Origin of the sequence: Streptomyces sp. NPDC058864 (genome assembly GCF_042742985.1) — a bacterium.
Taxonomy (GTDB): Bacteria; Actinomycetota; Actinomycetes; order Streptomycetales; family Streptomycetaceae; genus Actinacidiphila.
Map to the genome: position 1 here is coordinate 123,152 of NZ_JBHYMQ010000004.1, position 57,516 is coordinate 180,667.

Sequence of the window (57,516 nt, forward strand, 5' to 3'; positions counted from 1 at the left end):
GTGCTGCTGGACCAGCTCCCAGGAACGCGGGTGCCGGTCGGTGTTCTTGCCGGCCGTGGAGACCACGCGCCACCAGCGGCGCAGTGCGGAGGAGGCGGCCAGCTCCTTGGTGACCGGGGTCCTGGTGGTCTTCAGGACGGCGGAGCCGGAGCCCTGGCCGGCCTTCCTGGTGTCGAACTGCTCGACCTCGGCCCGCGTGGAACCGTCCAGGCCGAAGTTCAGCCGCCAGAAGACCGAGTGGTAGTGGCTGGTGGAGTGGTCGTGGCCGCCCCGGCCGATGGGCCAGCCGGTGCCCTCTCCGCTGTAGTCGCCGGGCGAGAGGTCGCCGGTGGCCCCCATCTTGGCCGTGATGGTCCCGTCGTCGGAGAAGTTCCACTGGGTGACGTACTCGTACCAGCCGAGCTGGGAGACGGAGAAGACGACCAGGTCACTGCCCTGCTTGGTGTACTTCTTCGCGGTGCCCCGGTCGTCGTAGAGGTCGCTGCGGTAGGCGTAGCCGTGCGGGGCGGTGGTGCTGCACAGCGCCTTGACGTTCCGCTGCTGCTGGGGGATGTAGGCGGAGCGGATCGTCCCGCCGGGGCACTCCTCGGGGCCGATGTCGATCGCGGTGTTGCCGAAGCCGATGTCGGACAGGTCGTTGTACTCGGTCAGTCCCGAGTCGTACGGGACGTTGACCTGCGCGAGCGTGGCCGAGGTCAGCACCTTGATGGGCCGGGGTTCCTTCCTGGGCTTGTACGCGATCTTCTCCAGGACCAGGCCCTTGGTGCCGCTCATGCGCCAGCACATGCTCCAGGCCGTTCCGTTGGGCAGGGTCCTGGTGAGGGCGGTGGCGGTGCCGCAGTCCACCGCCGCGGCGGTGCCGGCCCGGGGGGCCGCGTCGGCCTCGCCGGCCGTGGAGCCCGCGACGAGCGCGGGCAGGAGGAGAAGCGCCGAGGCCGTACCGAGGGCCCGGCGCGCATGGGTGGTGCGCATCGTTTCTGGGTCTCCGCTCTTAGTGGATCCGGCCGACGGTGCGGTCGCTGAGGTCGACGACGAGATTGGTCGTGTCGATCCACGGCCCGTCCTTCACCTGTGTGAACAGCCGTACGCACCGGTGCCGACCGCACTTGGCCAACCCGGCGGGGGCGGACTGCTCCGCGGTGTTGAACGAGATGCCGCGCAGCCGCAACTGGTCGGGCGAGGTGAGTGCCCGGCCCTTCGTGGCGGCGGTGAAGTCGGCGCGGAGTCCCGTGCCGAGGGCGTCCCCGATGAGCAGTGCCGCCGCTTCCCGTGTCTCGTCGTCCGAGGGCGGCGGCTGCATGCCGGTGGCGGTGTCGGTGCGCTCGACGGTGCCGGAGGTGAGGTCGACGGTCTTCTTCACGAGCCGGTCGTGCCCGTAGTCGTAGAACAGCACCTCGACCCGGCGGGCCCCGTCGGTCGGCGCCCCCGTGGCGTCGGCCGGCTCGGCGAGGTCGGTGTCGAGGTACTCCGGGCCGTGCCCGCCGTCCACGTCCTCCGCGCTGCGCAGTGCGTCGCGGCGCAGGGCTATGGACTTCGCCCGGTCGACCTCGGCCTTGGTCAGAGGCCCGCGACCGCTCTGGTGTGAGCCCTCCGGCGCCTCGTCCTCCGTCACTTCACCGCTGCCCGCGCCCTGCTGCTCCGGCGCTCCCGACGCGGCGGCGGGGCCGCCCGTCGTGGAGTGGTCGTCGCCGGAGGCGTCGCGCGGCAGGGTGATGCCGATCATCACGACCGTGGCGGCGACGGCCGTGCCGCCGCCCCACAGGGCACGCCTGAGGCCGCGCCCGAGCCCTCCCTTTCGTGATAAGGAACGGCTTTCCCCCTGATCTGTCACGTAGGTCTCCCCTGTGTCGGACTGTCACTCGTATCGACGGCACTTCGACGGCACAGGTTGCCCCGGGACGGTGGATTCTTGCGGCAGGCAGGGGAATTGGGACACCCGTAACGGGGAAGATCTAGGCGATTCCATGCCCGAAGGGGCCCACTTGCGTGAGGATGCCCTTTCGGCACCGATGTGGCCGGGGTGCGGCCTACCGTCGCCCGGCGGAGAAGTGGAAGAGTCGACGACATGCAGGTCTGGCCGGGTCAGGCATATCCCCTCGGCGCCACGTACGACGGCGCCGGCACCAACTTCGCGGTCTTCTCCGAGGCCGCGGAACGGATCGAGCTGTGTCTGCTGCACGACGACGGCTCGGAGACCGCCGTCGAGCTGCGCGAGGCGGACGCCTTCGTCCGCCATGCCTACGTCCCGGGCATCATGCCCGGTCAGCGCTACGGCTTCCGGGTCCACGGCCCCCACGAACCCACCAGGGGCCACCGCTGCAACTCCGCGAAGCTGCTGCTCGACCCGTACGCGAAGGCGATAAGCGGGACGATCGACTGGGACGAGGCGGTGTACGGCTACCGCTTCGGGGAGCCCGAGTCCCGCAACGACCTGGACTCGGCGCCGCACACCATGACCTCGGTGGTGGTGAACCCGTACTTCGACTGGGCGGAGGACCGCAGCCCCCGCATCGACTACCACCGCACGGTCATCTACGAGGCGCACGTCAAGGGCCTGACGATGCTCCACCCGGAGCTCCCGGAGGAGATCCGCGGCACCTACGCCGCGCTCGCCCACCCCGCGGTGATCTCGCACCTGACGGAGCTGGGCGTCACGACGCTGGAGCTGATGCCGGTCCACCAGTTCGTCCACGACCACCGGCTGGTGGACGCGGGGATGCGCAACTACTGGGGCTACAACACGATCGGCTTCTTCGCCCCACACAACGCCTACGCCTCGATGGGCGACCGCGGCCAGCAGGTGCTGGAGTTCAAGACGGCGGTGCGCGAGCTGCACCGGGCGGGCATCGAGGTCATCCTCGACGTGGTGTACAACCACACGGCCGAGGGCAGCCACCTGGGGCCGACGCTGTGCTTCCGGGGCATCGACAACGCCTCGTACTACCGGCTGGCCGACGACCCGCGCTACTACACGGACACCACCGGCACGGGGAACTCGCTGCTGATGCGCAGCCCCCACGTCCTGCAGATGATCATGGACTCGCTGCGCTACTGGGTCACCGAGATGCACGTCGACGGCTTCCGCTTCGACCTCGCGGCGACCCTGGCCCGGCAGTTCCACGAGGTGGACCGGCTGTCCTCGTTCTTCGACCTCGTGCAGCAGGACCCGGTGGTCAGCCAGGTGAAGCTGATCGCGGAGCCCTGGGACGTCGGTGAGGGCGGCTACCAGGTCGGCAACTTCCCGCCGCTGTGGACGGAGTGGAACGGCAAGTTCCGCGACACGGTGCGCGACCTGTGGCGCGGCGAACCGGCCACGCTGGCCGAGTTCGGCTCCCGGCTGACCGGTTCCTCCGACCTCTACCAGGACGACGGCCGCCGGCCGCTCGCCTCCATCAACTTCGTGACCTGCCACGACGGCTTCACCCTGCGGGACCTGGTGTCGTACAACGACAAGCACAACGAGGCCAACGGGGAGAACAACCGGGACGGCGAGAGCCACAACCGCTCCTGGAACTGCGGTGCCGAGGGCGAGACCGAGGACGAGGACGTGCTGGCCCTGCGCGAGCGCCAGATGCGCAACTTCATCGCCACCCTGATGCTCTCCCAGGGCGTGCCCATGCTCGCGCACGGCGACGAGTTCGGCCGCACCCAGCAGGGCAACAACAACGCCTACTGCCAGGACAACGAGCTGGCCTGGGTACCGTGGCCCAAGGAGGGCGACGCGGACACCGAGCGGCTGCACGACTTCACCCGCCAGATGGTGTGGCTCCGCCGCGACCACCCCGTCTTCCGGCGCCGCCGCTTCTTCCACGGCCGGCCGGTCGAGGGGACGCACGACGACCTCTCGGACATCGCCTGGTTCACCCCTGAGGGTGAGGAGATGGCCCAGGACGACTGGCAGGAGACCCAGGCCAACGCCCTGGTGGTCTTCCTCAACGGCAGCGCGATCTCCGAGCCAGGCGACCGCGGGGAGCGGATCGGCGACGACTCCTTCCTGCTGATGTTCAACGCCTGGTACGAGCCGCTGGACTTCGTGGTCCCGGTGAACCACGGCAAGGAGTGGCAGGTGGTCGTGGACACCCAGCGGCCGGAGGGCGTGGCTTCCGGCTCGGGCCGCAAGGTGACCCAGGGCGACCGGCTGCGGCTGGCCGACCGGAGCATGGTGGTCCTGCAGCGCCCGGCGTAACCGGCCGCCCGATGTGATGGGCGTACCGGTCGGCGGGGTAGTCAGTCCACCATGACAGAAAGCGCCGCGACCCCGCCGACCGCTGTCGTCCCCTCCGTGCCGAGCGCCACCTACCGGCTCCAGCTCCAGCCCGACTTCCCCTTCGCCGCGGCCGAGGCCGTCGTCCCCCATCTGGCGGCGCTCGGCGTCTCCCATCTGCACCTCTCCCCCGTGCTGCAGTCCGTTCCGGGCTCCACGCACGGCTACGACGTCGTCGACCACACCCGGGTGCGCGAGGAACTCGGCGGCGAGAAGGGGCTGCGCGCGCTGGCCCGTACCGCCCGCGCGCACGGCCTCGGGCTCGTGCTGGACGTGGTGCCCAACCACATGGCCGTGCCGGCGCCCGAGCACCTGGCCCGGCCGCTGTGGGAGGTGCTGCGGGACGGACCGCGGTCCCCGTACGCGCGGTGGTTCGACGTGGACTGGGCGGCGCAGGGCGACCGGCTGCTGCTGCCGGTGCTGGGCGGCCCGCTCGAGGAGGTGCTGCCCGACCTGCGCGTCGAACGCGACCGTGTCGCCGGCGAGCGGGTGCTGCGCTACCACGACCACGCCTTCCCCCTGCGGCCCGGCACAGAGGAGCTGCCGCTGCGCGCGCTGGTCGACGCCCAGTGGTACCGGCTCGCCTGGTGGCGGCAGGCCCGCACGGAGCTGAACTACCGGCGCTTCTTCACCATCTCCGAGCTCATCGCGGTCCGCGTCGAGGACGACGAGGTCTTCGCCGCCACCCACGCCACCCTGCTGCGCCTGCTCGACGAGGGCGTCGCCGACGGCCTGCGCATCGACCACCCGGACGGCCTCGCGGACCCCGCCGGCTACCTGCGGCGCCTCGCGGACGCCTCCGGCGGCCGCTGGACGGTCGTGGAGAAGATCCTCACCGGCGACGAGCGGCTGCCGGCCGGCTGGGCCTGCTCCGGCACGACCGGCTACGACGCCCTGGACCGGCTCGACGGACTGTTCACCGACCCGGCGGGCGTCGAGGAGATCACCCGCTGCTACCGCGGGTTCACCGCCGCGCCCGACGACGCGGGCGGCGAGTGGCAGCCGACCGTACGGGCCGCCGCCGAGCACATCGTCACGCACGACCTGGCCGCCGAGGTGGACCGGCTGACGCGCTCCGCCGTGCGTGCCACCGGGCTGGAGCACACCGCGCTGCGCGAGGCGATCGAGGCGACGCTCGTCCGGCTGCCGCGCTACCGCCCGTACGTCGTCCCCGGCGAGCCCGCGGACGCGGAGGACACCGCCCTGCTGGAGGCCGCGGCCGGCGCCACCGGACTCCCGGCGGCAGGAACGGTCTGCGACCTGGCCCTGGGCCGGCACCGGGGCGGCGGCGAGGCCGCGGCGGACTTCACGGTGCGCTTCGCCCAGGTCTCCTCGGCGCTGCGCGCCAAGTCCGCCGAGGACACCGCCTTCTACCGCCACCACCCCCTGCTCTGCCTCAACGAGGTCGGCCGCGAGCCGGACCGTCCCGCCACCTCTCCCGAGGACTTCCACGCCTTCTGCGAGCGGCTGCGGCGCGACTGGCCGCACACCGGGACCGTGCGCTCCACCCACGACACGAAGCGCGGCGCCGACGTGCGAGCCAGGCTCGCCGCCCTGAGCGAGCTGCCCGGCGAGTGGGCGGAGTGGCTGGGCGCGGCCTCCGCGGACCTGCGGGAGTACCTGGAGCACCGCGGGATCCCGCTCCCGGAGCGGCATGTGGAGTACCAGGCCTGGCAGTACGCGGCGGTCTTCTGCGACCCCGGCGCGGCCGAGCTCGTGGCCGCCACCATGCTCAAGTCGGAGCGCGAGGCGGGCCTGCGCACCTCGTGGACCGACCAGCGGCCGGAGTACGAGCAGAACATGACCGGCTTCGTCCGCGAACTCGTCGGCGGCCCGGCCGCCTTCGCCACCGAGCGCATCGACCGCGCCCTGCGCGGGCCCGAACGCGTCAACGTGCTCGGCGCGCACCTGGCGCACCTCACCATGCCGGGCGTGCCCGACCTCTACCAGGGAGACGAGGAACGGCAGCTGCTGCTCGTCGACCCCGCCAACCGCCGTCCGTACGACCCGGGCACGGCCGAGGGCGAGGCGAGCGAGAAGCGGCGGGTGACGGAGTTCGCGCTGCGCCTGCGCCGGGCGCGCCCGCAGTGGTTCACCGGCCCGCATGCCTCGTACGAGCCGCTGTACGCGCGCGGTCCGGCCGGGGAGCACTGCGTGGCCTTCGTCCGCGGTGGGCGGGCGCTCACGGTCGTCACCCGGCTGTCCCGGCGGCTCGCGGAAGCGGGTGGCTGGCGCGGCACGGAACTCGTACTGCCGGAGGGGGTCTGGACGGAGGTGCTGACGGGCCGTCCGTTCCAGGCCGTGGTGCCGCTGGCGGAGCTGCTGGACCGGCTGCCGGTGGGCCTGCTGGTGCGTGACGTGGACGAATGAGGCCCAGCCCGCCGCGCGCCGCCGGGGCGGCGCGGGGGACGCCGGCAACGGGCACGGGTGTGCCGGCGCACGCCGCCGTGCTGCCGGCGAGCGGCCGCGGCGGCATCGCCGGCGACGGTTTCCGACGCGTCCGCCGCCCCGGGCACGCCACACCCGCCACGGAGAGCATCGCGCCGTCCCCGGACGGCGAACTGCGACGCCCCGCCCGGCGGCGGTACCTGCACCGGCCCGCCTCTGCAGACGTCGTCGACGGCCCCGCCGGACCGGCCCGCCCTTCGGCGTCCGGCACTTTCGCTCACCTGCGCACCGTGCCCCGCGCGGACGCGCTCGGCGGCCGGGTCCCGAGCACGCCCCGGGGTCCGGCACCGCGGTCGGCCCTTTTCTGACGGGTCGTCAGTCACGCCCCGGCGCGCCGCTCACACCCCTGCTCCACCCCTCCGGGCGCACTGTACGGTATGCGGCATGTATACCGATATTCCCTTCATCCCGCGTCTCGCCGGGGTGCACCACGTCACGCTGCCCGTCAGCGATCCGGCCCGGTCGGAGGCGTGGTACGAGCGGGTCCTCGGCCACCACCGGATCGCGGAGTTCACCGAGGGCGGCGCCTTCGCCGGCGTCGCCCTGGCCCACCCCGGCGGGGGACCCGTGCTGTGCCTGCGCCACGACCCCGCCCTCGCGGCCGCCTCCGCGGGCTTCGCGTGGTTCTCCCTCGGCGTCCCCGACCTCCCCGCACTGGAGGCACTGGCCGCGCGGCTGGACGCGCTCGGCGAACCGCACGGCGCCGTCGTCCGCACCGCGCGCGGCTGGCTCCTCCCGCAGTTGCGCGACCCGGACGGCCACGAGCTGCGCTTCGCGACCGCCGACGAGGGACCGCCGCCGTGCCGTGGGCAGGTGCTTCGCCTCGCGGGCGGCCGGGAGGCGGGGCTGCGGTCCCGCACCGCCTGAACGGCGCGGAACGGATTGTCGGACCCCGCTGTTAACGTCCTGCCATGGACGCCTCGGAAGCCCTGCTCACCCGCATCGAGAACGACCCGCTCGCGGCACGGCGGCTCGCCTGGCCCGGTGACTTCGACATCACCCGCCGCGACCCGGTCGAGGACGTGCGCCTGCCCTCGGGCCTGACGATGCGCCCCATAGCCGGGGACGGCGCGGGCGGGACGTTCTTCCTGTGCGGTGAGCCGGGCGAGGCCGAGCGGCCCGTGGTGTACGCCGACTCCGAGGGGCAGGCCGCGCTGATCGGCGCGGACCTGACGGAGGCGGTCGAGCTGATCGTCGTCTGCCCGATGTGGCACGACCTGGCCACGGGATACTCCCCGGCGGAGCTGGAGGCGGATCTCCGCGCCGACCACCCGGACCTGGACCGGCAGCGCGAGGAGCTGGCTGCCGCCCTCGGGCTGACGCTCCCTCCGGTCGAGGAGGTCGTGTCCCGGTTGCGGGCGACCACTGCGCGCACGGTGCCGGACTTCCTGCCGTACGTGGACGACGACGACCACGGCCCGTACGAGCCGCTGTTCGGGCCCTGAGGCCCGTCGCGGCCTCAGGCGGTGGTGAGGCGGAAGCTCATCGCCCCGAAGGTGACCTGGTCGCCGGGGCGGACGGCGGCGGCGCCCATCACGCGGTGGCCGTTGACCCACGTGCCGTTCATCGAGCCGAGGTCGCGCAGGACCCACAGACCGCGCTCGTGGCTCAGCTCGGCGTGGAACCGCGAGGTCGAGGAGTGGCTGAGCCGGAAGGTGCACGACAGGTCCCGGCCGATGCGCACCGGGAAGGGGCCCGGGGCGGGCAGCAGCAGGGGCGGCATCTGCTGGACGGTCCAGGCCTGCCGCATGCGGGCGCGGAGGGCCGAGGTCTTGGCGACGGCGCGGACGACCGAGCCCGTCAGCCGGCCCCAACGACCCTGTGGGGGCGGGAGGTCGGCGATGAGGGCGGCCAATTCGTCGGAGTGCCGGGCCTTGAGCGCGAGTCCCATACGGCGCACGAAGGTGTCGTGGGACAGCCGCCCGTCGACGGCGCCTTCGCGAAGTACCTCGATGGCGCGCTCGCGTTCGGCGTCGGTGGGACGCGGCGGGTGCGTCGGGAACTCGTAGCTCACCTGCGTGATTGTCGGGCCGGGGAGGCCGGGGTGTCCAGAAGGTGCGGCCCGTGCGGCGGCGCCCTTAAATGCGTGGACGCCCCGAGGGCCCGCTGGCTAGGGTGGCGGCACGCCCTTGACCGAGGAAGGAGGCGGAAGCCATGTGCCTGTTCAGCGTTCCGCGCTCCCGCCCCGTGATCCGCAGGGCGTACTCCGTCTGACCGGGAGCGCACCACTCTCCCGTGAGGACTTCACCTTCATGACCGATCTGGTCTTCCGCCCGCTCGCCGCGGGCGAATCCCACCTGTTCCACTCCCTGGCCCTCGAGGACGCCGGCCTGGTCGGCCGTTCGCTGCTCGGCCACACCTACGCCATGACCGACGAGGGCGGCGAGTACCGCCCCGACTGGACCTGGGTGGCCCTGCGCGACGGCACCGTCGTCGCCCGCGCGGCGTGGTGGGCCGGTCCCACCGACGACAAGCCGATCGCGCTGGACTGGTTCGACTTCACCGACGCCGACGCGGCCGTGGGGCTGCTGCGCACGGCACCGCTGAAGGCCGAGTACGAACTGCTGCTGCCGCCCGGCTGGCGGGACCGGCGCGAGGTGCGCGAGGCCGCCCAGACCCGCATCGACGCGGCGATCGTCTCCGGCCTGGAACTGCTCGTCGAGCGCTACCGCTACAGCTGGACCCCCGAGTGCGGGCTGCCGGAGCGCACCGGACGGCTGGAGTACCGGCCCGAGCCGGACGACGCGGTGGTCCTGGACGTGCTCAAGCGCATCGGGGTCGGCAGCCTCGACGCCCACACCCGCCGCACGGTGCGGCAGCACGGCCCGGACGCGGCCGCCCGCGAGGAACTGGAGTTCCTCAACTGGCTCCAGTCACCCCGCGAGTGGTGGCGTCTGGCGTACACCCCCGAGGGCGAGCTCGCCGGCATCCACGTGCCGGGGCGCAATCCCGGCGGATTCTGCGTGGGCTTCATCGGCGTGCTGCCCGCGCAGCGCGGCCACGGCTACGCCTACGACCTGCTGGTCGAGTGCACGCACGACCTGGTCGGTCACGGCGCGGAGAAGATCGCCGCCGCCACCGACCAGACCAACGCGCCCATGGCGGCGCACTTCGCCAAGGCGGGTTATCCGGTCTCCCAGGAGCGCGTCAACCTGGTGTGACCCCCGGACGGCGGGCAGCATGGTGCCCATGCGCTTCGACGTGTGGGCACCGGACGCCGGTGAGGTGGAGGTACGGGTCGACGGCCGGGCTCACGACATGGAGCGCGACCCCGAACGGCGTGGCTGGTGGTGGGCGGACGTGCCCGCCGCCCACGGTTCGCGCTACGCCTTCGCGCTGGACGAGGGCCCGCCGCGGCCCGACCCCCGCTCCCGCCGCCAGCCGGACGGGCCGGAGGGCCCGAGCGCGGTCGTCGACCACGACCGGTTCGCCTGGGCCCACGAGTGGGCGGGTCGCCCGCTGCCGGGCGCTGTCCTGTACGAGCTGCACGTCGGCACCTTCACCACCGCCGGCACCTTCGACGCGGCGATCGAACACCTGCCGTACCTGGCCGGGTTGGGGATCACCCACATCGAGCTGATGCCGCTCTGCCCGTTCCCCGGCACGCACGGCTGGGGGTACGAGGGGGTGTCGCTGTGGGCGGTGCACGAGCCCTACGGCGGCCCCGACGGACTGAAGCGCTTCGTGGACGCCGCGCACGGCCACGGGCTCGGGGTGGTGCTGGACGTCGTCCACAACCACCTCGGGCCCTCGGGCAATCATCTGCCCGCCTTCGGCCCGTACTTCACCGACCGCCACCACACCCCGTGGGGCGACGCGGTGAACCTCGACGCCCCCGGCTCCGACGAGGTGCGCGCCTTCCTGGTCGGCAGCGCCCTGGCATGGCTGCGCGACTACCGTCTCGACGGGCTGCGGCTCGACGCCGTCCACGCCCTCGTCGACACCCGCGCGGTGCACCTGCTGGAGGAACTGTCCACCGCGGTCGACGCGCTGGCGGCCGCGGTGGGCCGTCCGCTCTTCCTGGTCGCCGAGTCCGACCGCAACGACCCGCGCACCACCGACCCGCGCGAGGCGGGGGGCCTGGGCGTGCACGCCCAGTGGAACGACGACTTCCACCACGCCCTGCACACCGCCGTGACCGGTGAGTCCCAGGCGTACTACGCGGACTTCGCCGTCTCCCCGGTGACCGCCGTGGCCAAGGCGCTGCGCCGGGTCTTCTTCCACGACGGCACCCACTCGAGCTTCCGCGGCCGCGCCCACGGCCGCCCGGTCGACCTGACGACCACCCCGGGCCACCGCTTCCTCGCCTACACCCAGACCCACGACCAGATCGGCAACCGCGCCACCGGCGACCGGCTCGGCGCGAGCGTCCCCGCGGGGCTGCTCGCCGCGGCCGCCGCGCTCGTGCTCACCTCTCCGTACACGCCGATGCTGTTCATGGGCGAGGAGTGGGGTGCCCGTACGCCCTGGCAGTTCTTCACCGACCACGACGACCCCGAGCTCGCCGCCGCCATCACCCGCGGCCGCCGCCGCGAGTTCGCCGAGCACGGCTGGAAGGCCGAGGACATCCCCGACCCCCAGGACCCGGCGACCCGGCTGCGCTCCTGCCTGGACTGGTCGGAAGCCGACCGGGAGCCGCACGCGGAGCTGCTCGCCTGGTACCGACGGGTGATCGCGCTGCGCCACGCCGAGCCCGAGCTGACCGACCCGGCCCTGGACGCCGTCCACGTCACCGTCGGCGGGCACACCCTGCGGCTGGACCGCGGGCGCTTCCGGATCGCCGTCAACTTCTCCCCCGAGGAGGCGCTGGTCCCCCTCCACCACCCCGGCCGCGCCGACCCTCCGGGCTACGTCCTGGTCGCCTCCTGGCGCCCCTGCCCGCCGCCCACCGGCACCGGCTGCCTCCACCTGCCCGGCCACTCGGTCGCCGTGCTCCGTGAGCGCTGATTACCCTGACCGGGTGACGACCGACGACGAACCCCGCGCGATCTGCGTCCACTGCGGCGACCCGACCGAGTACCCCGACTCGCAACCGGGTGCGACCCTGTGCCCGGTCTGCGCCTGGCACGAGGCCCAGCGCACGGCCTGCAGCGGCTGAGCCGCGCGGCCCGGCGGCCGGTCACTCCTCCAGCAGCAGCTTGCGGGCCGCCTCGACGTCGAAGGACGCGGGCGGGCACACCGGGTCGATCAGGTCGAGGTGCTCCATCAGCAGCCGCCCGACGGCCCAGTTCCGGTACCACTTGCGGTCCGCGGGGACGACGTACCAGGGCGCGGCCTCCGTGGAGCAGCGGCCGAGCACGTCCTCGTACGCCTCCTGGTAGGAGGCCCACCTCGCCCGGTCCTCCAGGTCGGCGGGACCGAACTTCCAGTGCTTGCATGGGTTGTCCAGCCGGGCCAGCAGGCGGGTGCGCTGCTCGTCCCGGCTGATGTGCAGGAAGACCTTGACGACGCTGACGCCGTCGTCGGCGAGCGAGGCCTCGAAGGAGTTGATGGTCTCGCAGCGCTCCTCCCACACCGAGCGCGGCGCACGCCCGCGGACCCGGGGCACGAGGACGTCCTCGTAGTGGGAGCGGTCGAAGACGCCTATCCGCCCGGGGCCGGGCAGGGCGCGTTCGATGCGCCGGAGGAAGTGGTGGGCCTTCTCCTCCGCCGTGGGCGCCTTGAAGGCGGTGATGCGGCAGCCCGCGGGGTCGAGCAGACTCGCCAGGTGCCGCACCGAGCCGCCCTTGCCCGAGGTGTCCATGCCCTGGAGGACGACGAGGACGGAACGCGGGTCGCCGGCCGTGCTCTGCGCGAAGAGCCGCTCCTGCAGCGCCGTGATCCGGTCCCTCGCGTACGGCACGCCCTCCAGCGCCTCGGTCTTGCCCGCCGGACCGCCCGGTGTGGCGCGCGGGTCGTGCGACCGCAGGCGTACGGGGCCGCCGCCCGACGGGACGCGCAGCTTCGCGCGCAGCCCTGCGGTACTGCCGGATCCGGACTTCGGGCTGTTCCTCGCCACCGCGCCTCCCTCCGTGACGACGGCCCGCGCGGGCGCCTGGGTGGTTGGTCCGATGGTGCGACGGATCAGCCGTGGCCGCCAGCGCGGCCCCAGGGGCCCGTGACGGCGAAGGTGGTCCCGGGGTTGTAGCAGTTCACGTACATGGTCCGGCCGTCCGGCGCGAAGGTGACGCCGGCGAACTCGCCCCATTCGGGGGCGTCGGCGGTGCCGATGTTCTGGCGGCCGCGCGCCATCGCGTACACCTCGCCGCGCCGGGAGACGCCGTAGACGTGCTGGGCGCCCTCGCCGTCCTCGCAGACCATCAGGCCGCCCTGCGGGGCGAGCGCGATGTTGTCCGGGGACTCGCCCGGCAGCTGGACGTCGGTCGCGGGCCCAAAGACCACGACAAGGGTCAGCCGCCGCCTGGCCGGGTCGTAGCGCCAGACCTGGCCGAAGTGGGTGGCCGCCGAGCCCTCGGCGGCGCGTGCGAAGCTGGAGACGAAGTAGACGCTGGTGCCGCCCCAGTAGCAGCCCTCCAGTTTCTGGGCGTGCGTGATCCCGCGGGGACCGAAGTCCTGCTGCCGCAGCGGGGTCTCCTTCGCCAGGGGATCCGGCACGCGCACCCATTCGATCCCGTCGAAGCAGGCACCGGTCTCCTGCACCGCCGACAGGTCGGGGACACCCGGCACGCGCATGGCCTCCAGGGTGCCGCCGGCCCGCAGGGAGCCGCGCCCGCCGAGAGGCTTGCGCGGGTGGAAGCGGTAGAACATGCCGAAGGGCGCCTGGAAGGCGTCCTCCGTCTCGTACACCGTGCCGTCGCGGGGGTCGACGGCGATGGCCTCGTGCTGGAAGCGGCCCATGGCCGTCAGCGGCTCGGCACCCGTGCTCCGGGGGTCGTGGGGGTCCACCTCGAAGATGAAGCCGTGGTCCTTGGCATAGCCGCCGGTACCGGCCTTGTCCTCGTTCTCCTCGCAGGTCAGCCAGGTATGCCACGGGGTCGGTCCACCCGCGCAGTTCACTGCGGTACCGGCGATGGCCACCCGTTCCGAGGTGACCGCGCCGCGCCGGTCGAGCGCGAGGACGGTGCAGCCGCCCTTGGCCCCGGGGTCGTAGACCAGCCCGTCGACCAGGGGGACGGGGGCGGTGGCGGTGGCGCGGTTCTCGTGGTTGCGGACGAGGCGCACCCCGTCGCCGCCCCGGGTGGGGAACGCGGCCATGCCGTCGAAGTTCCCCGGCACCGGTCCCTCTCCGGAGCTCAGTGCGTCGCCCTGGCGGGACAGCACGCGGTAGCGGAATCCCCGGGGGAGGTCGAGGAGGCCGTCGGGATCGGGCACGAGCGGGCCGTACCCGCCGGCTCCCGCGGCGAACGCCGTACCGGCGAACACCTCCGAGACGCTTCCGGCGAAGGCGATCCCGGCGCCCAACGCGCCGGTCCCCGCGATGATCTGACGTCTGGTCACGGACATGGGTCACTCTCCCTGCTGGCGGACAGGCGATTGACCCGAGTGTGTCTAGCACGGCTCCGCACGCGGGGGAACACGGCGTCTCGCCCCCGGCCGCCCGGTCAGGGTGCTCCGCGGTACCCGGGGGGCGCGGCCGGGGCCGCGCGGCTCAGGAGGCGTCGGGGGCGGCGAGGCGCCCGGCGTCGCGGGCGAGGGCGGTGAGGCGGGAGATGGCCCGGAAGTACTTCTTGCGGTAGCCGCCGGCGAGCATCTCCTCGCCGAAGATCCGGTCGAAGGGCTCGCCGGAGGCCATGACGGGGACCTCGCGGTCGTAGAGCCGGTCCGCGAGGACGACCAGGCGCAGCGCCGTGGCCTGGTCCTCGACCGGGCGGACGCCGCGCAGGAAGACCGCCTCGACGCCGTCGCACAGCGCGCCGTAGCGGCTGGGGTGGACCCGGGCGAGGTGGGCGAGGAGGGCGCCGAAGTCGTCCAGCGAGGCGCCGGGGGTGCGGTCCGCGGCCGCGGTGACCTCCTCGTCGGCGTACGGCGACGGGGCTTCGGGGAGGCCGCGGTGGCGGTAGTCCTCGCCGTCGATGCGCAGCGACCGGAAACGGGCGGACAGGCCCTGGATCTCGCGCATGAAGTCGGCGGCCGCGAACCGGCCCTCGCCGAGCCTGCCGGGCAGGGTGTTGGAGGTCGCGGCCAGCCTGACCCCGGCGTCGGCCAGTTTGCCGAGCAGCGTCGAGACGAGCACGGTGTCGCCGGGGTCGTCGAGTTCGAACTCGTCGATGCAGACCAGCCGGTGCCCGCTGAGCGCCTGCACGGCCTGGCGGAAGCCGAGGGCGCCGACGAGGTTGGTCAGCTCCACGAAGGTGCCGAAGGCCTTCTGCTCGCGCGGCGCGGGCGTGGCGTGCCACAGCGAGGCGAGCAGATGGGTCTTGCCGACGCCGTAGCCGCCGTCGAGGTAGACCCCGCCGGGCCCGGCCGGGACGGCCGGTGCGGCCTGACGCCGGAACCAGCGCTTGCGTCCGGCGTCGTCGGGCGTGCCGAGCCCCTCCGCGAAGACCCGCAGCGTGGCGACGGCCTCGGACTGGCTCGGCTGCTTCGGGTCCGGGATGTAGTTGTCGAACCGTACGGTGTCGAAGCGCGGCGGCGGCACCATCTCCGCCACCAGCCGGTCCACGGGGACCTGCGGCTCGCGTCCGCTCAGCGGCACGGGCGGCGTCCCGCCGGATATCGGGCTGGATTCTTGCGCGGCGGCGAAGGACGAGGACACAGCACTCCAGCCTAGTGCCTCACCGGAGGTCCCTTCGCCGCCGTGTGGGCGACCCCACCCCGTGGGGGGCGTGGAAGACTGCAGCCATGCGCCGCCTCTTCCCCGCCCCCGCACCCGCCGAGACCCTGGACAGCCCGGAGGCGCTGGCCGACACGTACGCGTACCCGGAGCCGGCCGGCGGTGCGCCCTGGCTGCGGGCGAACATGGTGTCGTCGCTGGACGGCGCGGCCCGGCACGACGGCCGCTCCCAGCCGCTGTCCTCGGACGGCGACATGCGGGTCTTCGGGGTGCTGCGGGCGCTGGCCGACGTCGTGGTGGTCGGTGCGGAGACGGTACGGCAGGAGGGCTACCGCCCGGCCCGTGCACGGGAGACCTTCGCCGGCCGCCGGGCCGCGGCGGGGCAGGGCCCGGCCGCCGCGATCGCGGTGGTGAGCGCCCGGCTGGACCTGGACTTCTCACTGCCCCTGTTCACCGAGCCGCTGGTGCCGACGCTCCTGCTGACCGGCGAGGACGCCCCGGCCGACCGGGTCGCGGCGGCCGGGAAGGCGGGGGCGCGGGTCGTCCGGGCCGGCTCGGGCACGGGCGTGGAGCCGGCCCGTGTGGTGCGCGAGCTCGCCGCGCTCGGGCTGCGCCGGATGCTGACCGAGGGCGGCCCGCGGCTGCTCGCCCAGTTCGCCGCCGCCGGGGTGGTCGACGAGCTGTGCCTGACGATCGCGCCGCTGCTGACCGCCGGGGACGCCATGCGCATCATGAACGGCCCCCGCATCCCCGACCCCGCCCGTTACAGCCCGCTGTCGATCCTGGAGGAGGACGGCTTCCTGTTCACCCGCTACGTACGCGGCTGACCGCCCCGGCACGACCGGGACCGGCCGCCGCCGCCCCGCGCCGCCCGCTCACCCGGATGGCGCCGATCGCCCGCCCGGCGCACGTCCGCGTGCCACGGCGCGGGAACAGATGACCCCGCGTGCCCCGCGCCCCGACGGGGCAGGATGGTTTCCGTGGCAGGCCCGACGGCCCGCGAGAGAGAAGGACGCGTCCGTGTTCACGACCGTACTCATGATCGAGCAGCCGCTCGTCCCCGCCGACGTGGAACTGGTGACCACGCTCCACGGTGACGAGCCCGTCTCCTTCGTCGTCCTCATGCAGCCCCGCGGCGACCAGGACCGGCTGCTGCGGGCGATCGACGACGTCGCCCTCGGTGAGCTGGACAAGGCCGTCCACGAGCGCGACCGCCCGGAGGGCGACCAGGCGCTCATGCCGGCCGAGCGCGCGCTGAACCACAGCCTGACCGCGCTGCGCGAGGCGGGCTGCGAGGCGGTGGGCGAGGTGGTCGAGCGGCATCCGATCGAGCTGATGAGGTCGGTCGTCGAGCAGACCCGTGCCGACGAGGTGATCGTGCTGACCGCCCCGCACCTGGTGGAGGAGTTCTTCCACCGCGACTGGACCTCCCGGGCCCGGCACAAGGTCGGCGTACCGGTGCTGAAGCTGTTCGCGCACAACGCGGAGGACTGAGCGCACCGAGCGGACGCCGTGTCCCCGACTGGTGGAAGAATCGGGAGCGGCCGACAACCGACCCCGTGAGTTCCAGGGAGCACCGCGCATGAGCCCCACCCTTCCCCCCGGCATGGACCGACCGCACTTCATCGGGATCGGCGGGGCCGGGATGTCGGGCATCGCGAAGATCCTGACCCAGCGCGGAGCGGCCGTCGCGGGCAGCGACGCGAAGGACTCGGACACGGCGGAGGCGCTGCGCGAGCTGGGCGCGACCGTCCACATCGGTCACTCCGCGGCCCACCTCGCTCCGGAGGCGAGCTGCGTGGTCGTCTCCAGCGCCATCCGTGACGACAACCCGGAGCTGGCCGCGGCCCGCGGGCGCGGCATCCCGGTGGTGCACCGCTCGGACGCGCTGGCGGCGCTGATGGGCGGCTCGCGCCCGATCGCGGTGGCCGGCACGCACGGCAAGACCACCACCACCTCCATGCTCGCGGTGAGCCTGTCCGCGCTGGGCCTGGACCCGTCGTACGCCATCGGCGGCGACCTGGACGCGCCCGGCTCCAACGCCCACCACGGCACCGGCGACATCTTCGTGGCGGAGGCGGACGAGAGCGACCGCAGCTTCCAGAAGTACGACCCCGAGGTGGCGATCGTGCTGAACGTGGAGCTCGACCACCACGCGAACTACGCGTCGATGGAGGAGGTCCACGAGTCGTTCGAGGTCTTCGTCGGCAAGATCGTCCCGGGCGGCACCCTGATCGTCGGCGAGCACTCCGGGGCGCGGGAGCTGGCCGTCCGGGTGGCGGGCCGCGAGGGGCTGGACGTCGTGCGCGTCGGCGAGGACGAGGAGGCCGACGTACGGATCCTGCGGGTCGCCCCGCACGGGATGTCCAGCGAGGTCACCGTCCGCCTCGGCGGCGAGGAGCACACCTTCACCGTCTCCGTGCCCGGCCGGCACTACGCCCACAACGCGGTCGCCGCCCTCGCCGCGGGCGTCGCGCTGGGCGTCCCGGCGGACGGCCTGGCCAAGGCCCTCGGCACCTACACCGGCGTGAAGCGCCGGCTGCAGCTGAAGGGCACCGCCGCGGGTGTCCAGGTCATCGACTCCTACGCGCACCACCCCACCGAGATGACCGCCGACCTGCAGGCCCTGCGCGAGGCGGCGGGCGACCGGCGCATCGTCGTGGTCTTCCAGCCGCACCTGTTCAGCCGCACCCAGGAGCTGGGCCTGGAGATGGGCCGGGCCCTCGCGCTGGCCGACGCCTCCGTGGTGCTGGACATCTACCCGGCCCGCGAGGACCCGATCCCCGGCATCACCAGCGACCTGATCGTCGACGCGGCCACCGCCGCGGGCGCCGACGTCGCCGCGGAGCACGACAAGGACGCGATCCCCGAGGTCATCGCCGGAATGGCCAAGCCCGGTGACCTTGTTCTCACCATGGGCGCGGGCGACGTGACCGATCTCGGTCCGCGCATCCTCGCGCGCCTCGAGAACTGAGGAGAGGGAGGACCATGGCGTACGAAGTCGACAAGTCCGAGGAGCAGTGGCGTCAGGAGCTGACGCCGCAGGAGTACGCGGTCCTGCGCCGGGCGGGCACGGAGGCTCCCTTCGTGGGTGAGTACACCGACACCAAGACCCGCGGCGTCTACTCGTGCCGCGCCTGCGGCGCCGAACTGTTCGCCTCGGACACCAAGTTCGAGTCGCACTGCGGCTGGCCGTCCTTCTACGACCCGAAGGACAGCAAGGCCGTCGAGCTGATCGAGGACCGCTCGATGGGCATGGTCCGCACGGAGGTCCGCTGCTCCCGCTGCGGATCGCACCTGGGCCACGTCTTCGAGGGCGAGGGCTACGACACCCCGACGGACCAGCGCTACTGCATCAACTCGATCTCGCTGCGACTGGCCCCCGCGGGGGACTGATCACGAAATCCGACGGCTAGGCCCCCCGCGTGGGGCTCGCGCGCCACGCGGGGCGCGTCCGTCGACTCCCCGCCCACCGGGTGGCAACGTGGCCGGGCATGGAACACCACGTACGGGCCAGATTGCTGCTGGCCAGCGCCACCATGCTCTTCGTCGAACTGGCGCTGATCCGGTGGGCGGGCGCGAACGTCGTCCATCTGAGCTACTTCTCCAACTTCATCCTGCTGGGCTCGTTCCTGGGGATCGGGCTGGGCTTCCTGATCCCCGCGGAGCGCGGTCAGTGGCTCAAGCGGTGGGCACCGCTGCCGCTGGCCGTGCTCGTCGTGCTGGTGCGGGAGTTCCCGGTCCAGGTGCGGCAGAGCAGCGGCGACATCATCTACTTCACGGCGGTGAAGACCACCGGACTGCCGCAGTGGGTGACACTGCCGGTGCTCTTCCTGCTGGTGGCGGTCGCCATGACGGCGATCGGCAAGATCACCGCCGATCTGTTCCGGCAGCTGCCGTCGCTGGAGGCGTACCGCTGGGACCTGCTGGGCTCGCTGACCGGCTCGGTGGCGTTCGCGGGGCTGTCGTGGCTGCGCGCGCCCTCCCTGGTGTGGGGGCTGATCGCCGCCGCGGCGCTGCTGGTCCTCGGCGGCCGGCGGAACGTCCTGCGGTACGCGCTGCCGCTGACGGCGATGGTCCTGACGCTGCTCGTCGAGTCGCTGGCGCCGGGGGTGTCCTGGTCGCCGTACTACAAGATCGAGCTGACCCGCCCCGAGCCGGGCACGAGCACGCGGACGTACAAGATCGCGGCGAACGGCGTGCCGCACCAGAGCATCGCGCCGCTGAAGGTGCTGCAGCAGCCCAACTCGCCGTACGAGCAGGCCTACCGGGAGACCCCGGACAATCCGCACCGCAAGGTGCTGGTGATCGGGGCGGGCAACGGCAACGACGTCGCCGTCGCGCTGGCCAACGGGGCGCAGTACGTGGACGCCGTCGAGATCGACCCTCGGCTGCAGGAGATCGGCGCGAAGCTGCACCCCGCGCGGCCGTACGAGAACCCGCGGGTGCACGTCCACATCAACGACGGGCGGGCCTTCCTGGAGCGGACGAAGACCAAGTACGACCTGGTCGTTCTCGCCCTGCCGGACTCGCTGACGCTGGTGTCGGGGGCGAGCAACCTGCGGCTGGAGAGCTACCTCTTCACCAAGCAGGCCTTCGAGTCGGCGCGGGACCACCTCGCACCCGGCGGCGCCTTCGCCATGTACAACTACTACCGGCAGCAATGGCTGATCGACCGTTTCGCCGGGAGCCTGGACCAGGTCTTCGGGCACGCGCCGTGCATGACCGAGTACAGCAAGCGCGCCGCGGTCCTGGTGGCCGGGCTGACGCCGGCGGACCAGACCTGCGGGAAGGTCTGGCGGGCGAGCGGGGCGGTGCCCCCGCCCGCGGACGACGACCACCCCTTCCCGTACCTGCTGAACCGCACCGTGCCCAGCCTCTACCTCGGCGCGCTCGGTCTGATCCTGCTGGTCACCGTGATCTCGGTGCGGCTGGCCGGGGTGCGGCTGCGCGGCACGCTGCGCTACACCGACATGTTCCTGATGGGCGCGGCCTTCATGCTGCTGGAGACGAAGAACGTCATCGGCTTCGCGCTGTACTTCGGCACCACCTGGCTGGTGAACGCGCTGGTCTTCATCGGGGTGCTGCTGGCGGTGCTGGCCGCCGTCGAGGTGCGGCGCCGCATGCGCCGGCTCAACCAGACGGCACTGCAGATCCTGCTCTTCGTCACCCTCGCGATCGGCTGGCTCGTCCCGGCGCAGGCCGTGCTGTCACTGCCCTTCGCGGCACGGCTGGCGGCGGCCGTCGCACTCGCCTTCGCGCCGATCTTCTGCGCCAACCTGATCTTCTCCGACCGCCTCGCCCAGGCACCGGACCCCACCTCCGCCTTCGGCGCCAACCTCCTGGGCGCCCTGACCGGGGGCACCCTGGAGTACCTGGCGCTGCTCACCGGCTACCGGGCGCTGCTGATCCTGGTGGCCGTGCTGTACGCCGGGGCCTGCATCGCGATGCGGCTGTCCGGCGGAAGCGGCCCAGGGAACGGCGCCGACGACGCCGGGAGGGGCGGGAAGGGCGGACAGGACCTGGCGGCGCAGGGAAACCGGCTGGTGCGCGAGGGCCCCGCGGCGGCACCATGACGGGATGCTGAGCGTCCTGCTGCCCTTCCTCGGTGCCTGCACCCTCGTCGCCGCGGCCCCCGGGCCGAGCACCGTACTGATCATCAGGCACTCCCTGCGCAGCCGCCGTGCCGGCTTCGCGACCGTCCTCGGCAACGAGACCGGTGTGTTCGTCTGGGGCCTGTGCGCCGCGTTCGGACTCACCGCGCTCCTCGCGGCCTCACAGCTCGCCTACGACGTCGTACGGATCGTCGGCGCCGCCGTCCTGGTCTGGTTCGGCGTCCAGGCGCTGCGTGCCGCCCGCCGCGGCCCGGACCCCGAGCGGGCCGCGGCGGGTGAGGACGTGACGGTGACCCCGTGGGCGGCCTACCGCGCCGGGCTCGGGATGAACCTGGCCAATCCCAAGGCGGCGGTCTTCGCGATGTCGTTCCTGCCGCAGTTCGTGCCCTCCGGCGCACCGCAGCTGCCCGTGATGGTGGGGCTCGCGGCGCTGTGGGCGGTGTACGAGGTCGGCTACTACGGGGCGTACGTCTGGTTCGTCGACCGCCTGAGGTCGGTGTTCAGCCGCGCCGCGGTGCGCCGCCGTCTGGAGGCGGTGTCCGGCGGCGTGCTCGTGGCGCTCGGCGTCCGGATGGCGCTGGAGGGGTGAAGAACGCCCCGCGCCGGCGCCCCTTGCCCCCTCACCCCCGGCGGGCGCTGAGCACCGCCGCGAGCCAGGTGGCGCCCGCGGCGGCGAGCGCCGCCGACAGGAGCGGTACCAGCGGGAACGGGACGGCGCCCGTGCGGGAACCGGTGACGAGCCCGGTGACCGCCGCGTTGGCGGGCGATCCGGCGGCCACGAGGACCAGGACCGCGGTGAGCGCGGTGACGGGCACCGCCCATCCGGGGCGGAGCAGCACCGGGGGGTTGGTGAGGGCGCCGACGGCGGTGCCGAGGAGCGCGGTCACCAGGGTGGCGAGGAGCCCGGCCACGGCCGCCGGGACGACCGGGACGGCCTTCAGGTGGTCCGTGGTGTGCGGGTCGGCGATGCCCGTCACCACGGCGGTCGCGGCGGCGCCCAGCACCACCGAGCACAGCAGCGCCGCCAGGACGCCCGCCGTGTGGGCCCGCCCCGGACCGGTGGCGGCCGCCACGCAGGCGCGGGCGGCCGGCGGCTCGGCCGTCACGCTGACCCTCACCAGCCAGGCCGCGGCCGGGAGCAGCGCGGCGGCGCTCCAGCCGAGGGAGTCCAGCAGCGGCTGCGGTCCCCCGGCGAGGCCGATCCCCATGACCGCCAGGTACAGCAGCAGCGGCGCCAGCCAGCGGAAGGACCGCAGCAGCAGCGCGGTCCGGTAGTGCAGCGCCGCGGTCATGAGGGCTCCGTGGGCGGCTGCGCGGGGCGGACCGCGCGGATGTGCCAGGGCGGGGCGGCGGCGAGCAGCCGCCGCAGGACGGCGTCGGACTCCGCGGCCGGGACGGTCACCCGCAGCGTGCCGGGCGCGGCGGGCCCGTACGCGAGGCCGGCCGGCGGCTCCCCGCCTCCGGTGGCCTCGATGACGACGCGCGGCCCCGCGTCGGCGTCCAGGGGCACCGGCACCAGCCGGGCGTCCTGCACGCGGTGGGCCGCCGTGGTGTCGGCGGCCAGCCGGCGCGGGTCGTGGTCGACGAAGACGACGGTGCCGCCGGCGGCGCTGCGGGCGCGCACCGCGTCGTCGAGGACGGTGCGCGCGTCCCGGTCGAGCCCGGTCCACGCCTCGTCGAGGACGAGGAGTTCCGGCTCGGCGACCAGTGCCTGCGCGACCGCCACCTTCTGGCAGGTGCCCTTGGACAGCTCGGCGAGCGGGGTCCTGGCGTACCCGGCGATACCGAAGCACTCCAGCCACTCGGCAGCCCGCCGGGCGGCCGTGCGGCCGCCGAGCCCGTGCACCCGCCCGAGGTGGACGAGGTAGCCGTGCGCGTCGAAGGGCAGCGCCGGCGGGAACCGCTCGGGCACGTACGCGGTGCGCGGGCGCCCGCTGACCCGGCCCGTGGTGGGGCGGTCGATGCCGGCGAGGATCCGCAGGACCGTGGACTTTCCGCTGCCGTTCGCCCCCTCGACGCGCAGCACCTGTCCCCCGGGCACGTCGAGGTCGACGCCGCGCAGCACCCAGGACCCGCGCGCCCCGTACCGGCGGCCGACCGCCTCCAGACGCACGTCAGTTGGACGGCTGGTGGGGCGTGGACTCGCTCGGCCGGACGATGACGAAGCCCTCGCCCTGCAGCATCAGCTGCACGGCCTCGCCGGAGCCGCCGCGCAGCATCGAGCCGAAGCTCTGCGAGCGGTGCAGGGAGGTCTGCAGCTGGGCGCTCCAGCCGACGACCGCGTCGGTGTCGACGTACACCGGGGCCTGCGGGGTGACCGGGATGACGATCGGGTTGCCCTCGCACATGACGCCGAGGCGGCCGTGCCCGGTGAAGACGCTGTTGAACAGGCCGCCGCCGGTCATGCCCGCGCCCTTCACGACCTTTATCTCGTAGGAGAGCGTCGGGTCGAAGACCAGGACGTTGCGGCCGTTGATGGTGAGGCTGTCGCCGGGGTCGAGGTCGACGACGAAGCAGTTGGCGGCCTCGTGCGCGAACCAGGCCTCGCCCTGGCCGCGGACCGACATCAGCGGCAGCCCCTCGCCGGTGAAGGCGCGCTTGAGGAACTTGCCGACGCCCTGGCCCTTCACCTCGAACTGCAGGTTGCCGCGGAAGGCGATCATCGAGCCCTGGCGCGCCAGGCACTCGCCGTTCACCGCGTACTTGATCGACTTGGCGTTCTGGAGGGTCATGCCGGGCTCGGTGGCCGGCTGCGCCGTGTTCTCGGTCGCGAAGAGGTCGCTGTGCACCCCGGCATCCTGGCCCGGAGGGATCGGCTCCGACAAGCTCTTTCGGGGCGGGTGGCAGACTGTCGAGGTGACAACCGATCCTCGCGACGCCGCACCCCAGTTCGTCCTCCCCCTGGTCGTCCGCATCGAGCGGGCCGCCCCGCCGGCGCGTACCGACGCGCTGGAGACGGCCGCCCGTGCCGTGCTCCTGCTGCGCTCCGACGAGCGCGCCACCACGGCGGACGGGGAGTGGGCCGAGGCGGTACGGGGCTGGGAGGACGCCCGCATCCGCAAGGTCGTGCGGCGGGCACGCGGCGCGGAGTGGCGGCGGGCCGGGACTCTGCCGGGCATCACGGTCACCGGCAAGTCCGCCGAGGTCCGCGTCTTCCCGCCGGTGCCGCTGGACGGCTGGCCCAAGGACCTGGCACGGCTGCAGGTGTCCGGGACGGAACTGGAGGACCCGGAACCGTCCGCCGCGCCTGAGCCCGGGACGCCGGTGCTCTGGCTCAACCCGGGGGTGCAGATGTCGGCCGGCAAGGCCATGGCGCAGGCCGGGCACGGCGCCCAGCTCGCCTGGCTCGCGCTGTCCCCCGCCGAGCGCGCGCACTGGCGCGACACCGGTTTCCCGCTGGCGGTGCGCACGGCGCCGCAGGCCGGCTGGGAGGCGCTCACCGGCTCCGGGCTGCCCGTGGTGCGGGACGCGGGGTTCACCGAGATCGCCCCGGGCTCGTGCACCGTCGTGGCGGACCATCCCGCGCTGCGCCGCTGAGGCCCCAAGCTCAAATCAAGCTCTGAAACCCGCCCCCATGGGGTTCACCGGCCCCGCGCCGGGCCAGAACCCCGGCAGGAGGAAGGGGGGCGCATGGAGCACTCGTATCTGGGCACGGGCATCGGCTGGCGGCCGGAGATCGCGGCGGCCGTCGAGGCGCTCGCGGAGGCCGGCCGCGTCAACTGGGTCGAGGCGGTCGCCGAGAACGTCTGCCCCGGGCATCTCCCCGACTCCCTGCTGCGGCTGCGCGAGCGCGGTGTCACGGTCGTCCCGCACGGTGTCTCGCTCGGCCTCGGGGGCGCCGAGCGGCCCGGCGCGGACCGGCTGGCCGCGCTCGCGCAGCGCGCGGAGGCACTGGGCGCGCCCCTGGTCACCGAGCACATCGCCTTCGTCCGCGGCGGCGGGGATCTCACGGGATCGGCGCGCCTGGAGGCGGGGCACCTGCTGCCCGTGCCGCGGACGCGGGACGCGCTGGACGTCCTGTGCGAGCACGTGCGCATCGCGCAGGACGCGCTGCCGGTGCCGCTCGCGCTGGAGAACATCGCAGCGCTGGTGGCCTGGCCGGACGAGGAGATGAGCGAGGGGGCCTTCCTCGCCGAACTCGTCGAGCGCACCGGGGTACGTCTGCTGATCGACGTCGCCAACCTGCACACGAACCACGTCAACCGCGGCGAGGACCCCCTCGCGGCGCTCGACGCGCTGCCGGTGCACGCCATCGCCTACGTCCACGTGGCGGGCGGTGTCGAGAAGGACGGCGTGTGGCACGACAGCCACGCGCACCCCGTCCCCGATGCCGTCCTGGACGTGCTGGCGGCGCTGTACGAACGGGCCTGCCCGCCCGGCGTGCTGCTGGAGCGGGACGAGGACTTCCCCGCGGACGACGAGCTGGCCGGTGAACTGGCCGCGATACGCCGCGTGGTGGACGCCGGTACGGGCGGGGGCCCGGACGCCCCGCCGGTCGTGCCGCCGGCCGCGCCCGCCGTGCCGTCCGGGTTCACCGCGGCGTCCGGGGCGGCCCGTCAGCGCCTGGCGCTGCGGCAGACCGCGTTGCTGTCCGCGCTCGTGGCCGGGACGCCGGTGCCGGAGGGCTTCGACCGGACCCGCATCGGCGTGCAGAGCCGCGCCCTCGCCGCGAAGCGCGCCGGCGTCGTCGCCAAGGTGGCACCGGAACTGCCCGGGATCCTGGGGCCCGCGTACCGGCCGGCGTTCCTGCGCTACGCCGCCGCGCGGCCGCTGACGGGCGGCTACCGACGCGACGCACTGGACTTCGCCGCGTACGTGCTCGACGGCCCGGGCGGTACGCACGACCCCGCGGTCACCCGGCAGTTGGCCTCGTGGTGGCGGGAACGGTCGGGCCCGGCACCGCTCCCGGCCCGGCGGTCACGGCTGCGCGGAAGGGTTTTCGCGGCGCCTCGACAGCCCTCACACGTATTCATACGTATGCGGGACACGCTCCGTTCAAAGCTGCCATAATCTTTTTCCAAGAGGCCTCCGACCTGCGGCAAGAATGGCGGCGGGGCCCGTCGGGCGCGAAAAGGCAACAACGTATCAAGGTCCGGGCCCCGATTCCTGGAATTCGCGAATACGTGACAGTTCCTCGCCTTGGACGGTTCAAACGCACTAACGTGCGGTCCCATGCGATCCACCCGTTACGCCACCGGACTCAGCCTCGTGGTCGGGGCTCTCGTGGTCACCCTCGCCGCACTGGCCTACCCCGTCATGTCCGGGCTGAACAGCCCGGCCGTGACCGCGGCCGGCGCCCAGACCGTGTCCACGCAGTACGGTCCGCTCACCCAGCTGGACCGCACGTTCGTCACCAAGGTCCGACTGGCCGGCCTGTGGGAGTTCCCCGCCGGGCAGATGGGCCTGCAGAAGGGGACGACACCCGCCGTCAAGCGCGCGGGGCAGCACCTGATCGACGGGCACACGAACCTCGACGCCACGTGCCGCACGATCGCACCCCAATTGGGCATCACCCTGCCCAATCAGCCCACACAGCAGCAAATGGGCTTTCTCGCCACCATGTCCGCGGCGAGTGGACAGGACTTCGACCAGAAATTCGCGAACATCCTGAGGCTCGCCCACGGACAGGTCTTCTCGGTCGTGGCCCAGGTACGCGCCACCACCCGCAATTCGCTGGTAAGGGAACTGGCCGACCAGGCGAACGCGACGGTGCTCGACCACATCACCGTTCTGGAGAAGACCGGGCTGGTCAACTTCGAGCAGGTCGCGGTCGACACGACCGCCAGCCCCACCAACCCCGCCGCGGCGGTGCCGGTCTCGCCGGGTCCCGGTGAGCCGACCTTCATCGTCACCCCGTCCCCGACGTACTCGCTTCCCCCAGCGGCCTCATCCCCCCAGCCGTCGCAGTAGAAAAGAGCGATCCCATGCCCACACGACAACACATGAACCACCGGCGCAGGTTGAGCACCAAGCAACTCGTGCTGATAGCCGTGCTGGCACTGCTCGGCTCCGGCGGCACCTTCGCCCTGGTCACCGGATCGGCCTCGGCCCACTGGCGGTCCAACTCCGGCCACTCGGGCGGCTGGCAGAGCCCGAGCCCGGGGAACAGCACCAAGGCGGACAACGGGGGCCAGAACGGCTCCGCGGCCCCCTCCGCGTCGGCCTCGGCGTCCGCGCCCGCCGGCGGCGGCACGCAGACCAACGGCCCCGCCCCCGAGGACTTCGCCGACATCCGCTCGGTCACGCCGAACGTCCAGCGGGCGGCGAACCAGCGAGGCGCCTCGCGCGGCACGTTCACGGCACGCTGCGGCCGCAACGAGAACAAGCACCACAACCCCGACAACTTCATCGTGGCCCCCGGCGTCGCCAACGGCGCGCACCACGTCCACGACTACGTCGGCAACCTGAGCACCGACGGCTTCTCAACCAACGAGTCCCTGGCCGCGGCCGGCACCACCTGCGCCCGCGGGGACAAGTCGACGTACTTCTGGCCGGTGCTGCGCACCCGCTCCGCCAACGACGCGCCGGACGCCGACGGCAACACCGGCACCATCCTGCAGGCGACGTCGGTGCAGCTGGTCTTCGGCGGCAGCCCCACCTCCAAGGTGACGGCGATGCCGTCCACGATGCGAATCATCATGGGTGACGCCAAGTCCTTCACCAACGGCGTCGCCAACGCCAAGGCATCGTGGAGCTGCACCGGCTTCGAGAACCGCCAGCTCACCGACAAGTACCCGCTGTGCCCGCAGGGCAGCCGCGTGGTCCGCACCCTGAACTTCCCCAGCTGCTGGGACGGGACCAACGCCGACAGCGCCAACCACCGCACGCACGTCGTCTTCCCCGACGGCGCGGGACGGTGCCAGGCCGGCTTCAAGGCCGTGCCCCAGCTGAAGATGCGGCTCACCTACAAGGTCCCGCAGGGCCCGAACTTCGCGCTCGACACCTTCCCCGAGCAGCTGCACAAGCCGGTCACGGACCACGCGGACTTCGCCAACTTCATGCCGACGCGCCTGATGAACCAGGTCGTCAGCTGCATCAACGGCAACCGCAACTGCGGCTGACGCGGCAGCCCGCGCGACCCCGCGGGGGGCTGCCACAACTCCCCCCTGTGGACGCTCTTCCCCCTCGGGGCCCGGGCCGCGGCGATCGCCTCCTGCACATGCCTGTGCAGGACGGCGGTCGCCGCGGCCGATCCGCCTGACGGGGCCGCCGCGCCGGCCGCCGACCACGCGCTCGGGCTGTACGAGATGGCCTTCCTCGCCGGCGGGCCACGCCGGGTGACCGAGCCGACGATGGTCACGATGGGGCGCGAACGCCGGCTGCCGCTCGCCAGGACGGGCTGGGCGACGGTCGAGGACCCCGACGGCCGGGACGCCCCGGAGCGCGCTCCCTGATCGCCGCCACCGGCCCCGAGGGTCAGGCTCCCGTCCCCGCGATGCGCACGGCGCACGCCGTCTCCACCGGCATCCGCGAGGCCCGCGCGGCCTCCGCCCTCATCCTGGTCGTGCTCGCCGCCGCGACGACGCCCAGCCCCGCCGGCCGGGATCTGCTGCGCGCCCTCGCCGTCCGGGGCCCCGCCGCCCTCCCCGACCCGGCGCTTCGCGCGGCCCTGAGCCGACGCCTCCCGCAGGACCCGGTCTCAGGCCAGACCCGCCACCAGATCCGCCACCGACTTGCGGCGACCGGTGTAGAACGGCACCTCTTCACGGACGTGCATACGCGCCTCGGAAGCCCGCAGATGCCGCATCAGGTCCACGATGCGGTGCAACTCGTCCGCCTCGAACGCGAGGATCCACTCGTAGTCGCCCAGCGAGAACGACGCCACCGTGTTCGCCCGCACGTCCGGGTAGCCCCGCGCCATCTTGCCGTGGTCGGCGAGCATGCGGCGGCGGTCCTCGTCGGGGAGGAGGTACCAGTCGTAGGAGCGGACGAAGGGGTAGACGGAGACGTAGTCACGGGCCGTCTCGTCGGCGAGGAAGGCGGGGATGTGGCTCTTGTTGAACTCCGCCGGGCGGTGCAGGGCCATGTTGGACCAGACGGGCTCCAGGTTCCGCCCCAGCAGGGTGCGGCGGAAGAGGTTGTACGCGTCCTGGAGGGCGTCGGAGGTCTCGGAGTGCCACCAGATCATGACGTCCGCGTCGGCGCGCAGCCCGGACAGGTCGTACGTGCCGCGGACCGTGACGTCCTTCTCGGCGAGCTGCGCGAAGAGCTCCTCCACCTCCTCCGCGTAGCGGGTGCGGTCGTCGGGGAGGACGTCGCGCAGCCGGAACACCGACCAGAGGGTGTAGCGGATGACCTCGTTGAGGTCCTTGGCCTTCTTGCCGGCGTTGGGGGCCTTGGCGGGGGCGGCGGAAGCAGTGGAGTCGGTCATGGGGCTATTGTCCCGCGCCGGGTTCCGCGGCCCGCCGCAGGGTGCCCAGGACCTGCGTGGCGGCGCCGCGCGCGCTCGCGACGCAGGCCGGGATGCCCACACCCTCGTAGAGGGCGCCGCACACCTCGAGGCCGGGCAGCTTCGCGACGTGCTCGCGCAGCCGCGCGACCCGGGCGAGGTGGCCGACCGGGTACTGCGGCAGACCCGCCTCCCAGCGGGTGACACGGGCCGCGACGGGGGCCGCGGTGAGCCCGACGGCCTCGCCGAGGTCCTCGCGGGAGAGACGGACGAGGTCGGTGTCGTCCCAGGCGAGGTCGGCCTCCTGGCCGTGCCGGCCGATCGAGGTCCGCAGCACGTGGACGTCGGAGTCGGCGGTGCCGCTCCAGTGCCACTTCTGGCTGGAGAACGTGGACGCCTTGATGGTGCGCCCGTCCACCGGGGGCACGAGGAAACCGCTGCCGGGCAGCGTGTGGGCGATCTCGCGGCGCCGGAAGGCCATCGTGACCAGGGCGACGCTCGCGTACTCGACCGCCGACAGCTCCGCGGCGGCGCCCGGTGACTCCGCGGCCAGCAGCTTGGACGCGGCCGGGGCGGGCACGGCGAGCACGACCGCGTCCGCGGCCAGCGTCTCGCGGGTGCCGTCGTGGTCGAAGGCGACCTCCCAGCCGTCCGGGGTGCGGCGCAGCGTCCGGACCGGGGCGTCGGTCTCGATGCGGGCCCCGGCGGCGCGGCAGGCCTCGGCGACGGCGACGGGGAGCCGTCCGACGCCTCCGCGGATACCGGCGAAGACAGGGCCGTCCTGCCGGGCGGCGGCGGCCTTGCGCTGGCTCTCGCGGACGGTCTCGATCAGGGAGCGGCCGGCGCGCGCGCCCTCGTACAGCTGCGGGATGGCGGCGCGCAGCGAGATCTCGTACGCGTTGCCCGCGTACACCCCGCCGAGCAGCGGGTCGACGAGCCGGTCGACGACCTCGTGGCCCAGCCGGGCGGCGACGAAGGCGCCCACCGCCACGTCCTCGCCGACCTTGGTGCGGGGCAGGACGTGGTCGAGCGGCAGCCGCGCGAGGCCGGCCGCCGACAGCACACCGGAGGCGGCGAGCGCGCCGAGGTCACCGGGGACACCCATCACGCCGCCCTTGGGCATGGGGCGCAGCCGGCCGCGGGTCCACAGACCCGCGTTCGTCGTGGCGGGCGCCTCCAGGTCGTCGCCGAGGCCGACCGCGCGGGCCAGGTCGACCGCCTCCGGGCGGCGCGCCAGCATCGACTCGGCGCCCAGGTCGACCGGGACGCCCGCGATCTCGTCCGCGTACAGCTTCCCGCCCAGGCGCCCGGACGACTCAAGCACGGTCACCCGTGCCGCCCCGCCCTCCAGCAGGAAATGCGCCGCGGCGAGTCCGGAGACCCCGCCGCCCACGACCACCACATGCCCGGCCAGGGGCTGCGTATTGCTCATGCCTCCACTGTCTCAGACGCCGGAACGAGCCCTAACCGTGACCTCTTCGGGATCACGGACCCGAAACCCGCCCTGTGCCCCTCACGTCGAATCGGCAACAGACGCAACGGACCCGGGGGGATGCCCTGTGAGCACGCCAACCAACGCCGCCCGCCGACCACTTGCCGCCGCCTTGGGCACTCTGGCACTGGCCGCCGCCCTCGCCCTCACCGGCTGCGGCGCCGACGGCGGCGACGAGAGCTCCGCCAGCACGGCGGACGGCAAGGCCGGGGCGGCCGCCCCCGACGTGGCCGAGCGGCCCGGCGCGGAGGAGGCCGCCGGCAGCAAGTCCGGCAGCGACCGCGACCGCGGCACCGGCACCGGCACCGGGGCGGGGAAGACCCCGACCCTGACGCAGTCGTACATCGTGCGCACGGCCGCACTGACGGTCGAGGCCAAGAACGTCCCCGGAGCCGTGGCCAAGGCACGCACGCTGGTGGAGGGCGCGGGCGGCTACGTGGGCAACGAGAGCACCAGCCTGGACGAGGACGGCCTCGAGTACTCCACCATCACGCTCCGCGTGCCGCCGGACGGCTACGACCGCGTGCTGCAGGACCTCTCCGAGCTGGGCAAGCTGCGCAACCGCAAGGTGGACGCCCAGGACGTCACCGGGCAGGTCGTGGACGTCGAGAGCCGGCTCAAGACGCAGCGGGCGAGCGTGGCGCGGGTGCGGGAGCTGATGGACCGGGCGACCAGACTCAGCGACATCGTCTCCCTGGAGAGCGAACTCAGCTCCCGCCAGGCCGACCTGGAGGCGCTCGAGGCCCAGCAGGCCTCGCTGAAGGCGCGGACCGGGATGGCGACGATCACGCTGGAGGTGCAGGAACCGGCCGTCGAGGAGGCGCCGGAGAAGAAGGAGGACGGCTTCTGGGCCACGGTCGGCGATGCCCTGGGCAGCGGCTGGCACGCCTTCTACCTGACCCTGCGGGCCCTCCTCGTCGCCCTCGCCGTGGTGGCCCCGTTCGCCGCGCTGGCCCTCCTGGGTTACCTGGGCTTCCGGCTGCTGCGCCGTGTGCTGCCCGCCCGGCGGACCGTCGCCGCGCCCCCGGAGCCGGTGTCCGTGCCCGCGCAGGTCGGGACCGGCGACGGCGAGGCGCAGCCGCGGGAGTAGCGCCGGACACGGTGACCCCGCGCCGGGCGGCGCGGGGTCACGGGTGTCAGCGGGCCGTCTCGGTGTGGACGAAGTCCACGAGGCGGGTCAGGGCGTCGGGGTCCGTGGTGGGCAGGACGCCGTGGCCCAGGTTGAAGATGTGGCCGGGGGCGGCGCCGGCCGAGTACAGCACCTCGCGGGTCTTCTTCTCGACCGCCTCGCGGGGGGCGAAGAGGACCGCGGGGTCCAGGTTGCCCTGGAGCGCCTTGCCGGGGCCGACCCTGCGGGCGGCCTCGTCCAGCGGGACCCGCCAGTCGACGCCGACCACGTCCGCGCCGGCCTCGCCCATCAGCCCGAGCAGTTCTCCGGTGCCGACGCCGAAGTGGATGCGGGGCACGCCGTAGTCCTCGACGGCCCGGAAGACCTTGACGGAGGCGGGCATGACGTAACGCCGGTAGTCCTCGGGGGCGAGCGCGCCGACCCAGGAGTCGAAGAGCTGCACCGCGCTGGCGCCGGCCTCGATCTGCACCTTCAGGAAGGCCGAGGTGATGTCCGCGAGGCGGTCCAGGAGCTCCGCCCACAGCTCGGGCTCGCCGTACATGAGGGCCTTGGTGCGCTCGTGGTTGCGCGACGGGCCACCCTCGACGAGGTAGCTCGCCAGGGTGAAGGGCGCGCCCGCGAAGCCGATCAGCGGCGTCGCGCCGAGTTCACCCGTGAGCATGCCGATCGCCTCGGTGACGTACTTGACGTCGTCCGGGTCGAGCGGTCGCAGGCGCTGCAGGTCCTCACGGCTGCGGATGGGCTGCTCGACGACGGGGCCGACGCCCGGCTTGATGTCGAGGTCGAGCCCGATGGCCTTGAGCGGCACCACGATGTCGCTGAAGTAGATCGCCGCGTCGACCTTGTGCCGTCGCACGGGCTGCAGCGTGATCTCGGTGACGAGGTCGGGCCGCATGCACGACTCGAGCATGGGGATCCCCTCGCGCACCTTGAGGTACTCGGGGAGGGAGCGCCCGGCCTGGCGCATGAACCACACGGGGGTGTGCGGCACGGGCCGGCGCCGGCACGCCAGGATGAAAGGGGAAGCAGCGGTCTGCTGGTGCGCACTCACCCCCGAATCTTCGCATGCGCCAAGTGGGCGACCCGCCCGACCGGGTGTCCTCCCTCACTGCGGGCCCCCTTCGGCCTACGCTTCCGGGCATGGCAGCGGCTCATGGGCACCTCTCGGACGGGAACGACGCCCCCCTCCCGTTCCAGCACGCGGTCGACGCACTGCTGCGCGCCCGGGTACGGCACGAGGTGGAGCTCGATCCCGTGCCCCCGCCCAAGCGCCTGGCACCGCACGCGTACGCCCTGGAGGCGTCTGTCGTCGTCGACGACGAGGAGCTCGGGGACGGCCGCCTGGTGCTGCTCTACGACCCCGACGGGCAGGAGGGCTGGCACGGCACCTTCCGGCTGGTCACCCTGGTCCGGGCGGAGCTGGAGCCGGAGATCGCGGCGGACCCGCTGCTGCCCGAGGTCAGCTGGTCGTGGCTGACCGGCGCCCTGGAGGGCCGCGGCGCGGCCTTCACCGAGGCGGGCGGCACGGTCTCGCGCAGTTCGTCGCACCACTTCGGCGCCCTGGCCGGGCGGGAGGACTCCACCCGCATCGAGATCCGCGCCTCGTGGACGCCGCTCGCCGTGAGCGGCGGCGTGCCCGACATGGCCACCCACCTCGCGGCGTGGTGCGACCTGGTGTGCACCTCCGCGGGGCTGCCGCCAGCGCCCTCCGAGCCCTGCCCGCCGGCGGGCGGCGGCCCCTCCGTGGTGCCGCTGCCCAAGCGGCGCGGTCCGCAGCAGACCCGCTGAGGGCCGCCGCGCCCGCGCTGACCACTCGCTTTACCGCCGTCAACCAGCCCTGACACCCGTTGACCGCGATCTTCACACCTTCGATCGACGCTGGTCGACAGCGCGTCCGAATTGCCGGAATTGTTACTAAACAAGTCGTGATCATTCTCTAAAGCCGGGCGAAGTTGCTGCCGAAGGAACCTGTGACCCTTCCAGCCAATGTCCCAGGAGGCCCGGTGTCGGTTCTTCTCGAGCACCCCACAAGCCTGGTCGCCTACCGCCCCAACAAGCCGACGGCGATGGTGGTGGTCGCCGATCCCCGCGTACGTTCCACCGTCACGCGCCACTTGTGGGCGCTCGGGGTGCGCGACGTGATCGAGGCGTCCTCCATCGCCGAGGCCAGGCCCCGGGTGGGCACCCCCCGAGACATCTGTGTCGCCGACGTACACCTCCCCGACGGTTCCGGGCTGACCCTGCTCGCCGAGACCCGGGCGGCGGGCTGGCCCAACGGCCTGGCCCTGTCCGCCGCCGACGACATCGGCGCCGTGCGCAACGCCCTGGCGGGCGGCGTGAAGGGCTACGTCGTCACCGGCACCCGCACCAACCTCGGCATCCCCGGCCGCCCCGGCGCCGTGCCCCTCGGCCCGGCCGGCCAGCGGCTGCAGCGCCGCCCACCGGGCGCCCCCGGCCACGGCGGCGGCTACCGCGAGCTGTCGGGCCGCGAGGTGGAGGTCCTCCGGCTGGTCGCGGAGGGCCAGTCGAACAAGGCCATCGGGGTCTCCATGGGGCTGTCCGCGCTGACCGTGAAGAGCCATCTGGCACGGATCGCCCGCAAGCTGGGCACAGGTGACCGGGCGGGAATGGTCGCGGTAGCGCTGCGTACCGGCATCATCCACTGATCGAAGTCATATCCCGGGTGCGCCCGCCGACGGAACGTTCCGTCGGCGGGCCCCTGCTGTACACAGATACTCTTGACTGGTGACCGACGCCCGAGAGACCGCAACAGAAGCACCCCCGGCGCCGGTCCCGCTGCTGGACCCGCGCGAGGGAATCCCGCCGGTGACCGCCAGCCCGGAGGCCTTCGCCGACGTCGTCGCGGCTTTCGCCACGGGCTCCGGACCTGTCGCCGTCGACGCCGAGCGCGCATCCGGCTACCGCTACGGTCAGCGGGCCTATCTGGTCCAGCTGCGCCGCACCGGGGCAGGGACCGCGCTGATCGACCCCGTCGCCTGTCCGGACCTGTCGGCGCTCAGCGCCGCGCTCGACGGCACGGAATGGGTGCTGCACGCCGCCACGCAGGACCTGCCGTGCCTCGACGAGGCCGGCATGCGTCCCGCCCGGCTGTTCGACACCGAGCTGGCCGGCCGCCTCGCCGGATTCGCCCGGGTCGGGCTCGGCGCGATGGTGGAGAACGTCCTCGGGTACGCCCTGGAGAAGGGCCACTCCGCCGTCGACTGGTCCACCCGGCCGCTGCCCGAGCCGTGGCTGCGGTACGCCGCGCTCGACGTCGAGCTCCTGGTGGACCTGCGCGACGCGCTGGAGGAGGAGCTGCGCGCCCAGGGCAAGCTGGAGTGGGCGCTGCAGGAGTTCGCGGCCATCGCCGCGGCCCCGCCGCCCCCGCCCCGCGTCGACCCCTGGCGCCGCACGTCCGGCATGCACAAGGTGCGCCGGCGCCGCCAGATGGCGGTCGTGCGCGAGCTGTGGAACCTCCGGGACCGGATCGCCCGCGAGCGGGACGTCTCCCCCGGCCGGGTCCTCACCGACGCCGCGATCGTCACCGCGTCGCTGGAGGCCACCCCCAACGCGCACGCGCTCGCCGCGCTCCCGGGGTTCGGGCACCGCATGGGCCGGCGCCAGCTGGAGCAGTGGCAGGCCGCGATCGACCACGCCCGCAGCATCCCCGAGCGGGACCTGCCGCAGCCCGGCCCCGCCTACACCGGCCCCCCGCCGCCGCGCGCCTGGGCCGACAAGGACCCCGCCGCCGCGGCCCGGCTCTCCGCGGCACGCGCGGCGGTCTCGGCGCTGGCCGAGCAGCTGAACCTCCCCCAGGAGAATCTGATCACCCCGGACACCGTCCGCCGGCTGTGCTGGGCGCCCCCGCGGGACCGCGGCGCCGAGTCCGTGGCGGTGTTCCTCCAGGACGCCGGGGCGCGCCCCTGGCAGGTCGAACTCACCACGCCCATCCTCACGGCCTCGTTGTCCGCGGCCCCCTGACCCTCTGTGCGGGCCGGTCGTCGTGTGCGGGTCGTTTGCGCCTGCGGCGGGCGGTTTCCCCGCCGCCCGCCCGTTGCCCCGGTCGGTCAGTGCGGGTCTGCGCTCTGTCCGGCTGTGGGTCGGTGGCGCGCCGGCGCACGTCCTCAGCGCTCGCGGATTTGCCGGATCATTCCGTCCCGGGTCCGCCGCTCGTCGCTTCCGGGCGCACCCCGCCACACCCCCTCCCGTCGTATGGGCGACTGACGCCGGTGGGGGGTGAGTAACGCACCTGCGGCAACCCCGGACCGCCTCCTCGCCCACCCTCCGGCCGTCATGCGCCCGCCTGCCCTCCCCCGTCCTTGGGCCGGGTCGGCCGGTGGGGGTGAGGAGGGCGCTAGCGGCAACCCCGGTTTGCCTTCATCACCCCCCACCGGGCGTTGGTCGCTCGCGATACGGAGGGGGTGGGGGAGGTGGGGGCACCCCCGGCCGAAGGCTGGGGGAGGGTGGGCGTTCTGGACGCTGACGTGTATTTGTTGTGCGGCAGAGCGGTACCGAACCCGGACCGCCCGCCATGCACACAAATATGCGGTACAGAATGCCCACCCCGGAGGCCCCACCCCCGGCCCACCCAACAGACCCGGCGACACCCGCACCAACCGAACCGGGGCATCGGGCGGGCGGCGGGGAAAAAACCGCAACCGCAACCACAAACAACACCCGCACACGACGACCCCGGGGAACGACCGAACGTGTGACGCCGCCCACCCGCACTGGGCACATCGGTTACCCACGAGTAGCATGGTCCGCGGAGCCGCCATTTCCTGCCCGCGGCAAGCGAATCCGCACCTTGAGGAGAGCCAACGTGCCTCGTACCGCTAGGGACGTCGTCTTCGTCGACGGCGTCCGCACCCCGTTCGGCAAGGCGGGCCCGAAGGGCATCTACCACGAGACCCGTGCCGACGACCTGGTCATCAAGTCCATCCGGGAACTGCTGCGGCGCAACCCCGCGCTCTCCCCGGAGCTCATCGACGAGGTCGCCATCGCCGCGACCACCCAGATCGGCGACCAGGGCCTGACCCTGGGCCGTACGGCCGCGATCCTGGCGGGGCTGCCCAAGTCGGTGCCCGGTTTCTCCATCGACCGGATGTGCGCGGGCGCGATGACCGCGGTCACCAGCGTCGCCGGCGGCATCGCCTTCGGCGCGTACGACGTGGCGCTCGCGGGCGGCGTGGAGCACATGGGGCGGCACCCGATGGGCGAGGGCGTGGACCCGAACCCGCGCTTCGTGTCGGAGAAGCTGGTCGACGAGTCCGCCCTGTTCATGGGTATGACGGCGGAGAACCTGCACGACCGCTTCCCGCACCTCACCAAGCAGCGCGCCGACGAGTACGCGGTGCGCAGCCAGGAGAAGGCGGCGAAGGCGTACGCGAACGGCAAGATCCAGCAGGACCTGGTGCCGATCTCGGTGCGTCGCACCTCCCCCGAGGGCGGCGAGACCGGCTGGGGCCTGGCCACGGCCGACGAGCCGATGCGCCCGGGCACCACGCTGGAGAACCTGGCGGGCCTCAAGACCCCGTTCCGCGCCCACGGCAATGTGACGGCGGGCAACTCGGCGGGGCTCAACGACGGCGCCACGGCCTCCCTGATCGCCGCCGAGGACGTCGCCCGGGAGCTGGAGCTCCCGGTGAAGATGCGTCTGGTCTCCTACGCCTTCGTGGGCGTCGAGCCCGAGGTGATGGGCATCGGCCCGGTCCCGGCGACGGAGAAGGCGCTCGCCAAGGCGGGCCTGTCCATCTCCGACATCGGCCTCTTCGAGGTCAACGAGGCGTTCGCCGTGCAGGTGCTGTCGCTCCTCGACCACTACGGCATCGCCGACGACGACGCGCGCGTCAACCAGTACGGCGGCGCCATCGCGTTCGGCCACCCGCTCGCCTCTTCCGGCGTCCGTCTGATGACGCAGCTGGCCCGCCAGTTCGAGGAGCAGCCGCACGTCCGCTACGGCCTGACCACCATGTGCGTCGGCTTCGGCATGGGCGGCACCGTGATCTGGGAGAACCCGCACTTCGACGGAGGCAGCAAGTGACCACCACCGCCGAGCTCCTCAAGGGAGCGGCCGAGCTGTTCCCGGACGAGGTCGTGACGCAGGCGCAGGTGCGCCACCTCGACCTCCCCCTGGGCGCCGGGCGCTTCGCGCTCATCACCCTGGACAACGGCCTGGACCACACCAAGCCGACCACCTTCGGCCCGCAGTCGCTGGCGAACCTGGACGCCGCCCTCGACCAGGTCGAGCAGGAGGCCGCGGACGGCACGGTCGTCGGCGTCGGCATCACCGGCAAGCCGTTCATCTTCGCGGTCGGCGCCGACCTCAAGGGCGTCGAACTCCTGACGCGCCGTGAGGACGCGCTGGCCATCGGCAAGGGCGGCCACGACGTCTTCCGCCGTCTGCAGTCCCTCGCGGTCCCGACCTTCGCGTACTACAACGGCGCGGCCATGGGCGGCGGCGTCGAGGTGGGCCTGCACTGCAGCTACCGCACCGTCTCCTCGGCCATCCCGGCGTTCTCCCTCCCCGAGGTCTTCCTGGGCCTGGTCCCGGGCTGGGGCGGCTGCGCGCTGCTGCCGAACCTCATCGGCGCCGAGCGCGCGGTGAGCGTCATCATCGAGAACTCGCTCAACCAGAACAAGCAGCTCAAGGGCGGTCAGGTCTACGACCTGGGCATCGCCGACGCGCTGTTCGACGGCGCGGACTTCCTGGAGCAGTCGCTCTCCTGGACCGCCGCCGTCCTCAAGGGCGAGATCGAGATCGTCCGCCCCGAGGTGGACCGCGGCGCGGCGTGGGACGAGGCCGTCGCCAAGGGCCGTGCCTTCGCCGACTCCAAGGTGCACGGCGCCGCCCCGGCCGCGTACCGGGCGCTGGACATCATCGCCGCCGCCAAGGACGGTGACCTGTCCGCCGGTTTCGACGCCGAGGACGAGGCCCTGGCGGACCTCATCATGGGCGGCGAGCTGCGCTCCGGCATCTACGCCTTCAACCTGGTGCAGAAGCGCGGCAAGCGCCCGGCCGGCGCCCCGGACAAGAACCTGGCCCGCCCGGTCACCAAGGTCGGCGTCGTCGGCGCCGGTCTGATGGCCTCGCAGCTCGCGCTGCTCTTCGCGCGCCGCCTGGAGGTGCCGGTGGTCCTCACCGACATCGACCAGGAGCGGGTGGACAAGGGCGTCGGCTACGTCCACGGCGAGATCGACAAGCTGCTGCTCAAGGGCCGCGTCAACCAGGACAAGGCGAACCGTCTCAAGGCCCTGGTCTCCGGATCGCTCGACAAGGCCGCCGCTTTCGGCGACGCGGACTTCGTCATCGAGGCGGTCTTCGAGGAGATCGGCGTCAAGCAGCAGGTCTTCGCCGAGGTCGAGGCGGTGGTGAAGCCGGAGACGATCCTGGCCACCAACACCTCCTCCCTCTCCGTCAGCGAGATGGCCTCGAAGCTGGAGCACCCGGAGCGGGTCGTCGGCTTCCACTTCTTCAACCCGGTGGCGGTGCTGCCGCTGCTGGAGATCGTGCGCGGCGAGCAGACCGACGACGCGTCGCTGGCCACCGCGTTCGCCGTGGCGAAGAAGCTGAAGAAGACCGCGGTGCTGACCAAGGACGCCCCGGCGTTCGTCGTCAACCGCATCCTCACCCGCTTCATGGGCGAGATCCAGAACGTCATCGACGAGGGCACCCCGGTCGCGACGGCGGAGAGGGCCATCGAGCCGCTCGGTCTGCCGATGTCCCCGCTGGTGCTCCTGGAGCTGGTCGGCCCGGCGATCGGTCTGCACGTCTCCGAGACGCTCAACCGCGCCTTCCCGGAACGCTTCACGGTCTCCTCGAACCTGGCGGCGGTCGTCAAGGCGGGCAAGCGCGGCTTCTACGTCTACTCCGCCGAGAACGGCTTCAAGCCGGAACTGGACCCCGAGGTCGCCGCGCTCCTCGTCCAGGGGGACAGCGTCCTGACGGAGCAGCAGGTGCGCGACCGCGTCCTGGACGCGGTCGCGCAGGAGATCGGAATCATGCTGGAGGAGGGTGTCGTCGCCGAGGCGCAGGACATCGACCTCTGCCTGATCACGGGTGCCGGCTGGCCCTTCCACCTGGGCGGCATCACGCCGTACCTGGACCGTGAGGGCGTCTCGGAGCGGGTGAACGGCAAGCCGTTCCTGGCCCCGGGCGTGGCGAGCGTACCCGCGTGACGCCGGCTGCCGCAGCGCTGTGAAGGGCGGGCCGTACGGGAGTGATCCCGTACGGCCCGTCCTGTCGTTCACGGTCCGTCATCCCGCGAAGCGGGCGATTCCGTCGCGCAGTTCACGGTCCTGCGGCGCTGGGAACACCGGCGCCGCCGGCTCCTGCGTGACGGAGAAGGTCACCTGTGTCCGTGCGGACTCGTAGCCGCGGGCGTCCACGGCGAAGACCTTCACCAGGTGCGTGCCCTCGCTCCACGGCCGCTCGGGTTCCCACGACCACGTGCCGTCGGTGCCGACCGCACCCGATCCCAGGTACCGGCCGTTCTCCCACAGGCTGACACGGACGGCGCCGGGCGCGGTCCCCGAGATCCGCACGGCGCCTGCGGGCACCTGCCGGCCGGCGACCGGAGTCATGACGACCGGCGCGGCGAGCGCGTGCTCCTGCCGAACCGATGTGGCCTTGAGAAAGGCGTCGATCGCGGACCTGTCGCGGCGGGGTTCCTCGAATCCGTTCTGCACGAAGCCGATGCGCGGGGCGATCCCGTCGACGAGGAGGTGGGCGATTCCCATGAGCGGAGGGACGTTCCGCCTGGTCACTTCCGTGTGATCGGCGATGAACGGGGAGTCGCTGTAGATGAAGTTGAAGTTCTCGTAGCCCTGGAACAGGCCGAGGAAGGGGGCGACCTGCTCCTCGTACTGCGCGTCCTGCGGGGAGGAGAGCAGGTAGAGGTTGGCACCGCGGTTGGCGCCGGCGCGAACGAGGTTGGGAAGGGCGGAGTCGACGATCCGCACGTTCCGCTCCGACACCTCGCCCATCATGAACCGGGCGACCTTCGGGTGGTACCGCTCCACGTAGGAGCCGACCAGGAACTGCGGCACCAAGGACACGACGTTCCGGAATCCGTATTTCAGACCGAAGTAGAGGGCCGCGCTCCCGCCCTTCGAGCCGCCCCACAGGGTGCACTGGTCCGGTGTCAGGTCAAGTGCCCCCATCACCTTCCACACCAGGGTGGCCACGGATTCCTCCAGCCCGAAATCCATGTCCTTGCAGAGGTAGTAGCTGTTCATCCCGTCGAACCGGTCGCGGATCCACAGGATGTTCGCCCGGAGTCCGTCGAAGACCCCGTTGGACCACCCGTAGTCGAGGGGCGCCGAGAAGTTCGCGAACACCACCACCAGGTGGCGGTTTCCGTTCTTCGCGTGGGCGAACCGGTACTCGACGGGGAACGCCCCGGAGGCTTCGATGCCTCTGAGTACGGGACGCCCTCCCGGTGCTTCCTTCGGCATGCGGGGGATCGTTCTCCCTGGATCGACGACGCGGCACGGGGTGTCCCGCGGACGGATGATGGGTACGGAACCGGGCCCGGGCCCCTCGGCGGGGCGGGCCGGGCGCCCGGCGCGGTCACATCGTGACCTCGTAGCCGCCTTCCGCGGCTCGTTCGGACGTCTTGTTGCCGATGGCCTTCGTCCTGATGCGACGTGCCAGGCCCTGTGCCGACGCAGAGGCCGGGGCCTTCGGGGAGTCGCCGCCCGCCGCGAGGATGCGGTCGGTGAGCCGCGCCGAGGCGAATCCGTCGTCCAGGTCGCAGAACTCCTCCTGGAACCAGCGGTACCGCGCGGCGTACGCCTCCTGGACCAGGTCGATGCCGTGGATCGCGTCGACCAGTTCCTCGGAGGTGTACACGAGCGGTCCCGGAGCGCACGCCTCGAAGTCGAAGTAGAAGCCGCGCAGCGTGTCCCGGTAGTGCTCGAGGTCGTAGGTGAAGAAGAGGATCGGCCGGCCGGTGTTCACGTAGTCGAACATCAGCGACGAATAGTCGGTGACCATGACGTCGGTGATCAGCGAGAGGTCCGCCATGTCCGGGTAGTCGGACACGTCGAACACGAAGCCGTTGCCCGCGCCCGGCACCGGATCCACGACGTTCGGGTGGCGGCGGACCAGGAGGACGTAGTCGTTGCCGAGCCTGGCACGGGCGTCGTCCAGGTCGATGCGGAAGTCGAACTTGTACTTTCCGGGCGCGTAGAACTGGTCGTCGCGCCAGGTGGGCGCGTACAGGATGACGCGCTTGCCGCTGGGCAGCCCGATCCGCCGCCGTACGCCGGCCGCCCGCTCCTCGGAGTCGCGACGGCGCAGGATGTCGTTGCGCGGGTAGCCGGACTCGACCATCTCGCCCGGGAACCGGAAGGCGCGCTGGAGGATGGGCGTGCTGAAGCTGTTGGGCGACACGAGCATGTCCCAGTTCCGCACCTCCTTCTCGACCCGCTCCAGGTAGCGGCGGTCCGCGAAGTGAACGGCCTCGATGTCGTGCCCGATGCGCTTGAGCGGGGTGCCGTGCCAGGTCTGCACCACCACTTGGCCCTCGCGCTTCACGAACCAGTCGGGAAGGTGGTTGTTGGCGACGACGTACCGGGACGTGGCCAGCGCCTCGTACCATTCGGGCGACCACATCCGGACCGGTCGGGCCGTGGGCGGTACGGCGACCTGGTCGTCGCGGACCACCCACAGGTGCTCCAGCGCGACGCCGCGCCGCACCATCTCCTCGTGGACGGCGCGGGGACTGTCCGAGTACTGGGTCCCCTTGAAGGCGTCGAACAGCACGGCCGGACGGACGGGTCTGCGCCGGGCGGCGGGGTAGGTCCTGGTGCGCAGCAACTTCTGCCGGTACGGGCCGCGGGCGGCGTCCGGCATCGCCGAGTGCACCAGCAGCGACAGCCGGTCGTAGGCCTCGCCCTGGAGTTCGTACTTCCGGTCGTCCTCGGTGATCGAGCGGGGGAGCTCGCCGATGAGCTCCTGCTCGATCTTCACCATGAGGTCCTCGGAGCGCTCCTCCGCCGTGACGACGGAGGGGTCCTGCCGTCTGAGGAAGAAGTCCCAGCGTCCGGCGGCGAGCGGGATGTCGCCCGCCAGGCTGCGCATGGCGGCCGGGGTGAGGACGGAGCGGAACGCGTGACCGCTCCACACGATCGGGACCACCCGCTCGGCACCGTGGGCACGGGAGCGGACGACCAGGTGGGCGGAGGCGAACTCGATCGAGGAGAGGCGGTTCACCGCGGGGTACCGGCCGACGAGTTCCAGCGATCCGTCCTCCCGCCAGTCGGCGTGCGTCACCGTCGGGAGCATCGCCCGCTCGAAGAGCACCAGGTAGCCGGATCCGTTGCGGTGGACGAAGATCTCGCGGTCGCCCGCGGGTGTCTGGAGCCGCGCCGGCATCGGGTGGCGACCGTCCTCGACGCCCTCCGCCATGACGGGGTAGAGGGTCGTCTTCCGGCCCTCCACGCGGAGGGTGGTCTTCCAGCCGTTGCTGCCCATGCTCCAGCTCTGCGGGATGCCGCTGCCGTCCTGCGAGCGGGAGCGGGGCACGAGGTACTCCAGCGGGACACGGGTGACGAAGGTGCACCATCCGTCGCCTCCCGGGGTGAAGACCACCCGCGACTCGTGGTGTCCCGAGCCGCCCATGCTGGTCACCCCGAACAGGCCCCACTCGGGGACCCGGGGCCCCAGGTACACGCCGCCGATGACCAGGTGGTTGCCGTCGACGCGGTGCCGGGTGATCCGGCAGCGGACGATCTCCACCCGGAGCTTCAGTGTCCCCTGCAGGAAGACGGGGACCACCCGGATGTTGTTGTCGACGTAACGGTACGGCGGGTTGGCCGCGGTCCCGGCACCGCCACGTGCCAGACCCCGGTAGCGGAACAGACCGCGGCTGAGGACCCCGGCGGCGACGTCCCAGGTGCCCTCGACCCACTCCCCCTTCTTCTTCAGCCGGGTCACGTCGATCCGGACCTGGAAGCCCGCCCAGTCGTAGCAGTAGCGGTTCTGGTTGGAGTGTTCGGTGGCCTGCGGATCGAACGTGGTCCTCGCGGGCGTGACCAGCAGACGGCCCTGCTTCTTGTTCCGCAGCGCGATGGCCTTGACCGACATATGCCGCTTGTGCACATTGATAAAGCGGATGTAGGCAGAGCCGTCGATGACCACGGAGTCCCCGTCCCAGCGCACCTCGCGCAAGGAGCCGTGCAGCGACAGTTCCTTGCCGAGGCGGTAGGCGCTCTTGTCGAGGCCCACCGTCCGGTCGCCGAGGTACGGGTAGTTCAGGTAGCGGTGAACGCGGCGGCGCACGGGGATCGGGCCGCCCTTGCGCTCGAACTCGATCACGTCGAGGAGTTCGTCGAGCTTCCCCTCGCGCACCAGCAGCCATTTGACGCGCGCGTCGGCCGGCAGTTCCTGGACGATGCCCGGGTCGGACTCGTCGAGGAACTCGTTGGCCCAGCGCATGAAGGCGTGCCGGTACTCCGGGTCGGCATCGGGCAGCACCTTGAGGTGCAGCATCAGGTCGGACTTCAGACAGGCGAGGTCGTACTTGCGCTTCTGGACGTCGAACTCGGGCGACCGGTGCGCGGCGAGGAACCGGCTCACCGATTGAACGGCGGACACCCGGTCCCGGAGGTTGCCGATCTCCGTGTGGCGCTGCGTGATCGACGGAGCCGCCCCGCCTTCCCGCCGACGCCAGAAGTAGACGAAATCCGTGATGACATCGACCTTGTTCGCCCGGAAATGGGCGAACATGTTGACCCACGAGTCCTCGTACAGGACGCCTTCGGGAAACGCGATGCCGTGGTGGTCCCAGAACGAGCGCCGGAACACCTTGTTCCACACCGTGCGGTCATAGATGAGGGCATCGAACTTCGTGATGTGAGTACCGCGGCGCGCACGCTCCATCGGCCCCCGGTGCAGCGGGGACTGCCACTTCGTGCTGGAGTTCATCATCTGCACGTTGCCCGAGACGAAGTCCGAACCGGACTTTTCGAGCGTGCGCAACAGCACTTCGTAGGCGTGCTCCGGAATGACGTCGTCCCCGTCGACGAAGGCGAGGAACTCGCCGTCCGGGTGCGCGGCGCGGATCCCGACGTTCCTGGCGTGACCGGGGCCGTGCGGCTCCTGACGGATCAACGTGAAGCGGGGGTCGCGAGCGCAGAAGTTCCGGGCGATCTCCGTGGAGGCGTCGGCCGACCCGTCGTCGACGAGGATCACCTCGAGATCCTCGAACGTCTGACGGGCGATCGACTCCAGGCATTCCTCGAGATAGATCTCGACGTCCTGAAAGGGCACGACAACGCTCAGCCGCGGGCGCACAGGCACCGATCACTCCCACTTGAGACACTTCGCACGGTCCGGCATCAGCCGCTCGGACCCGCCGAACCCCACCCCGTATGCCGCGTACCCACGCCCGACGGGCAAGTGGGACCGCGATCCTCCCCCTAAGCCGTGATGGTTGAAAAAGAAACCCTCACAGGGTGAACACAATCTTATGTCCCGCAAACGGTCAAGGCCTGACCTGCGATTCCGGCGGAAATGTCCGGCACGGGAAACGTGGTGTTGCCCACAGGATCACGCGGGTCGCCGCCTCAGACACGCACCCAGTCGGCCAGAGTGAGGCCGGGCTCATCGCGTTGCCGCGTCACCCGGAGCACCCCGTCCGGTCCCAGCACGGCGAGCACGACACGCCCCAGGGCGTCGGCGGCCATTGCCGGCGTCCCCAGACAGGGCACACCGGTGTCCACCCACCACATTCCGGAGGCCTCGGCCTCCGTGCGGCACACCCCGACCATCGCGTTCCCGTTGAGGCCGCGATGGGTCACCACCATGCAGTCCTGCCCGTCCAGCACCGCCCGCAGTACGGCGTTGGCCGCGTCCGCCGCCGGGCTGCCGCCCAGCGGGACGACCCAGTCCCCCTGGCGGTGGGCGACCAGTCCGGAACCGGCCGCATCGGTCCAGAGGTAGGTGAGTCTGTCGGGTGCGGTCGCGAGCGCGGCGACCGATCCCGGCACCGGCGCCGGGCGCATGTCGAGTGAGCGCCGCAGCTCACCACCGGCTTCCGCTTGAATCCAGTGCAGGGCCGAGGTCGCCGCGGGTGCGAGCAACTCCAGAGCGCCGGCCGGCGATACGACGGGCGCGAGCCCGTCGTGGACACCTCTGCCGCGGAGGTCCTTCCAGGCCTCCCACTTTCCGCCCCCGCCCTCGCGCCGCAGCATGACGCCGCCGTCCGCGGCGCGTACGAAGACATGGACCACGCCCGAGGCGTCGACGGCCGCGGCGGGCGCGCCGAGGCACCGCGCGCGCTCGGGCTCGGGGTGGGGATTGCCGACCGACACCCACTCCGTCAGGGGACGGCCCGTCTGGTACTGCACGGCGTACCCCACGTCCACGGCCACCCGGCCGTCGGCGCACGGCAGTTCGCGACGGCCCACGAAGTGCACAAAGCCGTCGCCGCCCTGGGCCACGGACAGATGCGTGAGGCCGGGCGCGGCAAGGACGTCCGGGCCGGTCCACCCGTCGCCGCCCGCGACGGTCTGCGTCCACCGGAGCAGTCCGTCACGGCAGGGGGCGTAGGCGGTGAGCCTGCCGTCGGCGCCGCGCAGCAGCCACGAGCCGGCGGCCGTGCCGGTCGCGGCCTCCCCGGTGTCCGGGGCGTCCGGATGCGGCTCCGTCTCCCGGGTGGCCTGCCGCCGTTGCCGGGCGCGCGCCGCTCCACCCCTCATGACGTACGGCCACCCCTCCGACCCCGTGGGTCCGCCATGGATCCGGACCCCCAATTCTTCACATGATATGCGTGCGGGCTACACTGCCGCGGATCTCGATCACCAGGGGCGGACACTGCGGCGCGGGGCGTCGCGACCGGTTCCCCGACCGCGCACCACTAAGGACAACGCACTCGATGCCGCACGCCGTCGACACCGACCACGAGGCCGCCACGGTCACCGCACCGCCGAAGGCACGCCGTTCCCGCACCCGGGGACAGCGGATCCGCAGGATCGCCGCCTGGACGCTCCTGGCCCTGGTCCTCCTCGCCGGTGGCGGCGCATGGTGGGCGTACGCGCACCTGAACTCCAACATCACCAGCATCGACCTGGACCGCGAACTCGGCCCGGACCGGCCCGAGAAGCCCGCCACCGGCGCCAAGGACATCCTGGTGCTCGGCTCCGACTCCCGCTCGGGCGCGAACAGGGGCCTGGCGGGCGGCGACACCGGCGGCACCGCGCGCTCGGACACCGCCATGGTCATCCACATCCCCGAGGGCCGCAGGAGCGCGGTCGCGGTGAGCATCCCGCGGGACACCCTGGTCACCCGCCCCGAGTGCACCGCCCGCGACGGGAGCACCCTGCCGTCGGCGAAGCGCGTGATGTTCAACTCGGTCTACACGACGGCGGGTCCGGCCTGCGTGGTGAAGACCGTCGAGCACATCTCCGACGTGCGGATCGACCACTACGTCGAGGTGGACTTCGCCGGTTTCCAGGACCTCGTGGACTCCCTCGGCGGGGTCACGGTGACCATCGACAAGACCATCCACGACACGTCCAGCGGCCTGGACCTCACGGCCGGCACGCACCGGCTCGACGGCACCGAGTCGCTCGCCTTCGTCCGCACCCGGCACGGCATCGGCGACGGCAGCGACCTCGGCCGCATCGGGCTGCAGCAGCAGTTCCTGCTGGCGACCCTCGACGAGGTCAAGCGGCAGGACCTCCTCGGCAGCCCCGCCAAGGCCTACCGGATCGCGGACTCGGCGACCCGCTCCCTGACGACCGACTCCGGGCTCGGCTCCCTGGTGAAACTGGCCGACTTCGGACGCAGCCTGCAGGGCCTCGACCCGGGCAACCTGCGCACCGTCATGCTTCCCGTCGCCTACGACAAGGTCGACCCCAACCGCGTGGTGGCCGCCGAGCCGCAGGCGTCCCGTCTGTGGAAGGCGATCCGGGAGGACACCGCGATCCCCCGGTCGGTGCTGGAGTCCACGACCTCCAACTGAGCCTCAGGCGGCAGGCGCAGTGCCCTCCGCGGGACGGGCCGTGCAGTAGGCGACCGTCAGGTCCCGCACCAGGGCCTTGCGTTCGTAGTCGTCGAGGTCGACCAGCCCGCGGTCGAGAAGGCCGCGCACGGTCTCGCCGACGGCGGTGAGGGCGTCGTCCAGAGCGGCCCGGCGGTGCCGGGCGTCGAGCGCCGCCACCTGGGCGCGGCGCATGGCGGCGGCCACGGCGGGGGCGTACTCGAGGCGTACGGGCTGGGCGGAGAACACCTCGACGCCGACCGGCCGCAGGTCCTCGACGAGGATCCGGGTGAGGTCGTCCGCGAGGCGGTCGGTGTCGCGGAGGGTGGGACCGGGACCGCGGAAGTCGTCGGCGGGCAGCCGGGACACACAGCGGGCGACCGCGGCCTCGACCTGCTCGCGCAGGTAGCGAACGTGGTCGTGGACGGTGAAGGAGGCCCGCGCGGTGTCCCGGACCCGCCACACCACCAGGACCGTCGCCTGCAGCGGGGTGCCGCCCGCGTCGGTGGCCTCGATGGGGCTGCTGCGCCAGTGGCGCAGGCTGGTGTCGACCCGGCGGCGCACGAGCAGCGGGCTGATCCACAGCAGTCCGGTGCGGCGGACGGTGCCGCGGTAGGCGCCGTGCCGGGACAGCATCCAGACGGAGCCGGGGCGGCCCCGGGCCAGGCCGAGCGCGGTCAGGGCCAGGAGTGCCGCAAGGACGGCCACGGCGCTGCCTCGGACGGCGGGCGACGACCCGGCGGGGCTCAGGAGGAGCGCGGCCGTACCGGCTGCGGCGGCCAGGGCCGTGAGCACGGCGACGCCGCCGGGCAGACAGCGTCCCGGACGCTCGGCGATCTCGGGCAGCGGCGCCGCCGCGGCCGGACCCGGGGCGCCGTGGATGAAGGGGGCCTGAGCGGGGAGGGGGAGTTCGGCCGGACTCCCCTGCGTGGTGATCGTCATGAGAAGAGCCGCCTCCATGTCTCCGGGCCCGGATAGCCGTCCGCCTGACTGCCCGACCAGCCCTGGGACCGCTGGAACGCCTCCACCGCGCGCCGGTCGGCCTCGCCCCAGCGGGGGCCGGGCCCCTTGGCGTAGAACCGGCCGAAGCCCTTGGCCGCCAGCCGCCGCCCCAGCGCCAGCACGTGCGGGCCCGACTGGCCGGGCCTGAAGCCGCCGAGGCCCGGGTAGGCCGGGGGCGCCGCCGGGCGGCTGCCGCCGCCGATGTCGGACCCCGCACCCTGGGTCAGGTAACGCCACGTCAGGGGGCCCGGGAAGCCGTCGGCCTGATCGCCCTTCCAGCCCTGGGCACGCTGGAAGGCGCGGGTGGCCTCCCGGTCGGCGTCGCTCCAGCGGGGCCCCGGGCCGTCGTGGTAGTACGCGCCCGCGCCGCGCTGCCGCAGCATCTTGCCGAGCCGGGTGACGTAGCCGTTGGTGGCGCCTGGGCCGAAGGACAGGCTCCCCGGGTAGCCGGAGGCCAGGTCGCCGAGGTCCAGGTCCCCGCCGAGGTCCCCGTAGAGGTCGTCGTAGAGGTCGTCGTAGCCCTCGCCGCGCAGGTACTTGTAGCGGTAGGGGACGTAGCGCTTGGAGTGGTCCCAGTAGGCGTACGGCGTCGTGCGCACCCGGGCGCGCGGCCGGGTCTCCTCGTAGGCCACGTAACGGGTGTGCGCGGCGTTCGCCCAGCCCCCGAAGATCGTGACGTGGGAGCCGTCGACCGGGTCACGGGGGTTGTGGAAGAGCAGGATGTCGCCGGGTTCGAGCTCGTCGCGGCCGATGCGTTCCGCGAAGCGGGGCAGCGTCCCGGTCCACTGGCTGGTGCCCAGGCCCCAGGCCATGGAGACGAAGCCGGAGCAGTCCTGCCGGTAGCCGTCCCGCCAGCGGCGGCGCATGTCGTACGGGACGCGGGCGTCGATCCAGCCCTGGGCCCGCTCCAGGATCTGATCGCGGGTCAGGCGGAGCGGGACCGCGGCGCCGATCAGGTCCGGCTGCGCCTGCTCGGTCCGGCCTGCGGACGCCGCCTGGCCGGCGTCCTCCGCGGGCGCGGCCGCGGCGGCGGGCGTCATGACGGCCGCGCCGGCCGTGGCCAGGACGACCAGCGCGGCGGGGGCGGCGGCCGGTGGCGCGCACGGGGGCGTGGCGCGGGTCGCCGCCCGGATCAGCCGCCGCCGTGCGCAGTCCTCACAGACGCAGCCCGGCTGCGGCCCGACCTCGTCGAACACCGGTGTGGACATGTGCACCACCACTCCTCGCGATCGAGTGCCACACGCCCTTATTACCCGATTTCCACGTAAATCTGATGGAATGACAGCGGGTGGTGTGGTCAGCCGATCGCGGTGGTGCTGTCCACGACCTTCGCGACGGCCTTGTCGACCAGCCGCGTCAGACCCTCCGGAGTGAGTCCGGACGCGCCGCCCGCGGGGTCGGTGACGGTCTCGCCGTTCACCTGCACGACCGGTGCGGAGGTGAACCCGGCCGCGGCGAAATCCTCCTGGGAGCGCCGCACCCACCCGTCGTGGTCCCCGCCCTGGACGCACGGGACGAAGTGCGTCTCGTCCACGCCGCCGGCCTTCTTCGCCAGGCCCTTCAGGAACGCGTCGCTGGTGAACGGGTCGTCCTGGGCGTCGCCGGGCTGGGCGTCCCACACCTGGGCGACGTACTCCTGGAACCGGCCCACGTCCTGCGCGCAGGCGGCCGCGTTGGCCGCGGCCAGGGAGCCGCTGCCGCCGTCCACGGAGTCGGTCGGGGTCACCAGGCGGTAGTCGATCTCGACCTGACCGGTGGCCACCAGCTTGGCGAGGGTGTCCGCGTACTCGGAGGCGAAGGCCTTCGACTCCGGGCTGCGCAGGTCCTCGTACACGGTCAGCGTCACCGGCAGCTTCGTCGGCTTCACCGGCACCGCCAGCTGCTCCTCGCCCGAGGCACCCGCCGGCGCCTTGACCTCGTGCTGCTTCTCACTGCGCACATGCGCCCCGAGGACGGCCGAACCCCCGAACACCACACCCAGGACGATCACCGTCCCGGCGTAGGACCGCCAGCGCTTGGACTTCGTCTGTTTCACCGGGACTTTCTACCACCGTGCGGGACCACGCCCCGTGGGGGGTGGGGCCTCAGGCCGAGGGGACGGCGCGGGGCGCCCGTCCCGCATCGGGGGAGCTGGACGCGCGACCGGTCGAGCCGAGGGCCGATCGTGCCCGGCCGGCACCGGCAGGGCCCCACGGGAGTCGGCACACCCCCCGCCCGCCCCGGCCCGTTGTGGGAGGGTGGGCCGGTGAACGGTGGGACAGCGCCCCTGGTCGTGGTCGACGCCGCCAACACCGTGGGCTCCGTGCCCGACGGGTGGTGGCGGGACCGGCGCGGGGCGACGGAGCGCCTGCGGGACGCCCTCGCCGCCCTGGCGCGGACCGGGCTGCCCGAGCGGGCGGACGTGCCGGAGTGGGCCCGGCGGGCGCCGCTCGACATCGTGCTCGTCGTCGAGGGCGCGGCCCGTGGTGTGGCCGCCGTGCCCGGGGTACGGGTCGAGGCGGCGCCGGGCAGCGGTGACGACCTCGTCGCCGAACTCGTCGCGGCCCGGGCCCCGGAGCGGCCCTGCCTGGTCGTGACGGCCGACCGAGAGCTGCGCCGCCGGGTGACCGCCCATGGCGCCGCCGTAGCCGGGCCGCGCTCGGTACGTCCCTGACCGGGTCGTGTGGTCGAACGGGCTCCGCCGGCCACCGCGGGGAGGCGCTCCCGGGTGCGGTGAACCGCAGGGCGGAGCGTCGTCCTCGTGGTACTCGGACGATTCGGCGACTCCCCCGGACCGAAGGCCGGGGGACGGCACGTGACGACAGGGCCTACCCGCGCACCGGCCGGGTGTACAGCACCGCGCCGTCGGCGGTGGCGACGCGCTCGTAACCGCCCCGGTCGAGCAGACGGCGCAGGCCGGGCACGTGCGCCACGCCGTAGGGGGCACCGCGGGAGTCGTCGACGACGACGGCAGGCGGCGCCGCGGCGAACTCCCGGCGGAAGGCTTCCCAGGCGCCCGGCACGGCGTACTCCTCGCCGACCCGGGCCCCGCCGCGGCCGCCGCTGAAGTTGGTGAGGAATCCCGCGGTGAGGAAGCGGCCGGCCGGTGCGCGTCCGGAGAGCCAGTAGTGCTCCGGGTGCATGCCCCAGACCAGGACGGTCCCGTTCTCTCCGGTGTGGTCCCGGATCGCGGCGGCGACGGTCCGGGCGTGGTCGAGTTCGGCGCGCGGGGCCGCGAAGCCCCAGCCGGTGAAGACGGCCGCCGCCAGCACCGTCCAGACGGCCGCGGCCCTCCGGGCGGGCCCGCACGCGGGCAGCCGGCGCAGCGCGGCCACCCCGACGAGCGTGAGCGGCGGCAGCAGTTGCAGGTAGTAGTGGCCGTAGAACTGGAAGCCCGCCACGACGGCGACGGCGGACGCGCCGAGCCAGATCCACAGCTCGCCCCCGGCGCAGGCCCGCCGGCGCGCGGCGCACCAGGCGGCCGGCAGCAGGAGCCCCGCCCCGGCCGCCGTGAGGATCGCGGCGTTGCCGAGCCCCCGTCCGGCCGCGAGCAGCCAGGCGCCCTCCGGCGAGATGTAGGCGCCGGACCCGGTGACGGTCCAGAAGACGAACCGCCCCGCACCGGTCGCCAGGGCCACGGCCGCAACGGGCAGCGCGCATCCCGCCGCCAGCCGGCCCCACGCGCCCGCGCGCGCGGCCGGGCTCCCCTGCCGGGCCCGCCACAGCATCCAGACCACCGGGAGGAGCACCACCGCGCCGGTCTGCTTGGTCAGCGCCGCCCCGGCCACCGCCACCCCGGCGGCGCCCCAGCGCCCGCGGTCCGCGCAGAGCACGGCGGCGGCCGTCCACGGCAGGGTGAAGACCTCGAAGGTGGCCGCCTGGGTGTCCTCGGGCGCCAGCCCCACGGACAGCAGCAGGTAGCCGAACCCGGCGGCCGCGCCCCACCGGTCGCCCCAGCGGCGCCGGGCGAGGGCGACCAGCAGCGCCGCCGTCACGACGTGCGCGGCGACCGCCGCCACCCGCAGGGGCCACAGCGAGCCGTCGCCGAAGAGCGCGAACGCGCCCTGGTACAGCCACGGCAGGAACGGGGGCTTGCGGTCCACGACGGTGTCGTAGAGCACACCGCCGGAGGCGAGTACACGCGCCTGGGTCGCCAGGAACCCCTCGTCGGGGTTCCAGACCGGACGTACGAAGGAGGGCAGGTGGACCAGCGCCGCCACGAGCGTCAGCAACGGGAGCAGCACGGGCCACGAGAGCCGGGTGAACGCCGAGCGCGCCCGGGACGGGATCGCGCCCGCCCGCCGTTCCGGGAGCGCGGGCGCGGTGGCGCGGGCGGTCTCGGGGCGGGTCGGCACGCGCCCAACGTACCGGGCGCCCTCCTGGTGCGTCAGCTCACCCCTGCCGGGCCGGTCCGCGCACCCGGCTGTGCCGGTAGCCGTACAGGAAGTAGACGAGGCAGCCGATGGCCATCCAGACGGCGAACCGCAGCCAGGTCTCGGCCGGCAGGTTGAGCATCAGCCACAGCGTGGCGAGCACCGACACCGCGGGCAGCCACGGCACGAACGGGGTGCGGAAGGAGCGCGGCAGGTCGGGACGGGTGCGGCGGAGCACCACGACGCCGATGGCGACGACGACGAAGGCGAACAGGGTGCCGATGTTCACCAGCTCGGCCAGTTCCTCGATGGTGGTGAAGCCGGCGACGATCGCGACGATGCCGCCGAGCAGGATCGTCGAGCGGTACGGCGTGCCCCGTGTGGGGTGCACCTGGGAGAAGAAGCGCGGCAGCAGTCCGTCGCGGCTCATCGCGAAGAAGACCCGGCTCTGCCCGAGCAGCAGGATCATGCAGACCGTCGTCAGGCCCACCACGGCGCCGAAGGCGATCAGTCCGGCCCAGAAGGGGTGGCCCACGGCCTTGAAGGCGTCGGCCAGCGGCGCGTCCACCGTCAGTTGGGAGTAGTGCTGCATGCCGGTGACGACGATGGAGACGGCGACGTACAGCACGGTGCAGATGAGCAGCGAGCCGAGGATGCCGCGCGGCACGTCCCGCTGCGGGTTCTTGGTCTCCTCGGCGGCGGTGGCGACGATGTCGAAGCCGATGTAGGCGAAGAAGACGACGGCCGCGGCGGTGAAGATGCCCATGACGCCGAACTGGGACGGCGTGAAGCCCGAGATCAGCTGGATGAGCGGGGCCTTGATGCCGGCCTCCGCTCCTTCGGACCGTACGGCGGGCGGGACGAACGGCGTGTAGTTGTGGCCCTTGATGAAGAACGCGCCCACGACGATCACGATGAGCACCACGGTCAGCTTGATGGCGACCACCACGGAGGTCACCCGGGCCGAGAGCTTCATCCCGGCGACCAGGATGGCGGTCAGCACGGCCACCAGCAGGAAGGCCAGCAGGTCGAAGTTGAAGCCGCTCTGCTGACCCCCGGACAGCACCGAGGGCAGGTGCCAGCCCCAGTTGTCCATGATCGAGCGCACGTACCCCGACCATCCGACCGCGACCACGGCGGAGCCCAGCGCCAGTTCCAGCACCAGGTCCCAGCCGATGATCCAGGCGGGCAGTTCGCCGAGGGTCGCGAAGGAGAAGGTGTACGCGGACCCGGCCACCGGCACGGTCGAGGCGAACTCGGCGTAGCACAGGGCGGCGAGCGCGCAGACGATGCCGGCGGCGACGAAGGACAGGGCGACCGCCGGGCCCGCGTTCTCCTTCGCCACCTTGCCGGTGAGGACGAAGATGCCGGTGCCGATGATGACACCGACGCCGAATACCGTGAGGTCGAGGGCGGACAGCGACTTCTTGAGCGCGTGCTCCGGCTCCTGGGTGTCCCTCAGGGAATCCTCGACCGATTTGGTACGGAAGAAGCCGCTCCGTCCCTTCGTAGCGTTACCGCCCACGTCCACCGGCGCACCTCCACAGTTGTCCCTGCATCACAGCATCCGCAGATGCTTGTGACCGGATCTGGCGCGCCTACACATCAACAGAAGGGCCGGGCGATCACCCGTAAGGGTGTCGCCCGGCCCGGTGGTGCCGAGGACGGGGAGCGGCCGTCAGTCGCCCGCGACCTGGGGCGCGGGCTCGTCGGCGTAGCGGCCCTCGAGCCGGCTGACGAGGCCGGTCACCTGGCGCGCGATGTCCGGGGCGGTCAGGCCGATCTCGGCCATGACCTCCTTGCGGCCGGCGTGGTCGAGGAACTCCTGCGGGATGCCGAAGTCGCGCAGCGGCACGTCCACGTTCGCGTCGCGCAGGGCCTGGGAGACGGCGGAGCCGACACCGCCCGCACGGCCGTTGTCCTCGACCGTGACGACGACCCGGTGGCCGGCCGCGAGACCGGGCAGGGCCTCGTCGACGGGCTTGACCCAGCGGGGGTCGACGACGGTGGTGGTGATGCCCTGCGCGTCGAGCAGGTCGGCGATCTCCAGGCACATCGGGGCGAGCGCGCCGACGGAGACCAGCAGCACATCCGGCTTGCCGCCGTCGTCCTGGGGCTTGGCCGCGCGCAGCACGTCCATGCCGCCGACCTTGCCGACCGCCTTGACCGCCGGGCCGACCGCGCCCTTGGAGTAGCGGACCACGGTCGGGGCGTCCTCGACCGCCACGGCCTCGCGGAGCTGGGCGCGCACCTGGTCGGCGTCGCGCGGCGCGGCGATCCGCAGACCGGGGACGACCTGGAGGATCGACATGTCCCACATGCCGTTGTGCGAGGCGCCGTCAGTGCCGGTGATGCCGGCCCGGTCCAGGACGAAGGTGACACCGCACTTGTGCAGCGCGACGTCCATCAGCACCTGGTCGAAGGCGCGGTTGAGGAAGGTCGCGTAGACGGCGACCACCGGGTGCAGGCCGCCGGTCGCCAGACCCGCCGCCGACACGGCGGCGTGCTGCTCGGCGATCCCGACGTCGTAGACGCGCTCGGGGAAGGCCTTGGCGAACTTGTCCAGGCCGACGGGCTGCAGCATCGCCGCGGTGATCGCGACGATGTCCTTGCGCTCCTTGCCGAGCTTGACCATCTCCTCGGCGAAGACCGAGGTCCAGTCCGCGCCCGAGGCTGCGATGGGCAGGCCGGTGTCGGGGTGGATCTTGCCGACGGCGTGGAAGCGGTCGGCCTCGTCCTGCAGGGCGGGGGTGTAGCCGCGGCCCTTCTCCGTCAGGCAGTGGACGATCACCGGGCCGCCGAAGCGCTTGGCGCGCTGCAGCGCGGACTCCAGGGCGTTGATGTCGTGGCCGTCGATCGGGCCGACGTACTTCAGGCCCAGGTCCTCGAACATGCCCTGCGGGGCGATGAAGTCCTTGAAGCCCTTCTTGGCGCCGTGCAGGGTCTCGTACAGCGGCTGGCCGATGACGGGGGTGCGCTCCAGCAGCTCCTTGGTGCGGGTGAGGAAGCGCTCGTAGCCGTCGGTGGTGCGCAGGGTTGCCAGGTGGTTGGCCAGGCCGCCGATGGTGGGCGCGTAGGAGCGCTCGTTGTCGTTGACGACGATGACCAGCGGGCGGTCCTTGGCGGCGGCGATGTTGTTCAGCGCCTCCCAGGCCATGCCGCCGGTCAGGGCGCCGTCACCGATGACGGCGACGGTGTGGTCGCGCCTGCCGAGCTGCTCGTTGGCCTTGGCCAGGCCGTCGGCCCAGCCCAGCACCGTGGAGGCGTGGCTGTTCTCGATGACGTCGTGCTCGGACTCGGCGCGCGAGGGGTAGCCGGACAGGCCTCCCTTGCCCTTGAGCTTGGAGAAGTCCTGACGGCCGGTGAGCAGCTTGTGGACGTAGGACTGGTGTCCGGTGTCCCACAGCACCTTGTCCTTCGGCGAGTCGAAGACGCGGTGGAGGGCGATGGTGAGTTCGACGACACCGAGGTTCGGCCCCAGGTGCCCGCCCGTCTTGGAGACCTCGTCGACCAGGAAGGTACGGATCTCGCCTGCCAGCTCGACCAGCCGCTCCGGGCTGAGCCGGTCGAGGTCGCGCGGTCCCTTGATACGGGTCAGCAGCGCCACCCGTGCCTCCTTGTTGTCGCTTGCCGGTTACCCGAGTGTATGTGTTCGCGTTTTCAGCTCCGCACACACCTGTGCCCGGCGCTGGGATGATCTTCCCTGCGCCGGGCACGTCACGCCACTGGTGCGGTGAGAACCGTCAGCCGCGGCCGGCGGCCTTCTGGCTCTTGCGGGACACCGAGTCGATGACCACGGCGGCGAGGAGCACCGCGGCGGTGATCATGTACTGCAGCGCGGTGTTCATGTTGAGCAGGTCCAGGCCGGTCTGGATGGACTGGATGACCAGCATGCCGAGCAGGGCGGACCAGACGGTGCCGCGGCCGCCGAAGAGGCTGGTGCCGCCGATGACCGCGGCCGCGATGGCCAGCATCAGGTAGTTGCCGCCACCCGCGCCGAGCGAGGCGGTGTAGGTCTGGGCGGCGAAGAACAGACCGCCGATCGCCGCGAACGCACCGGAGATGGCGAACACGGAGATACGGATCATGGCCACGTTGATGCCGGCCCGGCGGGCCGCCTCGA

General features: G+C 72.7%; 48 protein-coding genes (2 of these 48 only partly in view). 26 read left to right on the top strand and 22 right to left on the bottom strand.

The features are described from left to right. A protein-coding gene (locus ACFW3D_RS05035; protein WP_500501382.1) for a copper amine oxidase crosses the window boundary here: on the bottom strand, window positions 1-972 show its 5' portion. It extends 321 nt beyond the left edge of the window; the window shows 972 of its 1,293 coding nt (coding positions 1-972); its start codon is at window positions 970-972; its stop codon lies beyond the left edge, outside the window. A 19-nt stretch (window positions 973-991) separates the two neighbouring features. Then, window positions 992-1,723 (bottom strand): Tat pathway signal sequence domain protein, encoded by a 732-nt coding sequence (locus ACFW3D_RS05040; RefSeq protein ID WP_500501384.1) that lies wholly within the window; start codon window positions 1,721-1,723, stop codon window positions 992-994. Between the two features lie 342 nt (window positions 1,724-2,065). On the opposite strand from ACFW3D_RS05040, the gene glgX reads away from it, so the two are divergent. The 4 genes from glgX to ACFW3D_RS05060 all read left to right on the top strand — a co-directional run bounded on the left by glgX (window position 2,066) and on the right by ACFW3D_RS05060 (window position 8,157). Beyond that, window positions 2,066-4,186 carry a glycogen debranching protein GlgX gene (glgX, locus tag ACFW3D_RS05045; protein WP_500501386.1) on the top strand — a complete coding sequence of 707 codons (2,121 nt, stop codon included), beginning with the start codon at window positions 2,066-2,068 and terminating at the stop codon, window positions 4,184-4,186. A 51-nt stretch (window positions 4,187-4,237) separates the two neighbouring features. After that, window positions 4,238-6,634, top strand: coding sequence for a malto-oligosyltrehalose synthase (treY, locus tag ACFW3D_RS05050; RefSeq protein WP_500501388.1), 2,397 nt, complete (start codon window positions 4,238-4,240; stop codon window positions 6,632-6,634). A gap of 462 nt (window positions 6,635-7,096) precedes the next feature. Beyond that, entirely contained in the window at window positions 7,097-7,579 is a 483-nt protein-coding gene (locus tag ACFW3D_RS05055; protein ID WP_500501390.1) for a VOC family protein, read from the top strand. A gap of 44 nt (window positions 7,580-7,623) precedes the next feature. After that, window positions 7,624-8,157 carry a hypothetical protein gene (locus ACFW3D_RS05060; RefSeq protein WP_500501392.1) on the top strand — a complete coding sequence of 178 codons (534 nt, stop codon included), beginning with the start codon at window positions 7,624-7,626 and terminating at the stop codon, window positions 8,155-8,157. 14 nt (window positions 8,158-8,171) lie between these two features. Here the strand turns inward: ACFW3D_RS05060 and ACFW3D_RS05065 are convergent, their stop codons facing one another. Next, on the bottom strand, window positions 8,172-8,726 hold the full coding sequence (locus ACFW3D_RS05065; RefSeq protein WP_500501395.1) for an FHA domain-containing protein: 555 nt from the start codon (window positions 8,724-8,726) through the stop codon (window positions 8,172-8,174). 238 nt (window positions 8,727-8,964) lie between these two features. Between ACFW3D_RS05065 and ACFW3D_RS05070 the strand changes: the two genes are divergently transcribed. Genes ACFW3D_RS05070 through ACFW3D_RS05080 form a run of 3 tightly spaced genes read left to right on the top strand, consistent with a single transcriptional unit; the run spans window position 8,965 to window position 11,810 of the window. Further along, window positions 8,965-9,873, top strand: a complete 909-nt coding sequence (locus tag ACFW3D_RS05070; RefSeq protein WP_500501397.1) for a GNAT family N-acetyltransferase — start codon at window positions 8,965-8,967, stop codon at window positions 9,871-9,873. A gap of 28 nt (window positions 9,874-9,901) precedes the next feature. Next, window positions 9,902-11,659, top strand: a complete 1,758-nt coding sequence (gene treZ / locus ACFW3D_RS05075) for a malto-oligosyltrehalose trehalohydrolase (protein ID WP_500501399.1) — start codon at window positions 9,902-9,904, stop codon at window positions 11,657-11,659. Window positions 11,660-11,672: 13 nt separating this feature from the next. Further along, window positions 11,673-11,810: a hypothetical protein gene (locus ACFW3D_RS05080; protein WP_431967014.1), complete on the top strand. Its 138-nt coding sequence runs from the start codon at window positions 11,673-11,675 to the stop codon at window positions 11,808-11,810. A 21-nt stretch (window positions 11,811-11,831) separates the two neighbouring features. Here the strand turns inward: ACFW3D_RS05080 and ACFW3D_RS05085 are convergent, their stop codons facing one another. From ACFW3D_RS05085 to zapE, 3 genes are all read right to left on the bottom strand, one after another. Then, on the bottom strand, window positions 11,832-12,710 hold the full coding sequence (locus ACFW3D_RS05085) for a PPK2 family polyphosphate kinase (RefSeq protein WP_500501401.1): 879 nt from the start codon (window positions 12,708-12,710) through the stop codon (window positions 11,832-11,834). Between the two features lie 65 nt (window positions 12,711-12,775). After that, window positions 12,776-14,155, bottom strand: coding sequence for an alkaline phosphatase PhoX (locus ACFW3D_RS05090; RefSeq protein WP_500501403.1), 1,380 nt, complete (start codon window positions 14,153-14,155; stop codon window positions 12,776-12,778). Window positions 14,156-14,300: 145 nt separating this feature from the next. Next, window positions 14,301-15,407 carry a cell division protein ZapE gene (zapE, locus tag ACFW3D_RS05095; RefSeq protein ID WP_500501406.1) on the bottom strand — a complete coding sequence of 369 codons (1,107 nt, stop codon included), beginning with the start codon at window positions 15,405-15,407 and terminating at the stop codon, window positions 14,301-14,303. 86 nt (window positions 15,408-15,493) lie between these two features. On the opposite strand from zapE, the gene ACFW3D_RS05100 reads away from it, so the two are divergent. The 6 genes from ACFW3D_RS05100 (at window position 15,494) to ACFW3D_RS05125 (ending at window position 21,629) form a co-directional block, all read left to right on the top strand. Beyond that, complete coding sequence (locus ACFW3D_RS05100) at window positions 15,494-16,252, top strand: pyrimidine reductase family protein (RefSeq protein ID WP_500501408.1); 759 nt, start codon at window positions 15,494-15,496, stop codon at window positions 16,250-16,252. A gap of 193 nt (window positions 16,253-16,445) precedes the next feature. Beyond that, complete coding sequence (locus ACFW3D_RS05105; RefSeq protein WP_500501410.1) at window positions 16,446-16,919, top strand: indole-3-glycerol phosphate synthase; 474 nt, start codon at window positions 16,446-16,448, stop codon at window positions 16,917-16,919. Window positions 16,920-17,007: 88 nt separating this feature from the next. After that, window positions 17,008-18,399, top strand: a complete 1,392-nt coding sequence (gene murC / locus ACFW3D_RS05110) for a UDP-N-acetylmuramate--L-alanine ligase (RefSeq protein WP_500501412.1) — start codon at window positions 17,008-17,010, stop codon at window positions 18,397-18,399. 14 nt (window positions 18,400-18,413) lie between these two features. Next, on the top strand, window positions 18,414-18,821 hold the full coding sequence (msrB, locus tag ACFW3D_RS05115; protein WP_500501415.1) for a peptide-methionine (R)-S-oxide reductase MsrB: 408 nt from the start codon (window positions 18,414-18,416) through the stop codon (window positions 18,819-18,821). 98 nt (window positions 18,822-18,919) lie between these two features. Continuing rightward, window positions 18,920-21,001 (top strand): spermine/spermidine synthase domain-containing protein, encoded by a 2,082-nt coding sequence (locus tag ACFW3D_RS05120; protein WP_500501417.1) that lies wholly within the window; start codon window positions 18,920-18,922, stop codon window positions 20,999-21,001. Between the two features lie 4 nt (window positions 21,002-21,005). After that, complete coding sequence (locus ACFW3D_RS05125; RefSeq protein WP_500501419.1) at window positions 21,006-21,629, top strand: LysE family translocator; 624 nt, start codon at window positions 21,006-21,008, stop codon at window positions 21,627-21,629. 31 nt (window positions 21,630-21,660) lie between these two features. Here ACFW3D_RS05125 and ACFW3D_RS05130 read toward each other — a convergent pair whose 3' ends face one another. The 3 genes from ACFW3D_RS05130 to ACFW3D_RS05140 are packed head-to-tail and all read right to left on the bottom strand — an operon-like array spanning window position 21,661 to window position 23,829. Continuing rightward, window positions 21,661-22,332, bottom strand: coding sequence for an ABC transporter (locus ACFW3D_RS05130; RefSeq protein ID WP_500501421.1), 672 nt, complete (start codon window positions 22,330-22,332; stop codon window positions 21,661-21,663). Beyond that, window positions 22,329-23,153 carry an ABC transporter ATP-binding protein gene (locus tag ACFW3D_RS05135; protein WP_500501423.1) on the bottom strand — a complete coding sequence of 275 codons (825 nt, stop codon included), beginning with the start codon at window positions 23,151-23,153 and terminating at the stop codon, window positions 22,329-22,331. The genes ACFW3D_RS05130 and ACFW3D_RS05135 overlap by 4 nt, the downstream gene beginning before the upstream one ends. A gap of 1 nt (window position 23,154) precedes the next feature. Continuing rightward, entirely contained in the window at window positions 23,155-23,829 is a 675-nt protein-coding gene (locus tag ACFW3D_RS05140) for an AIM24 family protein (protein ID WP_500501425.1), read from the bottom strand. Here ACFW3D_RS05140 and ACFW3D_RS05145 point away from each other — a divergent pair. From ACFW3D_RS05145 to ACFW3D_RS05165, 5 genes are all read left to right on the top strand, one after another. Then, window positions 23,771-24,577, top strand: coding sequence for an aminoacyl-tRNA hydrolase (locus ACFW3D_RS05145; protein ID WP_500501427.1), 807 nt, complete (start codon window positions 23,771-23,773; stop codon window positions 24,575-24,577). The genes ACFW3D_RS05140 and ACFW3D_RS05145 overlap by 59 nt on opposite strands. A gap of 93 nt (window positions 24,578-24,670) precedes the next feature. Further along, a complete protein-coding gene (locus ACFW3D_RS05150) occupies window positions 24,671-26,050 on the top strand; it encodes an MbnB/TglH/ChrH family RiPP precursor modification enzyme (protein WP_500501429.1) in 1,380 nt (459 codons plus the stop codon). 162 nt (window positions 26,051-26,212) lie between these two features. Then, a complete protein-coding gene (locus ACFW3D_RS05155) occupies window positions 26,213-26,950 on the top strand; it encodes a DUF4142 domain-containing protein (protein WP_500501431.1) in 738 nt (245 codons plus the stop codon). 14 nt (window positions 26,951-26,964) lie between these two features. Continuing rightward, window positions 26,965-28,101 carry a DUF1996 domain-containing protein gene (locus ACFW3D_RS05160; protein WP_500501433.1) on the top strand — a complete coding sequence of 379 codons (1,137 nt, stop codon included), beginning with the start codon at window positions 26,965-26,967 and terminating at the stop codon, window positions 28,099-28,101. Window positions 28,102-28,203: 102 nt separating this feature from the next. After that, on the top strand, window positions 28,204-28,434 hold the full coding sequence (locus tag ACFW3D_RS05165) for a hypothetical protein (protein ID WP_500501683.1): 231 nt from the start codon (window positions 28,204-28,206) through the stop codon (window positions 28,432-28,434). Between the two features lie 245 nt (window positions 28,435-28,679). Here ACFW3D_RS05165 and hemQ read toward each other — a convergent pair whose 3' ends face one another. Together hemQ and hemG are read right to left on the bottom strand one after the other, a co-directional pair. Next, the gene (hemQ, locus tag ACFW3D_RS05170) at window positions 28,680-29,411 is read right to left on the bottom strand and encodes a hydrogen peroxide-dependent heme synthase (RefSeq protein WP_500501435.1); all 732 of its coding nucleotides are present in this window, start codon (window positions 29,409-29,411) and stop codon (window positions 28,680-28,682) included. Between the two features lie 4 nt (window positions 29,412-29,415). Next, window positions 29,416-30,861, bottom strand: coding sequence for a protoporphyrinogen oxidase (gene hemG, locus ACFW3D_RS05175; RefSeq protein ID WP_500501437.1), 1,446 nt, complete (start codon window positions 30,859-30,861; stop codon window positions 29,416-29,418). A gap of 127 nt (window positions 30,862-30,988) precedes the next feature. Here hemG and ACFW3D_RS05180 point away from each other — a divergent pair, with 127 nt between their 5' ends. Next, the gene (locus ACFW3D_RS05180) at window positions 30,989-32,011 is read left to right on the top strand and encodes a DUF4349 domain-containing protein (RefSeq protein WP_500501439.1); all 1,023 of its coding nucleotides are present in this window, start codon (window positions 30,989-30,991) and stop codon (window positions 32,009-32,011) included. Window positions 32,012-32,057: 46 nt separating this feature from the next. Here the strand turns inward: ACFW3D_RS05180 and hemE are convergent, their stop codons facing one another. Beyond that, on the bottom strand, window positions 32,058-33,101 hold the full coding sequence (gene hemE / locus ACFW3D_RS05185) for a uroporphyrinogen decarboxylase (protein WP_500501441.1): 1,044 nt from the start codon (window positions 33,099-33,101) through the stop codon (window positions 32,058-32,060). Window positions 33,102-33,190: 89 nt separating this feature from the next. On the opposite strand from hemE, the gene ACFW3D_RS05190 reads away from it, so the two are divergent. The 5 genes from ACFW3D_RS05190 (at window position 33,191) to ACFW3D_RS05210 (ending at window position 40,228) form a co-directional block, all read left to right on the top strand. Further along, window positions 33,191-33,838, top strand: a complete 648-nt coding sequence (locus tag ACFW3D_RS05190; RefSeq protein ID WP_500501443.1) for a DUF3000 domain-containing protein — start codon at window positions 33,191-33,193, stop codon at window positions 33,836-33,838. Between the two features lie 215 nt (window positions 33,839-34,053). Next, window positions 34,054-34,716, top strand: coding sequence for a response regulator transcription factor (locus tag ACFW3D_RS05195; RefSeq protein ID WP_018563211.1), 663 nt, complete (start codon window positions 34,054-34,056; stop codon window positions 34,714-34,716). A gap of 79 nt (window positions 34,717-34,795) precedes the next feature. Beyond that, complete coding sequence (locus tag ACFW3D_RS05200) at window positions 34,796-36,031, top strand: HRDC domain-containing protein (RefSeq protein WP_500501445.1); 1,236 nt, start codon at window positions 34,796-34,798, stop codon at window positions 36,029-36,031. Between the two features lie 841 nt (window positions 36,032-36,872). Then, entirely contained in the window at window positions 36,873-38,093 is a 1,221-nt protein-coding gene (locus ACFW3D_RS05205; RefSeq protein WP_500501447.1) for a thiolase family protein, read from the top strand. Then, window positions 38,090-40,228 carry a 3-hydroxyacyl-CoA dehydrogenase NAD-binding domain-containing protein gene (locus tag ACFW3D_RS05210; RefSeq protein WP_500501450.1) on the top strand — a complete coding sequence of 713 codons (2,139 nt, stop codon included), beginning with the start codon at window positions 38,090-38,092 and terminating at the stop codon, window positions 40,226-40,228. The genes ACFW3D_RS05205 and ACFW3D_RS05210 overlap by 4 nt, the downstream gene beginning before the upstream one ends. Window positions 40,229-40,306: 78 nt before the next feature. On the opposite strand, the gene ACFW3D_RS05215 is transcribed toward ACFW3D_RS05210, so the two are convergent. The 3 genes from ACFW3D_RS05215 to ACFW3D_RS05225 all read right to left on the bottom strand — a co-directional run bounded on the left by ACFW3D_RS05215 (window position 40,307) and on the right by ACFW3D_RS05225 (window position 46,756). Further along, window positions 40,307-41,506, bottom strand: a complete 1,200-nt coding sequence (locus ACFW3D_RS05215) for a hypothetical protein (RefSeq protein WP_500501452.1) — start codon at window positions 41,504-41,506, stop codon at window positions 40,307-40,309. A gap of 115 nt (window positions 41,507-41,621) precedes the next feature. Beyond that, a complete protein-coding gene (locus tag ACFW3D_RS05220) occupies window positions 41,622-45,326 on the bottom strand; it encodes a bifunctional glycosyltransferase/CDP-glycerol:glycerophosphate glycerophosphotransferase (RefSeq protein ID WP_500501454.1) in 3,705 nt (1,234 codons plus the stop codon). A 296-nt stretch (window positions 45,327-45,622) separates the two neighbouring features. Further along, entirely contained in the window at window positions 45,623-46,756 is a 1,134-nt protein-coding gene (locus ACFW3D_RS05225) for a PLL family lectin (RefSeq protein ID WP_500501456.1), read from the bottom strand. A 176-nt stretch (window positions 46,757-46,932) separates the two neighbouring features. Here ACFW3D_RS05225 and ACFW3D_RS05230 point away from each other — a divergent pair, with 176 nt between their 5' ends. Continuing rightward, window positions 46,933-48,021: an LCP family protein gene (locus ACFW3D_RS05230; protein WP_500501458.1), complete on the top strand. Its 1,089-nt coding sequence runs from the start codon at window positions 46,933-46,935 to the stop codon at window positions 48,019-48,021. A gap of 3 nt (window positions 48,022-48,024) precedes the next feature. On the opposite strand, the gene ACFW3D_RS05235 is transcribed toward ACFW3D_RS05230, so the two are convergent. The 3 genes from ACFW3D_RS05235 to ACFW3D_RS05245 all read right to left on the bottom strand — a co-directional run bounded on the left by ACFW3D_RS05235 (window position 48,025) and on the right by ACFW3D_RS05245 (window position 51,076). Then, window positions 48,025-48,981 carry an SPFH domain-containing protein gene (locus ACFW3D_RS05235; RefSeq protein WP_500501460.1) on the bottom strand — a complete coding sequence of 319 codons (957 nt, stop codon included), beginning with the start codon at window positions 48,979-48,981 and terminating at the stop codon, window positions 48,025-48,027. Then, on the bottom strand, window positions 48,978-50,249 hold the full coding sequence (locus ACFW3D_RS05240) for a peptidoglycan-binding protein (protein ID WP_500501462.1): 1,272 nt from the start codon (window positions 50,247-50,249) through the stop codon (window positions 48,978-48,980). The genes ACFW3D_RS05235 and ACFW3D_RS05240 overlap by 4 nt, the downstream gene beginning before the upstream one ends. A gap of 89 nt (window positions 50,250-50,338) precedes the next feature. After that, window positions 50,339-51,076: a DsbA family protein gene (locus tag ACFW3D_RS05245; protein WP_500501464.1), complete on the bottom strand. Its 738-nt coding sequence runs from the start codon at window positions 51,074-51,076 to the stop codon at window positions 50,339-50,341. A gap of 210 nt (window positions 51,077-51,286) precedes the next feature. Here ACFW3D_RS05245 and ACFW3D_RS05250 point away from each other — a divergent pair, with 210 nt between their 5' ends. Continuing rightward, the gene (locus ACFW3D_RS05250; protein WP_500501467.1) at window positions 51,287-51,694 is read left to right on the top strand and encodes an NTP pyrophosphohydrolase; all 408 of its coding nucleotides are present in this window, start codon (window positions 51,287-51,289) and stop codon (window positions 51,692-51,694) included. Window positions 51,695-51,848: 154 nt separating this feature from the next. Here ACFW3D_RS05250 and ACFW3D_RS05255 read toward each other — a convergent pair whose 3' ends face one another. The 4 genes from ACFW3D_RS05255 to ACFW3D_RS05270 form a co-directional block, all read right to left on the bottom strand. Then, on the bottom strand, window positions 51,849-53,375 hold the full coding sequence (locus ACFW3D_RS05255; protein WP_500501469.1) for a glycosyltransferase family 39 protein: 1,527 nt from the start codon (window positions 53,373-53,375) through the stop codon (window positions 51,849-51,851). 37 nt (window positions 53,376-53,412) lie between these two features. Beyond that, window positions 53,413-54,924 (bottom strand): amino acid permease, encoded by a 1,512-nt coding sequence (locus tag ACFW3D_RS05260; RefSeq protein ID WP_500501471.1) that lies wholly within the window; start codon window positions 54,922-54,924, stop codon window positions 53,413-53,415. Window positions 54,925-55,071: 147 nt separating this feature from the next. Further along, window positions 55,072-57,000, bottom strand: a complete 1,929-nt coding sequence (gene dxs / locus ACFW3D_RS05265) for a 1-deoxy-D-xylulose-5-phosphate synthase (RefSeq protein WP_500501473.1) — start codon at window positions 56,998-57,000, stop codon at window positions 55,072-55,074. Between the two features lie 136 nt (window positions 57,001-57,136). Further along, window positions 57,137-57,516, bottom strand: the final stretch of a protein-coding gene (locus tag ACFW3D_RS05270) for a sugar ABC transporter permease (RefSeq protein WP_500501475.1). 919 nt of this gene lie beyond the right edge of the window; only the last 380 of its 1,299 coding nucleotides appear in the window; the start codon falls outside the window, past its right edge — the gene reads right to left on this strand; the stop codon is at window positions 57,137-57,139.

Bases quoted from the DNA above. Each gene is read 5' to 3' on its own strand.
- ACFW3D_RS05040 (WP_500501384.1), bottom strand. From the start codon at position 1,723: ATGATCGGCATCACCCTGCCGCGCGACGCCTCCGGCGACGACCACTCC.
- glgX (WP_500501386.1), top strand. From the start codon at position 2,066: ATGCAGGTCTGGCCGGGTCAGGCATATCCCCTCGGCGCCACGTACGAC.
- treY (WP_500501388.1), top strand. From the start codon at position 4,238: ATGACAGAAAGCGCCGCGACCCCGCCGACCGCTGTCGTCCCCTCCGTG.
- ACFW3D_RS05055 (WP_500501390.1), top strand. From the start codon at position 7,097: ATGTATACCGATATTCCCTTCATCCCGCGTCTCGCCGGGGTGCACCAC.
- ACFW3D_RS05060 (WP_500501392.1), top strand. From the start codon at position 7,624: ATGGACGCCTCGGAAGCCCTGCTCACCCGCATCGAGAACGACCCGCTC.
- ACFW3D_RS05070 (WP_500501397.1), top strand. From the start codon at position 8,965: ATGACCGATCTGGTCTTCCGCCCGCTCGCCGCGGGCGAATCCCACCTG.
- treZ (WP_500501399.1), top strand. From the start codon at position 9,902: ATGCGCTTCGACGTGTGGGCACCGGACGCCGGTGAGGTGGAGGTACGG.
- ACFW3D_RS05090 (WP_500501403.1), bottom strand. From the start codon at position 14,155: ATGTCCGTGACCAGACGTCAGATCATCGCGGGGACCGGCGCGTTGGGC.
- ACFW3D_RS05100 (WP_500501408.1), top strand. From the start codon at position 15,494: ATGCGCCGCCTCTTCCCCGCCCCCGCACCCGCCGAGACCCTGGACAGC.
- murC (WP_500501412.1), top strand. From the start codon at position 17,008: ATGAGCCCCACCCTTCCCCCCGGCATGGACCGACCGCACTTCATCGGG.
- msrB (WP_500501415.1), top strand. From the start codon at position 18,414: ATGGCGTACGAAGTCGACAAGTCCGAGGAGCAGTGGCGTCAGGAGCTG.
- ACFW3D_RS05120 (WP_500501417.1), top strand. From the start codon at position 18,920: ATGGAACACCACGTACGGGCCAGATTGCTGCTGGCCAGCGCCACCATG.
- ACFW3D_RS05125 (WP_500501419.1), top strand. From the start codon at position 21,006: ATGCTGAGCGTCCTGCTGCCCTTCCTCGGTGCCTGCACCCTCGTCGCC.
- ACFW3D_RS05130 (WP_500501421.1), bottom strand. From the start codon at position 22,332: ATGACCGCGGCGCTGCACTACCGGACCGCGCTGCTGCTGCGGTCCTTC.
- ACFW3D_RS05145 (WP_500501427.1), top strand. From the start codon at position 23,771: ATGCCGGGCTCGGTGGCCGGCTGCGCCGTGTTCTCGGTCGCGAAGAGG.
- ACFW3D_RS05150 (WP_500501429.1), top strand. From the start codon at position 24,671: ATGGAGCACTCGTATCTGGGCACGGGCATCGGCTGGCGGCCGGAGATC.
- ACFW3D_RS05155 (WP_500501431.1), top strand. From the start codon at position 26,213: ATGCGATCCACCCGTTACGCCACCGGACTCAGCCTCGTGGTCGGGGCT.
- ACFW3D_RS05160 (WP_500501433.1), top strand. From the start codon at position 26,965: ATGCCCACACGACAACACATGAACCACCGGCGCAGGTTGAGCACCAAG.
- hemQ (WP_500501435.1), bottom strand. From the start codon at position 29,411: ATGACCGACTCCACTGCTTCCGCCGCCCCCGCCAAGGCCCCCAACGCC.
- hemG (WP_500501437.1), bottom strand. From the start codon at position 30,861: ATGAGCAATACGCAGCCCCTGGCCGGGCATGTGGTGGTCGTGGGCGGC.
- ACFW3D_RS05190 (WP_500501443.1), top strand. From the start codon at position 33,191: ATGGCAGCGGCTCATGGGCACCTCTCGGACGGGAACGACGCCCCCCTC.
- ACFW3D_RS05215 (WP_500501452.1), bottom strand. From the start codon at position 41,506: ATGCCGAAGGAAGCACCGGGAGGGCGTCCCGTACTCAGAGGCATCGAA.
- ACFW3D_RS05225 (WP_500501456.1), bottom strand. From the start codon at position 46,756: ATGAGGGGTGGAGCGGCGCGCGCCCGGCAACGGCGGCAGGCCACCCGG.
- ACFW3D_RS05230 (WP_500501458.1), top strand. From the start codon at position 46,933: ATGCCGCACGCCGTCGACACCGACCACGAGGCCGCCACGGTCACCGCA.
- ACFW3D_RS05235 (WP_500501460.1), bottom strand. From the start codon at position 48,981: ATGACGATCACCACGCAGGGGAGTCCGGCCGAACTCCCCCTCCCCGCT.
- ACFW3D_RS05240 (WP_500501462.1), bottom strand. From the start codon at position 50,249: ATGTCCACACCGGTGTTCGACGAGGTCGGGCCGCAGCCGGGCTGCGTC.